At 69.8% G+C, this 53,549-nt stretch carries 70 protein-coding genes (2 of these 70 only partly in view); 54 read left to right on the top strand and 16 right to left on the bottom strand.

The window, feature by feature from the left end; genetic code table 11:
* Positions 1-677, bottom strand: partial view of a helicase C-terminal domain-containing protein gene (locus tag IEQ44_RS10035; protein ID WP_193638317.1) — the 5' portion only. It extends 1,627 nt beyond the left edge of the window; only the first 677 of its 2,304 coding nucleotides appear in the window; its start codon is at positions 675-677; the stop codon falls past the left edge of the window.
* Between IEQ44_RS10035 and IEQ44_RS10030 the strand changes: the two genes are divergently transcribed.
* From IEQ44_RS10030 to IEQ44_RS10010, 5 genes are all read left to right on the top strand, one after another.
* Positions 660-1,502 carry a PP2C family protein-serine/threonine phosphatase gene (locus IEQ44_RS10030; RefSeq protein WP_193638316.1) on the top strand — a complete coding sequence of 281 codons (843 nt, stop codon included), beginning with the start codon at positions 660-662 and terminating at the stop codon, positions 1,500-1,502. The two genes, IEQ44_RS10035 and IEQ44_RS10030, sit on opposite strands and share 18 nt — an antisense overlap.
* Positions 1,503-1,530: 28 nt before the next feature.
* Positions 1,531-2,658 (top strand): FHA domain-containing protein, encoded by a 1,128-nt coding sequence (locus IEQ44_RS10025; protein WP_193638315.1) that lies wholly within the window; start codon positions 1,531-1,533, stop codon positions 2,656-2,658.
* A complete protein-coding gene (locus IEQ44_RS10020) occupies positions 2,655-3,521 on the top strand; it encodes an RDD family protein (protein WP_193638314.1) in 867 nt (288 codons plus the stop codon). Before IEQ44_RS10025 ends, IEQ44_RS10020 begins: the two co-directional genes overlap by 4 nt.
* Positions 3,522-3,606: 85 nt before the next feature.
* Entirely contained in the window at positions 3,607-4,002 is a 396-nt protein-coding gene (locus tag IEQ44_RS17920; protein ID WP_193638376.1) for a cold-shock protein, read from the top strand.
* Positions 4,003-4,021: 19 nt separating this feature from the next.
* Positions 4,022-4,786 carry a DUF3027 domain-containing protein gene (locus IEQ44_RS10010; protein ID WP_193638313.1) on the top strand — a complete coding sequence of 255 codons (765 nt, stop codon included), beginning with the start codon at positions 4,022-4,024 and terminating at the stop codon, positions 4,784-4,786.
* A 31-nt stretch (positions 4,787-4,817) separates the two neighbouring features.
* Here IEQ44_RS10010 and IEQ44_RS10005 read toward each other — a convergent pair whose 3' ends face one another.
* Positions 4,818-5,120, bottom strand: coding sequence for a DUF2530 domain-containing protein (locus IEQ44_RS10005; RefSeq protein ID WP_319804604.1), 303 nt, complete (start codon positions 5,118-5,120; stop codon positions 4,818-4,820).
* Positions 5,121-5,214: 94 nt separating this feature from the next.
* On the opposite strand from IEQ44_RS10005, the gene IEQ44_RS10000 reads away from it, so the two are divergent.
* A complete protein-coding gene (locus IEQ44_RS10000) occupies positions 5,215-6,699 on the top strand; it encodes an NCS2 family permease (RefSeq protein ID WP_319804603.1) in 1,485 nt (494 codons plus the stop codon).
* Between the two features lie 6 nt (positions 6,700-6,705).
* On the opposite strand, the gene IEQ44_RS09995 is transcribed toward IEQ44_RS10000, so the two are convergent.
* Entirely contained in the window at positions 6,706-6,948 is a 243-nt protein-coding gene (locus IEQ44_RS09995; protein ID WP_193638311.1) for a hypothetical protein, read from the bottom strand.
* A gap of 3 nt (positions 6,949-6,951) precedes the next feature.
* On the opposite strand from IEQ44_RS09995, the gene IEQ44_RS09990 reads away from it, so the two are divergent.
* The 38 genes from IEQ44_RS09990 (at position 6,952) to rplQ (ending at position 31,796) form a co-directional block, all read left to right on the top strand.
* Complete coding sequence (locus IEQ44_RS09990) at positions 6,952-8,235, top strand: MFS transporter (RefSeq protein ID WP_193638310.1); 1,284 nt, start codon at positions 6,952-6,954, stop codon at positions 8,233-8,235.
* Positions 8,236-8,382: 147 nt separating this feature from the next.
* Positions 8,383-8,757: a 30S ribosomal protein S12 gene (gene rpsL, locus IEQ44_RS09985; RefSeq protein ID WP_011757353.1), complete on the top strand. Its 375-nt coding sequence runs from the start codon at positions 8,383-8,385 to the stop codon at positions 8,755-8,757.
* On the top strand, positions 8,757-9,227 hold the full coding sequence (rpsG, locus tag IEQ44_RS09980; protein WP_193638309.1) for a 30S ribosomal protein S7: 471 nt from the start codon (positions 8,757-8,759) through the stop codon (positions 9,225-9,227). The genes rpsL and rpsG overlap by 1 nt, the downstream gene beginning before the upstream one ends.
* 76 nt (positions 9,228-9,303) lie before the next feature.
* Positions 9,304-11,418, top strand: a complete 2,115-nt coding sequence (gene fusA, locus IEQ44_RS09975) for an elongation factor G (RefSeq protein WP_193638308.1) — start codon at positions 9,304-9,306, stop codon at positions 11,416-11,418.
* A gap of 68 nt (positions 11,419-11,486) precedes the next feature.
* Complete coding sequence (gene tuf / locus IEQ44_RS09970; RefSeq protein ID WP_193638307.1) at positions 11,487-12,680, top strand: elongation factor Tu; 1,194 nt, start codon at positions 11,487-11,489, stop codon at positions 12,678-12,680.
* 77 nt (positions 12,681-12,757) lie between these two features.
* A complete protein-coding gene (ilvA, locus tag IEQ44_RS09965; protein ID WP_319804602.1) occupies positions 12,758-14,023 on the top strand; it encodes a threonine ammonia-lyase IlvA in 1,266 nt (421 codons plus the stop codon).
* A 21-nt stretch (positions 14,024-14,044) separates the two neighbouring features.
* The gene (trmB, locus tag IEQ44_RS09960; RefSeq protein ID WP_193638306.1) at positions 14,045-14,767 is read left to right on the top strand and encodes a tRNA (guanosine(46)-N7)-methyltransferase TrmB; all 723 of its coding nucleotides are present in this window, start codon (positions 14,045-14,047) and stop codon (positions 14,765-14,767) included.
* Between the two features lie 438 nt (positions 14,768-15,205).
* Entirely contained in the window at positions 15,206-15,514 is a 309-nt protein-coding gene (rpsJ, locus tag IEQ44_RS09955; protein WP_008360994.1) for a 30S ribosomal protein S10, read from the top strand.
* 10 nt (positions 15,515-15,524) lie between these two features.
* Positions 15,525-16,187 (top strand): 50S ribosomal protein L3, encoded by a 663-nt coding sequence (gene rplC, locus IEQ44_RS09950; RefSeq protein ID WP_193638305.1) that lies wholly within the window; start codon positions 15,525-15,527, stop codon positions 16,185-16,187.
* Positions 16,188-16,192: 5 nt separating this feature from the next.
* Complete coding sequence (gene rplD / locus IEQ44_RS09945; RefSeq protein WP_193638304.1) at positions 16,193-16,825, top strand: 50S ribosomal protein L4, sunset domain variant; 633 nt, start codon at positions 16,193-16,195, stop codon at positions 16,823-16,825.
* Positions 16,822-17,127, top strand: coding sequence for a 50S ribosomal protein L23 (rplW, locus tag IEQ44_RS09940; RefSeq protein WP_193638303.1), 306 nt, complete (start codon positions 16,822-16,824; stop codon positions 17,125-17,127). The genes rplD and rplW overlap by 4 nt, the downstream gene beginning before the upstream one ends.
* A 36-nt stretch (positions 17,128-17,163) precedes the next feature.
* Positions 17,164-18,000 (top strand): 50S ribosomal protein L2, encoded by an 837-nt coding sequence (gene rplB, locus IEQ44_RS09935; RefSeq protein ID WP_193638302.1) that lies wholly within the window; start codon positions 17,164-17,166, stop codon positions 17,998-18,000.
* Between the two features lie 5 nt (positions 18,001-18,005).
* Positions 18,006-18,287 (top strand): 30S ribosomal protein S19, encoded by a 282-nt coding sequence (rpsS, locus tag IEQ44_RS09930; protein WP_135833051.1) that lies wholly within the window; start codon positions 18,006-18,008, stop codon positions 18,285-18,287.
* A 34-nt stretch (positions 18,288-18,321) separates the two neighbouring features.
* Positions 18,322-18,741, top strand: coding sequence for a 50S ribosomal protein L22 (gene rplV / locus IEQ44_RS09925; protein WP_193638301.1), 420 nt, complete (start codon positions 18,322-18,324; stop codon positions 18,739-18,741).
* A complete protein-coding gene (gene rpsC / locus IEQ44_RS09920; RefSeq protein WP_193638300.1) occupies positions 18,741-19,562 on the top strand; it encodes a 30S ribosomal protein S3 in 822 nt (273 codons plus the stop codon). The genes rplV and rpsC overlap by 1 nt, the downstream gene beginning before the upstream one ends.
* A gap of 5 nt (positions 19,563-19,567) precedes the next feature.
* Entirely contained in the window at positions 19,568-19,987 is a 420-nt protein-coding gene (gene rplP, locus IEQ44_RS09915; protein ID WP_193638299.1) for a 50S ribosomal protein L16, read from the top strand.
* Positions 19,987-20,235, top strand: a complete 249-nt coding sequence (gene rpmC, locus IEQ44_RS09910; protein WP_193638298.1) for a 50S ribosomal protein L29 — start codon at positions 19,987-19,989, stop codon at positions 20,233-20,235. Before rplP ends, rpmC begins: the two co-directional genes overlap by 1 nt.
* On the top strand, positions 20,232-20,489 hold the full coding sequence (rpsQ, locus tag IEQ44_RS09905; protein ID WP_193638297.1) for a 30S ribosomal protein S17: 258 nt from the start codon (positions 20,232-20,234) through the stop codon (positions 20,487-20,489). Before rpmC ends, rpsQ begins: the two co-directional genes overlap by 4 nt.
* Positions 20,490-20,589: 100 nt before the next feature.
* Positions 20,590-20,958: a 50S ribosomal protein L14 gene (rplN, locus tag IEQ44_RS09900; RefSeq protein WP_193638296.1), complete on the top strand. Its 369-nt coding sequence runs from the start codon at positions 20,590-20,592 to the stop codon at positions 20,956-20,958.
* Positions 20,958-21,323, top strand: a complete 366-nt coding sequence (gene rplX / locus IEQ44_RS09895; protein ID WP_227487238.1) for a 50S ribosomal protein L24 — start codon at positions 20,958-20,960, stop codon at positions 21,321-21,323. Before rplN ends, rplX begins: the two co-directional genes overlap by 1 nt.
* Position 21,324: 1 nt before the next feature.
* The gene (rplE, locus tag IEQ44_RS09890) at positions 21,325-21,876 is read left to right on the top strand and encodes a 50S ribosomal protein L5 (protein ID WP_193638295.1); all 552 of its coding nucleotides are present in this window, start codon (positions 21,325-21,327) and stop codon (positions 21,874-21,876) included.
* Position 21,877: 1 nt separating this feature from the next.
* Positions 21,878-22,063, top strand: coding sequence for a type Z 30S ribosomal protein S14 (locus IEQ44_RS09885; protein ID WP_011757321.1), 186 nt, complete (start codon positions 21,878-21,880; stop codon positions 22,061-22,063).
* 82 nt (positions 22,064-22,145) lie between these two features.
* Positions 22,146-22,553 carry a 30S ribosomal protein S8 gene (gene rpsH / locus IEQ44_RS09880; RefSeq protein WP_193638294.1) on the top strand — a complete coding sequence of 136 codons (408 nt, stop codon included), beginning with the start codon at positions 22,146-22,148 and terminating at the stop codon, positions 22,551-22,553.
* 27 nt (positions 22,554-22,580) lie between these two features.
* Positions 22,581-23,123, top strand: coding sequence for a 50S ribosomal protein L6 (gene rplF, locus IEQ44_RS09875; RefSeq protein WP_193638293.1), 543 nt, complete (start codon positions 22,581-22,583; stop codon positions 23,121-23,123).
* A gap of 3 nt (positions 23,124-23,126) precedes the next feature.
* Positions 23,127-23,510: a 50S ribosomal protein L18 gene (gene rplR, locus IEQ44_RS09870; RefSeq protein ID WP_193638292.1), complete on the top strand. Its 384-nt coding sequence runs from the start codon at positions 23,127-23,129 to the stop codon at positions 23,508-23,510.
* Between the two features lie 28 nt (positions 23,511-23,538).
* Positions 23,539-24,141, top strand: a complete 603-nt coding sequence (gene rpsE / locus IEQ44_RS09865) for a 30S ribosomal protein S5 (RefSeq protein ID WP_227487237.1) — start codon at positions 23,539-23,541, stop codon at positions 24,139-24,141.
* Entirely contained in the window at positions 24,141-24,323 is a 183-nt protein-coding gene (gene rpmD / locus IEQ44_RS09860) for a 50S ribosomal protein L30 (protein WP_193638291.1), read from the top strand. The genes rpsE and rpmD overlap by 1 nt, the downstream gene beginning before the upstream one ends.
* Before the next feature lies 1 nt (position 24,324).
* Positions 24,325-24,768, top strand: coding sequence for a 50S ribosomal protein L15 (gene rplO / locus IEQ44_RS09855; RefSeq protein ID WP_193638290.1), 444 nt, complete (start codon positions 24,325-24,327; stop codon positions 24,766-24,768).
* Between the two features lie 212 nt (positions 24,769-24,980).
* Entirely contained in the window at positions 24,981-26,276 is a 1,296-nt protein-coding gene (secY, locus tag IEQ44_RS09850) for a preprotein translocase subunit SecY (protein WP_193638289.1), read from the top strand.
* Between the two features lies 1 nt (position 26,277).
* Positions 26,278-26,853, top strand: coding sequence for an adenylate kinase (locus IEQ44_RS09845; protein ID WP_193638288.1), 576 nt, complete (start codon positions 26,278-26,280; stop codon positions 26,851-26,853).
* 13 nt (positions 26,854-26,866) lie between these two features.
* Complete coding sequence (map, locus tag IEQ44_RS09840; RefSeq protein WP_193638287.1) at positions 26,867-27,691, top strand: type I methionyl aminopeptidase; 825 nt, start codon at positions 26,867-26,869, stop codon at positions 27,689-27,691.
* 268 nt (positions 27,692-27,959) lie between these two features.
* Positions 27,960-28,181: a translation initiation factor IF-1 gene (gene infA, locus IEQ44_RS09835; protein WP_026145687.1), complete on the top strand. Its 222-nt coding sequence runs from the start codon at positions 27,960-27,962 to the stop codon at positions 28,179-28,181.
* A 30-nt stretch (positions 28,182-28,211) separates the two neighbouring features.
* Positions 28,212-28,325: a 50S ribosomal protein L36 gene (gene rpmJ, locus IEQ44_RS09830; RefSeq protein ID WP_004008316.1), complete on the top strand. Its 114-nt coding sequence runs from the start codon at positions 28,212-28,214 to the stop codon at positions 28,323-28,325.
* 184 nt (positions 28,326-28,509) lie between these two features.
* Positions 28,510-28,881 (top strand): 30S ribosomal protein S13, encoded by a 372-nt coding sequence (gene rpsM / locus IEQ44_RS09825; protein ID WP_193638286.1) that lies wholly within the window; start codon positions 28,510-28,512, stop codon positions 28,879-28,881.
* Between the two features lie 70 nt (positions 28,882-28,951).
* Positions 28,952-29,347: a 30S ribosomal protein S11 gene (gene rpsK / locus IEQ44_RS09820; RefSeq protein ID WP_110240752.1), complete on the top strand. Its 396-nt coding sequence runs from the start codon at positions 28,952-28,954 to the stop codon at positions 29,345-29,347.
* 47 nt (positions 29,348-29,394) lie between these two features.
* Positions 29,395-30,003 (top strand): 30S ribosomal protein S4, encoded by a 609-nt coding sequence (gene rpsD, locus IEQ44_RS09815; protein WP_193638285.1) that lies wholly within the window; start codon positions 29,395-29,397, stop codon positions 30,001-30,003.
* A 118-nt stretch (positions 30,004-30,121) separates the two neighbouring features.
* On the top strand, positions 30,122-31,138 hold the full coding sequence (locus IEQ44_RS09810; RefSeq protein WP_193638284.1) for a DNA-directed RNA polymerase subunit alpha: 1,017 nt from the start codon (positions 30,122-30,124) through the stop codon (positions 31,136-31,138).
* 94 nt (positions 31,139-31,232) lie between these two features.
* The gene (gene rplQ / locus IEQ44_RS09805; protein WP_193638283.1) at positions 31,233-31,796 is read left to right on the top strand and encodes a 50S ribosomal protein L17; all 564 of its coding nucleotides are present in this window, start codon (positions 31,233-31,235) and stop codon (positions 31,794-31,796) included.
* A gap of 154 nt (positions 31,797-31,950) precedes the next feature.
* On the opposite strand, the gene IEQ44_RS09800 is transcribed toward rplQ, so the two are convergent.
* The 4 genes from IEQ44_RS09800 to IEQ44_RS16955 all read right to left on the bottom strand — a co-directional run bounded on the left by IEQ44_RS09800 (position 31,951) and on the right by IEQ44_RS16955 (position 34,351).
* Positions 31,951-32,718, bottom strand: a complete 768-nt coding sequence (locus IEQ44_RS09800; protein WP_319804601.1) for a DUF2786 domain-containing protein — start codon at positions 32,716-32,718, stop codon at positions 31,951-31,953.
* A gap of 87 nt (positions 32,719-32,805) precedes the next feature.
* Positions 32,806-33,372 carry a TIGR03086 family metal-binding protein gene (locus tag IEQ44_RS09795; RefSeq protein ID WP_193638282.1) on the bottom strand — a complete coding sequence of 189 codons (567 nt, stop codon included), beginning with the start codon at positions 33,370-33,372 and terminating at the stop codon, positions 32,806-32,808.
* On the bottom strand, positions 33,372-33,935 hold the full coding sequence (locus IEQ44_RS09790; protein ID WP_193638281.1) for an SRPBCC domain-containing protein: 564 nt from the start codon (positions 33,933-33,935) through the stop codon (positions 33,372-33,374). Before IEQ44_RS09790 ends, IEQ44_RS09795 begins: the two co-directional genes overlap by 1 nt.
* Positions 33,932-34,351 carry an ArsR/SmtB family transcription factor gene (locus tag IEQ44_RS16955; protein WP_319804600.1) on the bottom strand — a complete coding sequence of 140 codons (420 nt, stop codon included), beginning with the start codon at positions 34,349-34,351 and terminating at the stop codon, positions 33,932-33,934. The genes IEQ44_RS09790 and IEQ44_RS16955 overlap by 4 nt, the downstream gene beginning before the upstream one ends.
* Before the next feature lie 130 nt (positions 34,352-34,481).
* On the opposite strand from IEQ44_RS16955, the gene truA reads away from it, so the two are divergent.
* The 3 genes from truA to IEQ44_RS09770 are packed head-to-tail and all read left to right on the top strand — an operon-like array spanning position 34,482 to position 37,361.
* Positions 34,482-35,351: a tRNA pseudouridine(38-40) synthase TruA gene (truA, locus tag IEQ44_RS09780; RefSeq protein ID WP_193638279.1), complete on the top strand. Its 870-nt coding sequence runs from the start codon at positions 34,482-34,484 to the stop codon at positions 35,349-35,351.
* Positions 35,352-35,355: 4 nt separating this feature from the next.
* The gene (locus IEQ44_RS09775; RefSeq protein ID WP_193638370.1) at positions 35,356-36,000 is read left to right on the top strand and encodes a class I SAM-dependent methyltransferase; all 645 of its coding nucleotides are present in this window, start codon (positions 35,356-35,358) and stop codon (positions 35,998-36,000) included.
* The gene (locus IEQ44_RS09770) at positions 35,919-37,361 is read left to right on the top strand and encodes an FAD-dependent oxidoreductase (RefSeq protein WP_319804598.1); all 1,443 of its coding nucleotides are present in this window, start codon (positions 35,919-35,921) and stop codon (positions 37,359-37,361) included. The genes IEQ44_RS09775 and IEQ44_RS09770 overlap by 82 nt, the downstream gene beginning before the upstream one ends.
* Here the strand turns inward: IEQ44_RS09770 and IEQ44_RS09765 are convergent.
* The 4 genes from IEQ44_RS09765 to IEQ44_RS09750 are packed head-to-tail and all read right to left on the bottom strand — an operon-like array spanning position 37,342 to position 41,249.
* Positions 37,342-38,583, bottom strand: coding sequence for an acyl-CoA dehydrogenase family protein (locus tag IEQ44_RS09765; protein ID WP_193638278.1), 1,242 nt, complete (start codon positions 38,581-38,583; stop codon positions 37,342-37,344). The genes IEQ44_RS09770 and IEQ44_RS09765 overlap by 20 nt on opposite strands.
* Before the next feature lies 1 nt (position 38,584).
* Positions 38,585-39,661, bottom strand: coding sequence for a phosphotransferase family protein (locus IEQ44_RS09760; RefSeq protein WP_319804597.1), 1,077 nt, complete (start codon positions 39,659-39,661; stop codon positions 38,585-38,587).
* On the bottom strand, positions 39,658-40,497 hold the full coding sequence (locus IEQ44_RS09755) for an SDR family oxidoreductase (protein WP_193638277.1): 840 nt from the start codon (positions 40,495-40,497) through the stop codon (positions 39,658-39,660). Before IEQ44_RS09755 ends, IEQ44_RS09760 begins: the two co-directional genes overlap by 4 nt.
* Positions 40,497-41,249, bottom strand: a complete 753-nt coding sequence (locus IEQ44_RS09750) for an SDR family oxidoreductase (protein ID WP_193638276.1) — start codon at positions 41,247-41,249, stop codon at positions 40,497-40,499. The genes IEQ44_RS09755 and IEQ44_RS09750 overlap by 1 nt, the downstream gene beginning before the upstream one ends.
* 101 nt (positions 41,250-41,350) lie before the next feature.
* Between IEQ44_RS09750 and IEQ44_RS09745 the strand changes: the two genes are divergently transcribed.
* Positions 41,351-41,983 carry a TetR/AcrR family transcriptional regulator gene (locus IEQ44_RS09745; RefSeq protein ID WP_193638275.1) on the top strand — a complete coding sequence of 211 codons (633 nt, stop codon included), beginning with the start codon at positions 41,351-41,353 and terminating at the stop codon, positions 41,981-41,983.
* Positions 41,984-42,024: 41 nt separating this feature from the next.
* On the opposite strand, the gene IEQ44_RS09740 is transcribed toward IEQ44_RS09745, so the two are convergent.
* A complete protein-coding gene (locus tag IEQ44_RS09740; protein WP_193638274.1) occupies positions 42,025-43,323 on the bottom strand; it encodes a S1C family serine protease in 1,299 nt (432 codons plus the stop codon).
* Positions 43,324-43,503: 180 nt separating this feature from the next.
* Positions 43,504-44,814 (bottom strand): citrate synthase, encoded by a 1,311-nt coding sequence (locus tag IEQ44_RS09735; RefSeq protein WP_193638273.1) that lies wholly within the window; start codon positions 44,812-44,814, stop codon positions 43,504-43,506.
* Between the two features lie 308 nt (positions 44,815-45,122).
* On the opposite strand from IEQ44_RS09735, the gene rplM reads away from it, so the two are divergent.
* The 4 genes from rplM (at position 45,123) to IEQ44_RS09715 (ending at position 47,991) form a co-directional block, all read left to right on the top strand.
* Positions 45,123-45,566: a 50S ribosomal protein L13 gene (rplM, locus tag IEQ44_RS09730; protein ID WP_193638367.1), complete on the top strand. Its 444-nt coding sequence runs from the start codon at positions 45,123-45,125 to the stop codon at positions 45,564-45,566.
* A gap of 26 nt (positions 45,567-45,592) precedes the next feature.
* Entirely contained in the window at positions 45,593-46,105 is a 513-nt protein-coding gene (gene rpsI / locus IEQ44_RS09725; protein WP_193638272.1) for a 30S ribosomal protein S9, read from the top strand.
* 125 nt (positions 46,106-46,230) lie between these two features.
* Positions 46,231-47,577, top strand: a complete 1,347-nt coding sequence (gene glmM / locus IEQ44_RS09720) for a phosphoglucosamine mutase (protein WP_193638271.1) — start codon at positions 46,231-46,233, stop codon at positions 47,575-47,577.
* A 66-nt stretch (positions 47,578-47,643) separates the two neighbouring features.
* On the top strand, positions 47,644-47,991 hold the full coding sequence (locus IEQ44_RS09715; protein ID WP_193638270.1) for a hypothetical protein: 348 nt from the start codon (positions 47,644-47,646) through the stop codon (positions 47,989-47,991).
* Positions 47,992-48,047: 56 nt separating this feature from the next.
* On the opposite strand, the gene IEQ44_RS09710 is transcribed toward IEQ44_RS09715, so the two are convergent.
* Together IEQ44_RS09710 and coaA are read right to left on the bottom strand one after the other, a co-directional pair.
* Entirely contained in the window at positions 48,048-49,490 is a 1,443-nt protein-coding gene (locus IEQ44_RS09710) for an HNH endonuclease signature motif containing protein (RefSeq protein WP_193638269.1), read from the bottom strand.
* Between the two features lie 73 nt (positions 49,491-49,563).
* A complete protein-coding gene (gene coaA / locus IEQ44_RS09705; RefSeq protein ID WP_193638268.1) occupies positions 49,564-50,514 on the bottom strand; it encodes a type I pantothenate kinase in 951 nt (316 codons plus the stop codon).
* Between the two features lie 42 nt (positions 50,515-50,556).
* Here coaA and glmS point away from each other — a divergent pair, with 42 nt between their 5' ends.
* Complete coding sequence (gene glmS / locus IEQ44_RS09700) at positions 50,557-52,401, top strand: glutamine--fructose-6-phosphate transaminase (isomerizing) (protein WP_193638267.1); 1,845 nt, start codon at positions 50,557-50,559, stop codon at positions 52,399-52,401.
* A 37-nt stretch (positions 52,402-52,438) separates the two neighbouring features.
* On the top strand, positions 52,439-52,792 hold the full coding sequence (locus IEQ44_RS09695; RefSeq protein WP_193638266.1) for a holo-ACP synthase: 354 nt from the start codon (positions 52,439-52,441) through the stop codon (positions 52,790-52,792).
* A gap of 25 nt (positions 52,793-52,817) precedes the next feature.
* Here IEQ44_RS09695 and IEQ44_RS09690 read toward each other — a convergent pair whose 3' ends face one another.
* Positions 52,818-53,549: the 3' portion of a DUF2332 domain-containing protein gene (locus IEQ44_RS09690; protein ID WP_193638265.1), read on the bottom strand. 264 nt of this gene lie beyond the right edge of the window; the window shows 732 of its 996 coding nt (coding positions 265-996); its start codon lies beyond the right edge, outside the window — the gene reads right to left on this strand; it ends in the stop codon at positions 52,818-52,820.

The raw sequence follows: 53,549 nt of genomic DNA, 5'->3' as shown, positions 1-53,549 counted from the left end.
AGACCCACCTGGCCGGGCAGGTGGTAGGTCTGGTTCTGCGTAGGGACCAGCAGGCCGTGGGCCAGCACCTCCTCGACCGGGCTGGTGGCCTCCTCGGGAGAGTGGGGCGTGCGGGCGCGTCCCGTCGTGGCCTCCCCGCCCTGGTCGGCCACGTGGGTGAGCAGCGCCCGGGCGGGCGCCGAGAGCCGGTCGACGCGTGCGGCCGCCTCGGCACTCGAGAGGGCGTGCGGCACGACGGGGCGCAACCCGCTGACGCCGCGGGAAGTGACGCCCCGCAGGGCGTCGGCCACGCCACCGAGCGTCCGCAGGCCGCTGGTCGAGGGCCACACCAGGGCGAGGGCGAGCAGGTGGTCCAGGGCGTGGCCGGCCACCTCCGGGTCGGCGGCGACCACCGCCAGCAGCTCGTCCCGGGTTGCGTGGCCCAGCACCACGCTGGCGTCGAGCACGGCCAGCTCCAGCACCGTGAGCTCGTCCAGGGCCCGCAGCACCGAGGCTCGCGCGCTCGCGCGAGAGGCCAGCTGCGCCGAGTCGTGGGGGGCGGGGGAGGCGAGGTCGGGGCGGTGGTGCAGCAGGTGGGCCAGGGCCTCGTCGGGCCAGGCGCGCAGGTGGTCCGAGAGCGTCCGGGCAGGCGTGGTCGGCCCCGAGGGCGGGGGCGGACGGTGCGCGGGGACGGACATCCCTCCTACGCTACTCGTCCACCCCTGCGCACCGAGCAGGTCGAGGACAGGACGTCGATGGCACCCCACTCGCAGCCCGGCACGCAGGGACGCCTCCTGCACGCGGCCACCACCCACGTGGGTCTGGTGCGCTCGGTCAACGAGGACGCCCACGCCGCGGCCCCTCCGGTCTTCGTGGTCGCCGACGGCATGGGCGGCCACAGCGGGGGAGACGTGGCCAGCCGCCTGGTGACCGAGGAGTTCTCCCCGTGGGCCGGGCGCACCTTCTCCCCGTCGGGGGGCCGCGAGGCCGTCGTCGCGGCGCTCGTGCGCGCCCAGGCCCGGTTGCGGGCCTACGCAGAGCTGCGTGAGGACGACTCGCGCCTGCAGTACGCCGGCACCACGGTGGTCCTCGCGCTGCTGGTGCAGGGTCCTCGGCGTCCCCAGTGGCTGGTCGCCAACGTGGGCGACTCCCGGGCCTACGCGGCCGGGCCGGCGGGGGTGCAGCAGGTGACCACCGACCACTCGGTGGTGGCGGAGCTCGTGGCGGCCGGGCGCATCACCGAGGAGGAGGCGGCGGTGCACCCCGAACGGCACGTGATCACGCGGGCGCTGAGCAGCCTCGACCTCCCCGAGCCCGACTTCTTCGACCTCGAGGTCGCCGACGCCCCGCGCCTGTTGCTCTGCACCGACGGCGTGAGCGGGTTGGTGGCGCCCGACGACCTGGCCACGATGCTGACCGCCGGCGAGGCGCCGGGCACGACGGCCGAGGCCCTGGTGTCGGCTGCGCTCTCCACAGGCGGCACCGACAACGCCACCGCGCTGGTGGTCGATGTGGTGGGATGAGCGAGTGCCGAGTCGAGGGAGGGACGCCGTGGAGCGCACAGCACGCGACGGTGACTGGATCGGAGTCTTCGGGTCGCAGGTGACGCTGCTGCTGCCCGGCGACGCGCGCGGACGCGCGGCCCGCGCGTGGCCCCTCGTCGACACAGGCGTCGACCTGCGCGGAGTGCTCGAGGACCTCCTCGCCGACGGCCTGGACGGCCTCGGTGACTTCGTCCTGGTGGAGAGTGCCGGCGAGCGCACCCGCGTCGTGGTGCGGGGTGAGGCCGAGGTGACGGCTCACACCGCCGACGGCCCGGTGCGACTGAGCGCCACGGACCGGATCTGGCAGGAGGAGGCCTTCACCGCACTGGTGGCGCTCCACGTGTCACTGCCCGGCGTCGCCCCGATCGAGGCGGAGCACTTCGACGTCAGGGACGGTCTCGGTCGGGTCGGAGGCGTCACGTGGGGCAGCGTGCCCACCGGCGATCGCCCCCGCGACGAGGCTGAGGGCCCCGCGGACCCGGTGGTGATCACCTCACCGCCGCCGTCTCCCGCGCCGTCCGTGCCGAGTCCGGCCCCGCCGCCCCCCGAGCCCCCGGCCCCGTCGCCGCCCCCGTCCCCACTTCCTCCGGCGCCCCGCAGCGTGCCGAACCCGCCGGAGACGACGCCGCTCTCCGCGACGCCCCTCGTGCCCGACTGGCAGGAGGAGCCCACCACCTACCTGACCGAGGACGAGGAGGACGGTGGCCTGGCCGCCCTGGGCTTCGGCCTCGACGACGAGCCGACCGGTCCGCCGGACGACGACGCCGCGTCCTCCGGTGCGGCCACCGGAGCGGTGGCGGTGCTGGTGTTCAGTCACGGAGCGACTGTTCCGGTCGACGGACCGGTGCTGGTCGGTCGGGCGCCGTCGGCGCGGGCAGGCAGTCCCGGGGCCCGTCTGGTGACCGTGCCGAGCCCGCACCAGGAGGTCTCGAGCAACCACGTCGAGATCCGACCCGGTGACGGCCTCGACCTCGGCACCGCCGTGGCCGTCGACCTGGGGTCGACCAACGGCACCGTGGTCGCCCACCCGGGCCTCCCGGCTCGCGACCTCAAGCCGGGGGAGCCGTACGCACTCCTGCCCGGCGCGGTCGTCGACCTCGGCGACGGCGTGCTGGTCGAGGTGCGCCGACCGTGACCCCGGTGGCGACGCCGGCTGACCACCAGCGCCGCCTGCAGGCCTTCCTCCTCGACCAGTGCGTGGTCGTGCTGCCGGCGGCGTGCGTCGCGGCGGCCCTGACGTCGTCGGGCGCCCCGACGACGTGGGCGTGGCTGACCTCGTCGGCGGTGGCCGCCGTCGCGCTCACCCTCACCGGAGCCGTGGCCGGTGCCACCGGACACAGTCCCGGGCGCCGGCTCATGGGCGTACGCCTCGTCGCCGCAGACGGTGCGCGCCCGCTGGGGGCGGTGACGGGCGCCGCGCGGTCGTGGTTGCTGACCCTGGCTGGCCTCCTCACGGCCGGGGCAGGGTGGTGGTGGCTGGCGCTGTCGGTGGTGCGCGACGAGCACGGGCGGGGCCGGGGCTGGCACGACCGCCTCTGCGGCTCCCTGGTCGTGGAGGTGGACGTGGCCGCGGCCGCCGAGGCGCCGGTGCCGGGTGACCCCGTTGCGCGCGTCGAGGGTCTCGACGTCGCGGTGGCCGACGCCCGGCTGCTGGACCTGACGGCGCTGCGGCTGGCGCAGCCGGGTCCGGTGCCGGCTCCGCGCCGTTCGCCGCGGCGACCTCTCCCCGTCCGCTGGCAGCTCGAGGTCGAGGGCGAGCCTCCGGTGGAGGTCACCGGACGGGTCCGGCGAGCCGGAGTGGAGGTGTCGGTGATGTCGGACGGCTCCCTGGTGCTGCGCGACGCGGGCACCGACGGCGGCACGTCACTGGTCCGCGGCGGAGCTGCGCGCACCGTCGAGCCCGGTCGGTCGGCGACGCTGCTGCCCGGTGACCGGTTCCGCGCCGACGCCCGGTGGGTGGAGGTCCTCGGGATCGACGAGGCCGTCGTCCTGCGGTGAGTCCTCGGTGGAGCACCGGGTGCGCCACGGCCTACGCTGGGCCCGGACGACGCGCCGCGGGCGCGAGGAGCGCGAGGAGAGTGCAGTGCCGACTGGCAAGGTGAAGTGGTTCGACGCCGAGAAGGGGTTCGGCTTCCTGTCCCACGACGGTGGGCCCGACGTCTACGTGCACGCCGACGCCCTCCCCGAGGGGGTGACCACGCTCAAGAACGGGGCCCGCGTCGAGTTCGGCATCGCCCAGGGCCGCCGTGGGGAGCAGGCCCTCCAGGTGCGTCTGCTCGACCCGCCCGCCTCGGTCTCGCGCAACCAGCGCAACGCCACGCGCAAGAAGCCCGAGGAGATGGTCACGATCGTGGAGGACCTGATCCGGCTCCTCGACTCCCTCGGTGAGGGCTACCGCCACGGTCGCCACCCCGAGTCCAAGACCGCCCGGCCGACGGCCAAGCTGCTGCGGGCGCTCGCCGACGAGCTCGACCGCTGAGCGTGAGAGGATCGGACGCGTGAACGCCACCCACACCGTCGACCCCGTGCTCGCGGAGGCCGTCGACCTCGCCCGGACGACGCTGCTGCAGGAGGTCCCGGCCGACCAGGTCGGGGAGCACCTGGGCGCCCACGGCGAGCAGGAGGGTGTCCTCACCCACGTCTTCGCCTCCACCCACCCGGGATACGTCGGGTGGCAGTGGGCCGTGACCGTCGCGCGCCCCCCGGGCCAGGAGCACGTCACCGTCGACGAGGTGGTCCTGCTGCCCGGTGCCGAGGCGATCGTGGCGCCCGCCTGGGTGCCCTACAAGGAGCGTCTGCAGCCCGGCGACCTCTCGCCGGGCGACCTGCTGCCGGTCGACGACGACGACCCGCGCCTGGTGCCCACCTACCTGGTGGGCGAGGACCTCGGCGAGGTCGACCGCGCCCAGGTGAAGGGCGTCGCGGCCGACCTGGGCCTCGGGCGGACCCGGGTGCTCTCGACCGAGGGCGTCGACCTGGCGGCCGAGCGGTGGTACTCCGGCGACGGTGGCCCCGAGTCGCCGCTGGCGAAGTCGGCGCCGCAGCAGTGCTGGTCGTGCGGCTTCCTGGTGCGCCTCGGCGGACCGCTCTCGAGGGTCTTCGGCGTCTGCGCCAACGGCAACGCCAACGACGACGGCCGCGTGGTGTCGTACGACCACGGGTGCGGCGCGCACTCGGAGGTCAAGCTCGCCCGCAAGCAGCAGCCGGCCCCGGTGCCCGAGCACGCCTTCGACAGCACGGCCGTCGACTTCGAGCGTTTCTGACGTCGCCCGGTCAGCCCGTCAGGTCGACCGGTCAGCCGGCCCGGCGTCGACCGCCGCCACGTGGCGGCGGTGGAGCGGCTTCCTGCTCGAGACGGCGGTGACGTCGACGACGGCAGGTCTCGATGCCGATCAGGCCCAGGCCCAGGCCGGTGGTGCAGGTCCACAGCCACCAGAGACGACCGCTCTCCTGCAGCACTCCGTAGAAGGGCAGCAGGGCCACGAAGGCGACCGCCCACAGCGCGGTGCCGACCTCGACGGTGCGCACCCCGTCGACGTCGAGGGGCGGCACGTCAGCCACGGCGAAAAACCCGGGGCGGTCCTGCTGGTCACTCACGCGCCCAACCTACCGAACGCCTCGCCCGGCTCGAAACCTCGCTGCAACCAGATCGATGCACGGGCGACCACGGGGCGTGCGATCATTGCGACCCGTGAGCAACGACGTGCAGCAGAAGCCGCCCCCCGCCACCGGCGGGCTCGATCGCTTCTTCAAGATCAGTGAACGGGGTTCGACGGTCGGGCAGGAGGTGCGCGGCGGCCTGGTCACCTTCCTGACGATGGCCTACATCATCATCCTGAACCCGCTGATCCTCGGCTTCGTGCCCGACTCCGAGGGCATGTACCTCGGTGGCGGCACCGAGCCCGGCAGCGGCATCCCGGCGATCGCGGCCGGCACGGCCCTCGTCGCCGGCATCCTCACCCTCGCCATGGGTGCGGTGGCCAACTTCCCGCTGGCGCTGGCAGCCGGTCTGGGTCTCAACGCCTTCGTGGCCAACTCGATCGCGCGCCAGTCGACCTGGGCCGACGCGATGGGTCTGGTCGTCCTCGAGGGTCTGGTGATCCTGGTGCTGGTGATGACCGGCTTCCGCAAGGCCGTCTTCCACGCCGTGCCCCAGCAGCTCAAGGTCGCGATCTCCGTCGGTATCGGCCTCTTCATCGCCCTGGTCGGCTTCGTCGACGCCCGCTTCGTCACCCGCATCCCCGACGAGTTCACCACCACCGTCCCGGTGCAGCTCGGCGTCGGGGGCCACCTCACCGGCTGGCCCGTCCTGATCTTCTGCCTCGGCCTGCTGCTGATGATCGCCCTGTGGGTGCGCCAGGTGCGGGGCGCCATCCTGATCGGCATCGTGGTGGCGACCGTCCTGGCCGTCATCGCCGAGGCCATCGGCGACCTGGGTGCGGCCGGTGCCGACAACCCGGGCGGCTGGTCGCTGAGCGTGCCGACCGTGGGAGACGACGTCTTCGGCCTGCCTGACTTCTCCACCCTCCTGCAGTTCAACCTGTTCGGGGCCTTCAGCTCGGTCGAGGGCGGTGTGCTGGCCGCACTCCTGCTCGTCTTCTCCCTGCTGCTCGCCGACTTCTTCGACACCATGGGCACGATGACCGCCATCGGCGCCGAGGCCGGTCTCAACGATGAGGAGGGCGTCCCGCCCAACGCCCAGCGCATCCTCATGGTCGACTCCGTCGCCGCGATCGCCGGTGGTGCCGCCGGTGTCTCCTCCAACACCTCCTACATCGAGTCGGCGTCGGGTGTCGGTGAGGGTGCCCGCACCGGTCTGGCCTCGGTCGTCACCGGCCTGGTCTTCCTGGTCGCGATGTTCTTCACCCCGCTGGTCGCCCTGATCCCGTCGGAGGCAGCCGTCCCGGCGCTGGTCCTGGTCGGCTTCCTGATGATGCAGCAGGTCACCGAGATCGACTGGCGCGACGTCGAGCTGGCGATCCCGGCGTTCCTGACCATCGTGGTCATGCCGTTCACCTACTCGATCTCCGCCGGCATCGGGGCGGGCTTCGTGGCCTACGTCCTCATCAAGCTGGTGGTCGGCAAGGTGCGCGACATCCACCCGCTGCTGTGGGTCGTCGCGGTGCTCTTCGTCGTCTACTTCGCCTACACGCCGATCAGCTCCTGGGTGAGCTGAGCCCAGTCACACGCAGGCCCGTCGTCCCACCGGGGCGGCGGGCCTGCGGCGTTGCAGGGGGGCGTACGCCGTGACCGGCGACACCGGAGGTGTCGGAATAGTTGCCGACGGCAAGTGGTTGACGTTGATCGGGCCGCGTCGTGCCCGGCCTCCTGCTGGCCGCTCGTCGGCCACCTCGGACCTCCCACTCACGGGCTGCCCCGCGCCGGGCCGTCCCGCTCCCTCCAGCGGCGCAGAAGGAACCACCACCAGTTGAGCCCCACGTTCCGTTCCCTGTCCAACCCCAACTACCGCCTGTACGCAGCCGGTGGCGTCGTCTCCAACGTCGGCACCTGGATGCAGCGCGTCGCCCAGGACTGGCTCGTCCTGGTGCTGACCGCCAACAGTGCGGCGGCCCTGGGCATCACCACGGCGTTGCAGTTCCTGCCGTTCCTGCTGCTGGGGCCCTTCGCCGGGCTGGTCGCCGACCGGTTCCCCAAGCGCCGGGTGCTGCAGGCGACCAACGTGGGCATGGCCCTGCCGGCGCTGGTGCTGGGGCTGCTGGCGGTGACGGGCACGGCGCAGATCTGGCACGTGTACGTCCTCGCGCTCGTGCTGGGGGTCTCCTCGGCGCTGGACGCCCCGGCGCGGCACGCCTTCGTCTCCGAGATCGTGGCCCCCGCTGACCTCACCAACGCCGTGGGCCTCAACTCCGCCTCCTTCAACGCCGCGCGCCTGGTCGGCCCCGGGCTGGCCGGTCTGCTGATCGCCACCTGGGGCGGGGGAGCGACGGCCACCGGCTGGGTGATCCTGCTCAACGCGGTCTCCTACGTCGCGCCGGTGCTCTCCCTGCAACGCCTCGACGTCACCCGGCTGCGGGTGCCGGCCCCGGTGGCCTCGCGCGGCCTCGCCGCGGTGCGGGAGGGTCTGGGCTACGTGCGTCGCCGGCCCGACCTGCTCCTGGTGCTCGCGGTCGTCTTCTTCGTCGGCACCTTCGGGCTCAACTTCCAGATGACGTCGGCGCTGATGGCGACCGAGGTCTTCGACAAGGGCGCCACGGAGTATGGCCTGCTCGGTTCCTTCCTGGCCGTCGGCTCGCTGGCCGGGTCGCTGCTGGCGGCGCGGCGTGAGGTCTTCACCCTGCGCAGCGTCGTGGTCGCGGCCCTCGTCTTCGGCGCCGCGGTGACCCTTGCCGGCGCCGCACCGTCGTACGTCGTCTTCGCGCTGATGTGCCCCGTGCTGGGGGTCAGTGCCCTGGCGCTGATCACCTCGGCCAACGGCTACATGCAGATGAACACCGAACCTGCCCTGCGGGGTCGGGCGATGGCGATCTACCTGATGGTGATGATGGGCGGCACGCCCGCCGGAGCGCCCCTCATCGGATGGGTCGGCGAGGTGTTCGGAGCCCGCTGGACCCTGCTGCTCGGCGGCGTGGCCACGATGGTGGGAGTGGCCGCTGCGGCCGCGTTGCGGCTGTGGGTGGCGCGACGCCCCGTGCAGCACGCGGAGCACGAGCCGTCTCGTTTTGACCCCCTCCTGCGGGAACGAGTAGCCTGATCGCTTGTGTCTGGTATGTCCAGACCCATGCGCGTGCCCGGCTCTCGATGTCGCCGCGCTGAACTATTAGGCACACCGCAACACGGCAACATCCCGAGCCCAGCACCGTGCCGGGCCGTGAGGAAGAAACAGAGAGGGAACCACCAGGTGCCCACCATTCAGCAGTTGGTCCGCAAGGGCCGTCAGGACAAGGTGTCCAAGAACAAGACGCCTGCCCTCAAGGGCTCGCCGCAGCGCCGCGGCGTCTGCACCCGCGTCTACACCACCACCCCGAAGAAGCCGAACTCCGCCCTCCGCAAGGTCGCCCGTGTGCGCCTGTCGAGCGGCGTCGAGGTCACCGCGTACATCCCGGGTGTGGGCCACAACCTGCAGGAGCACTCGATCGTGCTCGTGCGCGGCGGTCGTGTGAAGGACCTGCCGGGTGTGCGTTACAAGATCATCCGCGGCACGCTGGACACCCAGGGCGTCAAGAACCGCAAGCAGGCTCGTAGCCGCTACGGCGCGAAGAAGGAGAAGAGCTGATGCCGCGCAAGGGTCCCGCCCCGAAGCGTCCGCTTGTCGTCGACCCCGTCTACGGCTCGCAGATCGTCACCCAGCTGGTCAGCAAGGTCCTCCAGGACGGCAAGAAGCAGGTTGCCCAGCGCATCGTGTACACCGCCCTCGAGGGTTGCCGTGAGAAGACCGGCACCGACCCCGTCCTCACGCTCAAGCGCGCGCTCGACAACGTCAAGCCCGCCCTCGAGGTGAAGTCCCGCCGCGTCGGTGGTGCCACCTACCAGGTGCCCGTCGAGGTCAAGCCGAACCGCCAGACCACCCTGGCGCTGCGTTGGCTCGTGGGTTACGCCGCCGACCGTCGTGAGAAGACGATGGCCGAGCGTCTGATGAACGAGATCCTCGACGCGAGCAACGGCCTCGGTGCCGCTGTGAAGAAGCGCGAGGACACGCACAAGATGGCCGAGTCGAACAAGGCCTTCGCCCACTACCGCTGGTGACGTCGGGGGGCGTACGTAGCATTGCTCCGTACGCCCCTCACCGCACCGCCCGCCGACTTTAAGGAACTGACTTTCAGTGGCCGTTGACATCACCACGGACCTCACCAAGGTCCGCAACATCGGCATCATGGCGCACATCGACGCCGGCAAGACCACCACGACCGAGCGCATCCTCTTCTACACCGGTATCAACTACAAGATCGGTGACACGCACGAGGGCTCCGCCACCATGGACTGGATGGAGCAGGAGCAGGAGCGTGGCATCACGATCACCTCCGCGGCCACCACGTGCTGGTGGAAGGACCACCAGATCAACATCATCGACACCCCCGGGCACGTCGACTTCACCGTCGAGGTCGAGCGCTCGCTGCGCGTCCTCGACGGCGCCGTCGCGGTCTTCGACGGTGTCGCCGGTGTCGAGCCCCAGTCGATGACGGTGTGGCGCCAGGCCAACAAGTACCAGGTCCCGCGCATGTGCTTCATCAACAAGCTCGACCGCACGGGTGCTGACTTCTACTTCGTCGTCCAGACGATCGTCGACAAGCTCAACGCCAACCCGCTGGTCCTGCAGCTGCCCATCGGTGCCGAGGGCGACTTCATCGGTGTCGTCGACCTCGTTGGCATGCGTGCCCTGACCTGGCGTGGCGAGACCGCGCAGGGTGAGGACTACGTGGTCGAGGAGATCCCGGCCGACCTCGCCGACAAGGCCGCGGAGTACCGCGAGAAGCTGGTCGAGGGCGTCGCCGAGACCGACGACGAGCTCATGGAGCGCTACCTCGAGAACGGTGACGACTTCACCGTCGAGGAGCTCCAGGCCGCGATCCGCAAGGCCACCCTGGCGGGCGAGGTCAACCCGATCCTCACCGGCACGGCCTTCAAGAACAAGGGCGTGCAGCCCCTGCTCGACGCCGTCGTCGCCTACCTCCCCTCGCCCCTCGACATCGAGGCGATCGTGGGCCACAAGCCCAACGACGAGGAGACCGAGGTCCGGCGTCAGCCCAACGACGACGAGCCGCTCGCCGCCCTGGCGTTCAAGATCGCCGCCGACCCCCACCTGGGCAAGCTGACCTTCGTCCGCGTCTACTCGGGCAAGCTGGAGGCCGGTTCCACCGTGCTCAACTCCAGCAACGGCCGCAAGGAGCGCATCGGCAAGGTCTACCAGATGCACGCCAACAAGCGTGAGGAGATCGCGTCGGTCGGTGCCGGCCAGATCGTGGCCGTCATGGGTCTGAAGGACACCAAGACCGGTCACACGCTCTCCGACAACGCCAAGCCGGTCGTGCTCGAGTCGATGACCTTCCCGGCCCCGGTGATCGAGGTCGCCATCGAGCCGAAGACGAAGGGCGACCAGGAGAAGCTGGGCACCGCGATCCAGCGTCTCTCCGACGAGGACCCGACCTTCACCGTCAAGACCGACGAGGAGACCGGCCAGACGATCATCGCCGGCATGGGCGAGCTCCACCTCGAGGTCCTGGTCGACCGCATGCGTCGTGAGTTCAAGGTCGAGGCGACCGTCGGCAAGCCGCAGGTGGCCTACCGCGAGACCATCCGCCGCAAGGTGGAGAACCACGGCTACACGCACAAGAAGCAGACCGGTGGTTCGGGTCAGTTCGCCAAGATCGTCATCTCGATCGAGCCGAACATCGACCCCGAGACCGGCCTCGGTGCGGGCTACGAGTTCGTCAACAACGTGAGCGGTGGTCGTGTGCCGAGGGAGTACATCCCCTCGGTCGACCAGGGTGCTCAGGAGGCCATGCAGTTCGGCATCATGGCCGGCTTCCCGATGGTGGACGTCAAGGTCTCCCTCGAGGACGGCGCCTACCACGACGTCGACTCCTCGGAGCTGGCGTTCAAGATCGCCGGTCTGCAGGGCTTCAAGGAGGCTGCGCAGAAGGCCAAGGCCGTGCTGCTCGAGCCGATGTTCGCGGTCGACGTGACGACGCCGGAGTCCTTCCTCGGCACCGTCATCGGCGACCTCAACTCGCGTCGCGGTCAGATCCGCTCGCAGGAGACGGTCCACGGCGACATCATGGTCAGCGCCCTGGTCCCCCTCTCCGAGATGTTCGGGTACGTTGGCGACCTGAGGTCCAAGACCTCCGGCCAGGCCTCGTACTCCATGGAGTTCGACTCGTACGCCGAGGTTCCCACGAACATCGCCGACGAGATCATCAAGAAGGTTCGTGGCGAGTAATCGCCCCGGATCCTCGGCTGCAACAATTCATTCCACGAGTCAAGTAACAACAACAGGAGGAGCCCACAGTGGCTAAGGCGAAGTTCGAGCGGACCAAGCCGCACGTCAACATCGGAACCATCGGTCACATCGACCATGGCAAGACGACGCTGACGGCAGCGATCTCCAAGGTTCTGGCCGACACGTACCCCGACCTGAACGAGCAGTCGCCGTTCGACAACATCGACAAGGCTCCCGAGGAGCGTCAGCGCGGCATCACGATCTCGATCTCGCACATCGAGTACCAGACCGAGTCGCGCCACTACGCGCACGTCGACTGCCCCGGTCACGCTGACTACATCAAGAACATGATCACCGGTGCCGCGCAGATGGACGGCGCGATCCTGGTGGTTGCCGCGACCGACGGTCCCATGCCCCAGACCCGCGAGCACGTGCTGCTCGCCCGTCAGGTCGGCGTGCCGGCCATGGTCGTTGCTCTCAACAAGTGCGACATGGTCGACGACGAGGAGCTCATCGAGCTCGTCGAGATGGAGGTGCGCGAGCTCCTCAACGAGTACGAGTTCCCCGGCGACGACGTGCCGGTCGTGCGCGTGGCTGCCTTCCCCGCCCTGCAGGGCGAGGAGAAGTGGGCCGACTCGATCCGCGAGCTCATGAAGGCTGTCGACGAGTACATCCCGCAGCCCGAGCGTGACACCGACAAGCCCTTCCTCATGCCCGTCGAGGACGTCTTCACGATCACCGGTCGTGGCACCGTCATCACCGGTCGTATCGAGCGCGGCATCATCAAGGTCAACGAGGAGGTCGAGATCATCGGCATCCGCGAGGAGTCGCAGAAGACCACCGTCACCGGTGTCGAGATGTTCCGCAAGCTGCTCGACGAGGGCCAGGCCGGTGAGAACGTCGGTCTGCTGCTGCGAGGCACCAAGCGCGAGGACGTCGAGCGCGGCATGGTCGTCGTGAAGCCGGGCACCACCACCCCGCACACCGACTTCGAGGCCTCGGTCTACATCCTCTCGAAGGAGGAGGGCGGCCGTCACACGCCGTTCTTCAACAACTACCGCCCGCAGTTCTACTTCCGCACCACCGACGTGACCGGCGTCGTGACCCTCCCCGAGGGCACGGAGATGGTCATGCCCGGTGACAACACGGAGATGACTGTCGAGCTCATCCAGCCCATCGCCATGGACGAGAACCTCAAGTTCTCGATCCGCGAGGGTGGCCGCACCGTGGGTGCCGGCCGCGTCACCAAGATCATCAAGTGACGTCCTGATCCACCTGCTGCGGCCCCGGACCATCGGTCCGGGGCCGCAGTGCATTTCAGGGGCACTACGCTTGGACGGTGATCCCCGCTGAACTGACCGCCGCTCGTGTCGAGGCCGCCGCCGAAGTGCTGGTCGGCGTCGTGCACACCACCCCTCTCGAGCACAGTCCGCGACTCTCCCAGGCGATCGGCGCCGAGGTCCTCCTCAAGAGGGAGAACCGACAGGTCGCCCGTTCCTACAAGGTGCGCGGAGCCTTCCACGGCATTCAGGGTCTGAGCGAGGCCGAGCGGGCCCGCGGCGTGGTCTGCGCCTCCGCCGGCAACTACGCCCAAGGCGTCGCCTGGGCGTGTGCCCGGCTGGGGATCCAGGGCCGCATCTACGTCCCGTCCAACACCCCGCGGCAGAAGCGTCAGCGCATCCTGGCTCTGGGCGGACCGTCGGTGAAGCTGGTCGTCACCGGCTCCAACTACGACGAGGCCTCCATGGCGGCTCGCGAAGACGCCGAGAGCAGCGGCGCCGTCTTCGTCCACCCGTTCGACGACCCGGCGACCATCCTCGGTCAGGGTTCCGTCGCGGTCGAAGCGATGGCCCAGGCCGCCGAGCGGGGTCTGCGGGTGACCACGGTCGTCCTGCCGGTGGGGGGCGGGGGACTGGCTTCGGGCATGTCCGTGTGGCTGAAGGAACGTCACCCCGCCGTGCGCATCATCGGCGTCGAGCCCGCGGGTGCCGCCAGCATGACTGCCGCGCTCGCCGCGGGTCGACCGGTGAAGCTCCCGCACGTCGACACCTTCGTCGACGGCGCCGCGGTCGGCCGCGTCGGGGACCTGACGTACGACGTCGTCAGCGAGCTCGTCGACGAGGTCGTGGCCGTCCCCGAGGGCGCGGTCTGCACCGAGATGCTCGAGCTCTACCAGGTCGACGGCATCATCACCGAGCCGGCGGGCGCGCTGGCGAGCACGTACGCCCTCCAGCTCGCCGGCACCCTGTCGGCGGACGAGGCGGTCATCTGCATCGTCTCCGGTGGCAACAACGACGTCAGCCGCTACGCCGAGATCGTCGAGCGTTCACTGCTGCACGAAGGCCTGCGCCACTACTTCATGGTCACGTTCCCCCAGGAGCCCGGCGCCCTGCGCTACTTCCTGGAGGAGGTGCTCAGCGAGGGGGAGGACATCGTCCTCTTCGAGTACGTCAAGAAGAACAACCGCGAGACCGGACCGGCCCTGGTGGGCGTCGAGCTGGACCGGGCCGACCGGATCACCGGCCTTCTCGAGCGCATGGAGAAGAGCCCGATGCAGATCGAGCAGGTGCCGCCCGGCTCGCCGCTCTTCTCGTTCTTCCTGTGACCAGGCGTAGGCTCCTCGACCGTGCCTGACTCCGTCCGCCCCGCCCGTCCCCACTTCTCGCTGACCGAGGACGGTCGTCCTCTGCGCGAGGTGCTGAGCTACTCCCGGCGGGGGTCGCGCTTCACCCCGCGCCAGGCCGAGGCGTGGGAGGCGCACGCCGCCGACTGGGTCATTCCCGACGAGGCCGTCGACGAGCCGGACTTCTCCCTGGAGCGGTGGTTCGGCCGTCAAGCGCCCCTGATGGTCGAGATCGGGCCCGGGGTCGGTGAGGCCACCGCCGTGCTCGCGGCCGCGAGGCCCGAGGTCAACGTGCTCGCCCTGGAGGTCTGGGTTCCCGGCGTCGCCGACGGACTCTGGCGGGTCGCCGAGGCCGGCGCCACCAACGTCCGCTTCTGCTCCGTCGACGCCGCCTGGCTGGTCGAGCACCTGCTCGCGCCGGGCAGCGTCAGCGAGATGTGGACCTTCTTCCCCGACCCGTGGCACAAGAAGAAGCACAACAAGCGCCGCCTCGTGAACGCCGAGTTCGCCTCGGTGGTCGCCGAGCGCCTCGCCCCGGGCGGCCTGTGGCGCCTGGCCACCGACTGGTTGCCCTACGCCGAGCAGATGCAGGCCGTGCTCGACGCCGAGCCGCGCCTGGCCGGGGGAGTGGTGGAGCGGTGGGAGGAACGCCCGGTGACGAAGTTCGAGCGCAAGGGCCTCGCGGTCGGACGCACCATCACCGACCTCGCCTACCGTCGCGTCTGAGCACGACGTGTGCGCGACCTCACAGTCGGCCTCGGGGGCGGTGCGCGCCACCCGATTTGGAAGTGCGCGCGGGTCTCTGTCAAGATAGGCAAGTTGCTCCGGCGGGTGCCGGGGTGCGTCAACACCACTTGACTACTGAATCGCGTCTCCCGATGGCTGGTCCATCGTGTGCCTGGACTCAGCGGTCACGTGTGCTGAAGCACCGTTCCTGAGTTGTCAGGCCGAGACCCGATCCGACTCCGACGAACCGTCGGATGCCACAGTCCACAACTCAATCCCCGGTCAGTTTTGTCCTCATCAGAGCGACACGCCCGACCGCGGGGGTCGAGGAGCGGAGTGGTGAGAGACAGGCGGTACGGACTCACCCGAGGACGTGTCGAGAGAACAGACCAGGACGCGGCACCTCCCGGGGTGCGAGAGTAAGGACGAGAGAGACCTATGGCGGGACAGAAGATCCGCATCAGGCTCAAGGCCTATGACCACGAGGTGATCGACACCTCGGCGCGCAAGATCGTGGACACCGTCACCCGTACGGGTGCGAAGGTCGCCGGCCCCGTGCCGCTGCCGACCGAGAAGAACGTGTACTGCGTCATTCGCTCGCCCCACAAGTACAAGGACTCGCGCGAGCACTTCGAGATGCGCACCCACAAGCGCCTCATCGACATCATCGACCCCACGCCGAAGACTGTCGACTCGCTCATGCGTCTCGACCTGCCTGCCGGTGTCGACATCGAGATCAAGCTCTGAGGTCTGCCTGATGAGTACTTTCGAACGTAACGTGAAGGGCCTGCTGGGCACGAAGCTCGGCATGACCCAGCTCTGGGACGAGGACAACAAGATCGTCCCCGTCACCGTCGTCGCTGCGGCGACCAACGTCGTGACCCAGGTCCGCCAGCCCGAGACCGACGGCTACGCCGCGGTCCAGATCGGCTTCGGCGAGATCGAGGCCCGCAAGGTGAACAAGCCGGAGGCCGGCCACTTCGCCAAGGCCGGTGTCACCCCCCGTCGCCACGTGGCCGAGATCCGCACCGCTGACGCCGCGAACTACGCCGTCGGCCAGGAGCTGGCCGTCGACCTGTTCGCCGCCGGCGAGGAGATCGACGTCACCGGCACCAGCAAGGGCAAGGGCTTCGCCGGAACCATGAAGCGTCACGGCTTCGCCGGTGTCTCCGCCTCCCACGGTGCCCACCGCAACCACCGCAAGCCCGGCTCGATCGGCGCCTGCGCCACCCCGGGTCGTGTCTTCAAGGGCACGCGCATGTCCGGCCGTATGGGTAACGACGTCGTCACCACCCAGAACGTCACCGTGCACGCCGTGGACGTGGAGAAGGGCCTCATCCTGCTCAAGGGCGCCGTCCCGGGCAACAAGGGTGGTCTCGTGGTGCTGCGTTCCGCCGCCAAGAAGACCCAGGAGGCCTGAGCAACATGGCTGAAAACAACGCGAAGGTTGTCTCCGTCGATCTCCCCGCCGAGATCTTCGACGTCGAGGTCAACGTGCCCCTGATCCACCAGGTCGTCGTGGCGCAGCAGGCTGCTGCTCGCCAGGGCACGCACAAGACCAAGACCCGCGCCGAGGTGCGTGGCGGTGGCCGCAAGCCCTACAAGCAGAAGGGCACCGGTCGCGCCCGTCAGGGCTCGACCCGCGCGCCGCAGTTTGCCGGCGGTGGCGTCGTCCACGGTCCGCAGCCGCGCGACTACTCGCAGCGCACCCCCAAGAAGATGAAGGCCGCCGCGCTGCGTGGCGCCCTCTCGGACCGCGCCCGCCACGGTCGCGTCCACGTCGTCGAGTCGCTCGTCCAGGGCGACAAGCCCTCGACGAAGGCCGCCATCACCGCGCTGACCGGTCTCACCGACCGCAGCCGTTACCTGGTGGTGCTCGAGCGCAGCGACTCGCTGACGTGGCTCTCGCTGCGCAACGCGCCGCAGGTGCACATCGTGGCCGTCGACCAGCTGAACACCTACGACGTGCTGGCTTCCGACGACGTGGTCTTCACCCAGGGCGCCTACGACGTCTTCGTGGCGAGCAAGTCGAAGAACGCCGAGGAGGAGACCAAGTGAGCACCCTGCACAAGGACCACCGCGACATCCTGCTCGCGCCGGTCGTGTCGGAGAAGAGCTACGGCCTCCTCGACGCGAACAAGTACACGTTCATCGTGCACCCCGACGCGAACAAGACCGAGATCAAGATCGCGGTCGAGAAGATCTTCGGCGTCAAGGTCACCTCGGTGAACACGCTGAACCGTCAGGGCAAGACCCGTCGCACCCGCGCCGGCCTGGGCAAGCGCAAGGACACCAAGCGCGCCATCGTCAGCCTCGCTGAGGGTCACCGGATCGACATCTTCGGGGGTCCGGTCTCCTGACCGGGCGCACGAGGGCGAAGAAATAGGACATAGACAATGGCTATCCGCAAGTACAAGCCGACCACCCCGGGCCGTCGTGGCTCCTCGGTGGCCGACTTCGTCGAGATCACCCGGACCACGCCGGAGAAGTCGCTGACCCGTCCCCTTCCCAAGAAGGGCGGCCGCAACAACCAGGGACGCATCACCACGCGTCACCAGGGTGGCGGCCACAAGCGGGCCTACCGCATCATCGACTTCCGCCGCTACGACAAGGACGGCGTGCCGGCCAAGGTCGCTCACATCGAGTACGACCCCAACCGCACCGCCCGCATCGCGCTGCTGCACTACGCCGACGGCGAGAAGCGCTACATCGTGGCGCCGAAGGACCTCGGCCAGGGCACGGTCATCGAGAGCGGCCCCAACGCCGACATCAAGCCGGGCAACAACCTGCCGCTGCGCAACATCCCCGTCGGTACCACCATCCACTGCGTGGAGCTCCGTCCCGGTGGCGGCGCCAAGCTGGCCCGCTCGGCCGGCAACTCCGCCCAGCTGGTGGCTCGTGAGGGCACCAAGGCCACGCTGCGTCTGCCCTCGGGCGAGATGCGTTTCGTCGACGTGCGCTGCCGCGCCACGGTCGGCGAGGTGGGCAACGCCGAGCAGTCGAACATCAACTGGGGCAAGGCCGGCCGCATGCGTTGGAAGGGCAAGCGCCCGACCGTCCGCGGTGTCGTCATGAACCCGGTCGACCACCCGCACGGTGGTGGTGAGGGCAAGACGTCCGGTGGACGTCACCCCGTCTCCCCGTGGGGCAAGCCCGAGGGTCGCACCCGCAAGCGCAAGGCCAGCGACTCCCAGATCATCCGTCGCCGCAAGTCCGGCAAGGGTAGGAAGTAACTGATATGCCTCGTAGCCTGAAGAAGGGCCCCTTCATCGACGGCCACCTCCTCAAGAAGGTGGAAGCCGAGAACGAGAAGGGCACGCAGAACGTCATCAAGACGTGGTCGCGCCGTTCGATGATCCTGCCGAACATGATCGGCCACACCATCGCCGTGCACGACGGACGCAAGCACGTCCCCGTCTTCGTGACCGACTCGATGGTCGGCCACAAGCTGGGCGAGTTCGCCCCCACCCGCACCTACCGCGGGCACGTGAAGGAAGACCGGAAGGGTCGCCGCCGCTGACGCGGGGCGAACCAGGAACTGGAGATAACGAGCAATGAGCGTTACTGAGCGCGTGCGCACCAGCGCCCGCCGCGAGTCGCTGCTCGGCGACCAGCCGGGAGCTTTCGCGAGCGCGCGTTTCGTGCGAATCACCCCCATGAAGGCCCGCCGTGTCGTCGACATGGTCCGCGGTCTTCCCGTCCAGGAGGCCCTGGCCCTGCTGCAGTTCGCGCCGCAGGCCGCCTCCGAGACCGTCTACAAGGTGCTCGAGAGCGCCATCGCCAACGCGGAGACCACGGAGGGCCTCAAGGCCGCCGACCTGGTCCTCACGGTGGCCATGGTCGACGAGGGCCCCACCATGAAGCGCTGGCGTCCCCGTGCGCAGGGTCGTGCGACCCGCATCAACAAGCGCACCAGCCACATCACCCTGGTCGTCCAGCCGGCTGATGTCGCCACGAACGGAAAGGGTGCCTGATGGGCCAGAAGATCAACCCGAACGGCTTCCGCCTCGGCATCAGCACCGACCACAAGTCGCGCTGGTACGCCGACAAGCTGTACAAGTCGTACGTCGGCGAGGACGTCGCGATCCGCAAGCTGCTGTCGAAGGGCATGGAGCGCGCCGGCATCGCGAAGGTCGAGATCGAGCGCACCCGTGACCGCGTCCGTGTGGACATCCACAGCGCGCGCCCCGGCATCGTCATCGGTCGCCGCGGCGCCGAGGCCGACCGCATCCGCGGCGAGCTCGAGAAGCTCACCGGCAAGCAGGTGCAGCTGAACATCCTCGAGGTCAAGAACCCCGAGGTCGACGCGCAGCTGGTCGCCCAGGGCGTCGCCGAGCAGCTCGCCGGTCGTGTGCAGTTCCGTCGTGCCATGCGCAAGGCGATGCAGACCGCGATGCGTTCGGGCGCCAAGGGCATCCGGATCCAGTGCTCCGGTCGACTCAACGGCGCCGAGATGTCGCGCACCGAGTTCTACCGCGAGGGTCGCGTGCCGCTGCACACCCTGCGTGCCGACATCGACTACGGCTTCTACGAGGCCAAGACCACCTTCGGTCGCATCGGCGTCAAGGTGTGGATCTACAAGGGTGAGGTGTCCGGCTCCCGCGCCGAGCGCCAGGCCCAGCAGGCCGCTCGCGCCGGTGCTCCCGGCCGTGGTGGTCGTCCCGCCCGTGGCGGCGAGCGCCCGAACCGCGGTTCGCGCGGCGACCGTGCACCCCGCACCGAGGCTCCGGCTCAGGCCGAGGCTCCCGCAACCGAGGCTCCGGCCGAGGCTGCTTCCACCGGACAGGAGGGCTGAGTTCCATGTTGATGCCCCGTCGTGTCAAGCACCGCAAGCAGCACCACCCCAAGCGGACCGGTATGGCCAAGGGTGGCACCAAGCTCGCGTTCGGTGACTTCGGCATCCAGGCGGTCGAGGGCCACTACGTGACCAACCGCCAGATCGAGTCGGCGCGTATCGCGATGACCCGTCACATCAAGCGTGGTGGAAAGGTGTGGATCAACATCTACCCCGACCGCCCGTTGACCAAGAAGCCTGCCGAGACCCGCATGGGTTCCGGTAAGGGTTCCCCCGAGTGGTGGGTTGCCAACGTCAAGCCCGGCCGCGTCATGTTCGAACTGTCCGGTGTCTCTGAGGACGTTGCTCGCGAGGCCATGCGCCGCGCCATGCACAAGCTCCCCATGAAGTGCCGGTTCATCTCCCGCGAGGCTGGTGAATTCTGATGAGCGACAAGTTGACCGCCGGCACGCTGGACGAGCTGTCCGCCGGCGACCTCGAGGCCAAGCTGCGTGAGGCCAAGGAGGAGCTGTTCAACCTCCGTTTCCAGGCGGCCACCGGCCAGCTGGAGAACAACGGCCGCCTGCGCACGGTCAAGAAGGACATTGCCCGGATCTACACCGTGGTGCGTGAGCGCGAGCTCGGTATCCGTACCGCTCCGGGTGCCGAGAACAAGGAAGAGGCTTCGGCATGAGTGAGCGCAACTCCCGCAAGGTCCGCGAGGGCCTGGTCGTCAGCGACAAGATGGACAAGACCATCACCGTTGCCGTCGAGGACCGCGTGAAGCACGCGCTCTACGGCAAGGTCATGCGTCGCACCTCCAAGCTGAAGGCTCACGACGAGAACAACGAGTGCGGCATCGGCGACCGGGTCCTGATCATGGAGACCCGTCCGCTGTCCGCGACCAAGCGCTGGCGCCTGGTCGAGGTTCTCGAGAAGGCCAAGTGACCTTTCGCCTTCCGGCGAACCACGATTTCCAACCACTAGTTCGGCAAGGCTCGTCGCCCGAGAAGGCGGCGAGAACCGGCTCGACATCCAGGAGAAACCAATGATCCAGCAGGAGTCGCGACTCGGGGTCGCCGACAACACCGGTGCAAAGGAAATCCTCTGCATCCGTGTTCTCGGGGGCTCGGGTCGTCGCTACGCCGGTATCGGCGACACCATCGTCGCCACCGTCAAGGACGCCAACCCCGGCGGCAACGTCAAGAAGGGCGACGTCGTCAAGGCCGTCATCGTGCGCACCAAGAAGGAGCGCCGCCGCCCCGACGGCTCGTACATCCGCTTCGACGAGAACGCCGCGGTGATCCTCAAGAACGACGGCGAGCCCCGTGGAACCCGCATCTTCGGCCCGGTGGGCCGCGAGCTGCGCGAGAAGAAGTTCATGAAGATCATCTCGCTCGCGCCGGAGGTGCTGTGATGGCTAAGAAGGCACCCAGCGTGAACATCAAGAAGGGCGACACCGTCAAGGTCATCGCCGGCAAGGACAAGGGCGCCCAGGGCAAGGTCATCCGCGTCCTCCGCGAGGAGCAGCGCGTGGTGGTCGAGGGTGTGAACCGCATCAAGCGTCACACCAAGGTCGTCAACGACGGTTCGGGCAGCACCGGCGGCATCATCACCGCCGAGGCCCCCATCCACGTCTCCAACGTCATGCTCGTCGAGGGTGACGGAGTGACCCGCGTCGGTTTCCGCCGCGACGAGGTCACCAAGCGCAGCGGCACCGGTGTCGAGTACACCGCCGAGCGCAGTGTCCGCATCTCGCGCAAGACCGGGAAGGAGATCTGAGATGGCTGAGTCCCCCCGTCTGAAGACTCGTTACCGCGAGGAGATCATCCCCGCGCTGAAGTCCGACTTCGACATCGCCAACATCATGCAGGTGCCCGGGCTGACCAAGATCGTGGTCAACATGGGTGTCGGCGAGGCTGCTCGCGACTCGAAGCTCATCGAGGGTGCCATCAAGGACCTGACCGCGATCACCGGTCAGAAGCCCATGGTCACCAAGGCCCGGAAGTCCATCGCGCAGTTCAAGCTGCGTGAGGGCATGCCGATCGGTGCGCACGTCACGCTGCGCGGCGACCGCATGTGGGAGTTCCTGGACCGTCTGCTGTCCCTGGCCCTGCCCCGTATCCGTGACTTCCGCGGTCTCAACGGCAACCAGTTCGACGGCCGTGGCAACTACACCTTCGGTCTCACCGAGCAGGTCATGTTCCACGAGATCGACCAGGACCGGATCGACCGCGTCCGTGGCATGGACATCACCATCGTGACCACGGCCACCAACGACGTCGAGGGTCGGGCGCTGCTCAAGCAGCTCGGCTTCCCCTTCAAGGAGAACTGACATGGCGAAGACTGCTCTCAAGGTGAAGGCGGCCCGCAAGCCGAAGTTCGCGGTGCGCGGCTACACCCGTTGCCAGCGCTGTGGTCGGCCCAAGGCGGTCTACCGCAAGTTCGGCCTCTGCCGCATCTGCCTGCGTGAGATGGCCCACCGCGGCGAGCTGCCCGGCGTGACCAAGTCCTCCTGGTGACCACCCTCAAGACCAACAACCGCTGAAGGTCGACTCCGCCTCGTCGGGGTCGAAACCACAGAGAGAAAGGGCCGAAGCGGCCATGACCATGACTGACCCGATCGCAGACATGCTGACTCGTCTGCGCAACGCCAACCAGGCGTACCACGACGCGGTGTCGATGCCTTACAGCAAGCTGAAGGCCGGCGTCGCCGACATCCTCAAGCAGGAGGGCTACATCTCCTCCTACGAGGTCAAGGAGCCGACCGAGGGCGAGGTGGGCAAGACGCTCACCATCACCCTCAAGTACGGCCGCAACCGCGAGCGGGCCGTCGCCGGCCTCCGCCGCATCTCCAAGCCCGGTCTGCGCGTCTACGCGAAGAGCACCGCACTGCCCAAGGTCCTCGGTGGCCTGGGCGTGGCGATCATCTCGACCAGCCAGGGCCTGCTGACCGACCGCCAGGCGAACCAGAAGGGCGTGGGTGGGGAAGTCCTCGCCTACGTCTGGTAACGACGAGACCGAGAGAGGAAACACGCAATGTCACGCATTGGCAGGCTCCCGATCACGGTTCCGTCCGGAGTGGACGTGCAGATCGACGACAACCTGGTGACGGTCAAGGGGCCCAAGGGCACCCTGAACCACACCCTCCCGGCCCCCATCACCATCACCAAGGGTGAGGACGGCGTCCTGGAGGTCACCCGGCCCAACGACGAGCGCGAGTCGCGTTCGCTGCACGGCCTGAGCCGCACCCTGGTCAACAACATGGTCGTCGGTGTCACCGAGGGCTACGAGAAGAAGCTCGAGATCGTCGGCGTGGGTTACCGCGTCCTGCCGAAGGGCCCGACGCAGCTCGAGTTCCAGCTCGGCTACTCGCACTCGATCGTCTTCGACGCCCCCGAGGGCATCACCTTCACCACCGACGGGCCGACCAAGCTCGCCGTGGTGGGCATCGACAAGCAGCTCGTCGGTGAGACGGCTGCGAAGATCCGCAAGCTCCGCAAGCCCGAGCCGTACAAGGGCAAGGGCGTGCGCTACGCCGGCGAGCACATCCGCCGCAAGGTCGGAAAGGCTGGTAAGTGATCCATGGCTATCTCGCTGTCGAACAACAAGCACACCGCTAACCGCGTTCGCTCGCGTCTGCGCCGTCAGATGCGTGGTCGCAAGAGGATCGCCGGTACGCCGGAGCGTCCCCGCCTCGTGGTGACCCGCTCGTCGAAGCACATCACCGTGCAGGTCGTCGACGACACCGTCGGTCGCACCCTCGCCTCGGCCTCCACCATGGAGTCGGACCTCCGGTCCGCCGAGGGCGACAAGACCGCCAAGGCCCAGCAGGTCGGCACGCTCGTCGCCGAGCGTGCGAAGGCTGCTGGTGTCGAGAGCGTGGTCTTCGACCGCGCGGGCAACAAGTACACCGGTCGCATCGCGGCCCTGGCCGACGCTGCCCGCGAGGGCGGCCTGGCGTTCTGACGCCGGACCACAGAGAAAAGGAAATCTCATGAGCGGAGCTCAGCGCGGACAGCGCGGAGGCGAGCGCCAGTCCGGCGGTCGCAACCGTGACGGTCGTCGCGACCAGAACGCCGACAAGACCCAGTACATCGAGCGCGTCGTCGCCATCAACCGTGTCGCCAAGGTCGTGAAGGGTGGTCGTCGCTTCAGCTTCACCGCCCTCGTGATCGTCGGTGACGGTGAAGGCCTCGTGGGCGTGGGCTACGGCAAGGCCAAGGAAGTTCCCGCGGCCATTGCCAAGGGTGTCGAGGAGGCCAAGAAGCACTTCTTCAAGGTCCCCCGCATCCAGGGCACCATCCCGCACCCGGTCCAGGGTGAGAAGGCTGCCGGTGTGGTCCTGCTGCGTCCGGCCGCCCCCGGTACCGGTGTGATTGCCGGTGGCCCGGTGCGCGCCGTCCTGGAGTGCGCCGGCATCCACGACGTCCTCAGCAAGTCGCTGGGGTCGTCCAACCAGATCAACATCGTGCACGCGACCGTCGAGGCGCTCAAGATGCTCGAGGAGCCCGAGGCCGTGGCCGCCCGCCGTGGTCTGCCCGTCGAGCACGTCACGCCGGCCGCGATCCTGAAGGCTCGTGCGGAGGTGGCTTCCTGATGGCACAGCTCAAGGTCCAGCAGAAGCGCGGCCTGGCCGGTCTGAAGCAGAACCAGCGCGAGACCCTGCGTACGCTCGGTCTCAAGCGGATCGGCGACGTCGTCGTCAAGGAGGACCGCCCCGAGATCCGTGGCATGGTCAACACTGTCCGTCACCTCGTGACGGTTGAGGAGGTGGAGTGACATGAGCGCACTCAAGCTGCACCACCTTCGTCCCGCCCCGGGCGCCAAGACCGCCAAGACCCGTGTGGGTCGTGGTGAGGCGTCGAAGGGTAAGACCGCCGGTCGCGGTACCAAGGGTACGAAGGCTCGCTACCAGGTTCCGGTCGCCTTCGAGGGTGGCCAGATGCCGATCCACATGCGCCTCCCGAAGCTGAAGGGGTTCAAGAACCCGTTCAAGGTGGAGTTCCAGGTCGTCAACCTGGACCGCATCAACGAGCTCTTCCCCGAGGGTGGCACCGTCACCGTCGAGCAGCTCGTCGCCAAGGGCGCGGTGCGCAAGAACCAGCCTGTCAAGGTGCTGGGCCAGGGCGAGATCTCCGTCGCGGTGCAGGTCACCGCCGACGCGGTCTCCGCCTCGGCCAAGGAGAAGATCGAGGCTGCCGGCGGCAGCGTCACCGTCTCCTGACCTGAACAGACGCCCGAGGGCCCGTCTCCCACAGCAGCTGGGGACGGGCCCTCGTCGCGTCCGGTTCCGCCCGGTGTGCGGCTTTCGGGCGTCGAGGAACCTGCTGTTACGCTTCCCGGGGTTCCGTCGGACCTGCTCGTCGAGCGGGTGACGGACCCTGACCACGACACCGCGGCCGCGCCGTGGGAGTCCCTGCTGAGAAAGAGGAACCAGTGCTGGGCGCCTTCGCCAACGCATTCCGCATCCCGGACCTGCGGCGCAAGCTGCTGTTCGTGCTGCTGATCATCACGATCTTCCGGCTCGGCTCGCAGGTGCCCGCTCCCGGGGTCAACGTCGCCAACGTGAGGTCGTGCCTGGACGCCCAGGAGCAGGGCGGCGTCTACGCGCTGATCAACATGTTCTCCGGCGGTGCGCTGCTCCAGCTGACGATCTTCGCGCTGGGGATCATGCCCTACATCACCGCCAGCATCATCCTGCAGCTGCTCGTGGTGGTGATCCCGCGCCTGGAGGCCCTCAAGAAGGAAGGCCAGGCGGGGCAGGCCAAGATCACGCAGTACACGCGTTACCTGACGCTCGGACTGGCCGTTCTGCAGGCCACCGGAATCGTCGCCCTGGCGCGCAGCAAGATGCTGCTGCAGCCCTGCACCCTCGACCTGCTGCACTCGGACTCGACCGCGACCTTCCTGATGGTCGTCATCACGATGACCGCAGGCACCGCCGTGATCATGTGGTTCGGCGAGCTGATCACCGACCGCGGCGTCGGCAACGGCATGTCGATCCTGATCTTCTGCCAGGTCGTCGCGACCTTCCCGGCCTCCCTGTGGCAGGTGCAGCTGACCCAGGGCTGGACGACCTTCGGGATCGTCATGGTCATCGGACTGGTCATCATCGCCGGCGTCATCTTCATCGAGCAGGCGCAGCGTCGCATCCCGGTGCAGTACGCGCGGCGCATGGTGGGGCGCAAGATGTTCGGCGGCTCCTCGACCTACATCCCGTTGAAGGTCAACCAGGCCGGCATCATCCCGGTCATCTTCGCTTCGTCGCTGCTCTACCTGCCCACGATGGCGGCCTCGTTCAACGAGACCGGCAACAACGCGGTGCTGCGGTTCATCAACGACTACTTCCGCGACGGTGACCACCCGCTCTACATGGCGACCTACTTCGCCCTCATCATCTTCTTCACGTACTTCTACGTCTCGATCACCTTCAACCCCGAAGAGGTCGCCGACAACATGAAGAAGTACGGCGGCTTCATCCCCGGGATCCGGGCAGGCAAGCCGACCCAGAACTACCTGTCGTACGTGCTCTCGCGGATCACCTTCCCCGGAGCGTTGTACCTCGGCCTCATCTCGCTGATCCCGCTGATCGCCTTCGCCGCGATCGGTGCCAACCAGAACTTCCCGTTCGGTGGCACGTCCATCCTCATCATGGTCGGCGTCGCCCTGGACACGGTGAAGCAGATCGAGAGCCAGCTCCAGCAGCGCAACTACGAAGGGTTCCTGAGCTGAAATGCGACTGATCATCATGGGCCCGCCCGGAGCGGGCAAGGGCACCCAGGCGGCCTTCATCGCCCAGAGGTACGAGATCCCGGCCGTCTCGACCGGTGACATCTTCCGGGCCAACGTCTCCCAGGGCACGCCCCTGGGCCTCGAGGCCCAGCGCTACATGGACGCCGGCGAGTACGTGCCCGACGAGGTCACCAACTCGATGGTGCGCAACCGCATCGCGGAGGAGGACGCCCGCGGCGGGTTCCTGCTCGACGGCTACCCCCGCACCGTGGCCCAGGTCGCCGAGCTCGACGGCATGCTCGCCGACGCAGGCCTCGAGCTGGACGCCGCCGTGGTGCTGACCGTCGACCGCGACGTGATCGTCGAGCGTCTCCTGCACCGCGCCACCATCGAGGGTCGTGCCGACGACACCGAGGAGGTCATCCGCCGTCGCCAGGAGGTCTACGAGGAGCAGACCGCCCCTCTGGTCGACCTCTACCGCGGCCGTGGCCTGCTGGTCGAGGTCGACGGCCTCGGTGAGGTCGACGAGGTGACCCAGCGGGTCTTCGCGGCCATCGACGGCGCCACCGGGCGCTGAGAGCCTCCTCGCCATGGGCTTCCGGGACCGCGGGGTCGAGATCAAGACCCCCGAGCAGATCGCCGTGATGCGGCGCGCCGGCCTCCTGGTCGGTGAGACGCTGGAGCTGCTGCGCACCTCGGTCCGGGTCGGGATCACCACCGGCGAGCTCGACGCGATCGCCGAGGACCACATCCGGTCCAAGGGCGGCGTGCCGTCGTTCAAGGGATACGGCCACCCGCCGTTCCCGGCCAGCATCTGCGCCTCGGTCAACGACCAGGTCGTCCACGGCATCCCCGGCGGTCGTGCGCTCGCCGAGGGTGACGTGATCTCCATCGACTGCGGCGCGATCGTCGACGGCTGGCACGGCGACGCCGCCATCACGGTGGCGGTCGGTCGCGTGCCGGCCGAGATCGAGGAGCTGATGGAGGTCACCGAGGAGTCGATGTGGCGCGGCATCGCCGCGGCCCGGCTCGGCGGCCGGGTCACCGACATCAGCCACGCGATCGAGGCGTACGTCCGTTCGCGCGGCGACTTCGGCATCCTCGAGGACTACACCGGCCACGGCATCGGCTCCCAGATGCACATGCCGCCCAACGTGCCCAACCACGGGCGTCCCGGGCGCGGGCCCAAGCTCGTGCGCGGCCTCGCCCTGGCCGTGGAGCCGATGATCGCCCTCGGCAGCCAGGACACCTACGTCGAGGACGACGACTGGACGGTCTCGATGTCGGACGGCAAGTGGGCCGCGCACTACGAGCACACGTTCACCCTCACCCCGACCGGCGCGTGGGTGCTCACCGCGCTCGACGGGGGAGAGGCCAAGCTCGCCGAGCTGGGCGTCCCCTTCGGCGGCGCCTGAGCCCGCTGCTCGGTGGCGCCCGCGTCCGCTGTGGTGCCCGCCCGTCGTGGCCAGCGTCCCGATTGGGATTTCTTGCCTGCTGGCAGTAGGCTGGCGAGTCGGCCCAACGTGGGCATGTGCAGTGGTGCCTGAAACGGCTGCCCGCTGACCCTCCGGGGGACGTGGGAAGTGGTACCGCCGCCGGCTTCACGAGGTCCACCCCCAGGCGTCCTGCGTGGGGGAGGTTCCCGGGCCACGGTAGACAACAGATCAACAGATTGTGGAGGACATGCCGAAGAAAGAAGGCGTGATCGAGCTCGAGGGCACCATCACGGAGGCCCTGCCCAATGCCATGTTCCGCGTCGAGCTGAGCAATGGCCACAAGGTTCTCGCCCACATCAGCGGGAAGATGCGTCAGCACTACATCCGGATCCTCCCCGAGGACCGGGTGGTGGTGGAGCTCTCTCCCTACGACCTCACCCGGGGTCGGATCGTCTACCGCTACAAGTAACCAGCCGAACGATCCAGAAAGGCCTCCCCAGTGAAGGTCAACCCCAGCGTCAAGCCGATCTGCGACAAGTGCAAGGTCATTCGTCGTCACGGCCGCGTCATGGTCATCTGCGAGAACCCGCGCCACAAGCAGCGCCAGGGCTGATGACGGGTGGCTCACGCCACCCTCTCGCACGCCCCACCACCCATCGTGATCGCTAGCCGCGGGGAGACCCACGGCGAACCACCTCCGGCGCAACGGCCGGAGCCCGGACGGGCCCCAGGGCTCGTCAGCGGGGCGCGACACGACAGACACCGTTGCGAACAACCCGAAGGGAAATGCCAGAACCATGGCTCGCCTCGTTGGTGTGGACCTCCCGCGCGACAAGCGCATCGAGATCGCACTCACCTACATCTACGGCATCGGCCGTACCCGCTCCCAGCAGCTGCTCGCAGCCACGGGGATCGACCCCAACGCCCGCGTGCACACGCTCGGGGACGAGGAGCTGGTCAAGCTTCGTGACGAGATCGAGGCCAACTTCAAGACCGAGGGTGACCTCCGTCGTGAAGTCCAGGCTGACATCCGCCGCAAGATCGAGATCGGCAGCTACCAGGGTCGCCGCCACCGCATGGGCCTCCCGGTCCGCGGTCAGCGCACCAAGACCAACGCTCGTACCCGCAAGGGCCCGAAGCGGACTGTCGCCGGCAAGAAGAAGAAGTGACGCCTGCCTCACGGCAGCGCTGAACGCCTTCCCGAAGCTTTTCGACCAGAACCTCAACAGGAGTTACTGAATGCCTCCCAAGAGCCGCGCGACCAAGGTCCGCCGCAAGGAGAAGAAGAACGTCGCCCAGGGCGAAGCCCACATCAAGAGCACGTTCAACAACACCATCGTCACGATCACCGACCCCACCGGGGCGGTGATCTCCTGGGCCTCTGCCGGCACCGTCGGCTTCAAGGGTTCGAGGAAGTCCACTCCGTTCGCCGCCCAGATGGCTGCCGAGGCTGCCGGACGTCGCGCGATGGAGCACGGCATGAAGAAGATCGACGTCTTCGTCAAGGGCCCGGGTTCGGGTCGCGAGACGGCGATCCGTTCCCTGGGTGCGATCGGCCTCGAGGTCGGCACCATCCAGGACGTCACGCCTGCCCCGCACAACGGCTGCCGCCCGCCCAAGCGCCGTCGCGTCTGAGCCTTCTGGCCCGGACCCACACGAGACTTCCAAGGAGACTTTGAACAATGGCCCGTTACACCGGCCCCATGTCCAAGAAGTCGCGCCGTCTCGGCGTCGACCTCGTCGGTGGTGACGCTGCTTTCGAGCGTCGCCCCTACCCGCCCGGCCAGCACGGCAAGGGCCGCATCAAGGAGTCGGAGTACCTGCTCCAGCTCCGTGAGAAGCAGAAGGCTCGCTTCTCCTACGGCATCCTCGAGAAGCAGTTCTACCGCTACTACGTCGAGGCGTCGCGTCGCCCCGGCAAGACCGGTGACAACCTGCTGCAGCTCCTCGAGGGCCGCCTGGACAACGTCGTCTACCGCGCCGGGTTCGCCCGCACCCGTCGTCACGCCCGCCAGCTGGTCGTGCACGGCCACTTCAAGGTGAACGGCAAGAAGGTCGACATCCCGTCCTTCCAGGTGTCGCAGTACGACGTCATCGACGTGCGTGAGAAGTCGCTGGAGATGACCCCGTTCATCGTGGCTCGCGAGACCCACGGCGAGCGCGTCGTCCCGGCGTGGCTCGAGGCCGTCCCCTCGCGGATGCGCATCCTCGTGCACCAGCTCCCCACCCGGGCCCAGATCGACCTCCCGGTCCAGGAGCAGCTCATCGTCGAGTTCTACTCGAAGAAGTAATGCTTGACCGGTGGCCGCCCCTCACCGGGCGGCCACCGGAGCACGGCCACGCCACACTTCCTCGTCATTGCAGTTCGGACCCGTCAAATGGTGGGTGGGTCCGGAAAGGAAATCACCAGTGCTTATCGCTCAGCGCCCGACCCTGTCGGAAGAGACCGTCGACGAGTTCCGCTCCCGGTTCGTCATCGAGCCCCTCGAGCCCGGCTTCGGTTACACGCTCGGCAACTCGCTGCGTCGCACCCTGCTCTCCTCCATCCCGGGAGCCTCGGTCACCAGCATCAAGATCGACGGCGTCCTGCACGAGTTCTCGACGGTCGACGGTGTCACCGAGGACGTCACCGAGATCATCCTCAACCTGAAGGGTCTGGTCGTCTCCTCCGAGCACGACGAGCCCGTCACGATGTACCTGCGCAAGTCCGGTGCCGGTGACGTCACCGCTGCCGACATCGCCCCGCCCGCGGGTGTTGAGGTGCACAACCCCGACCTCAAGATCGCCACGCTGTCCGACACGGGCAAGCTGGAGATGGAGCTGGTCGTCGAGCGTGGCCGTGGCTACGTCTCCGCCGTGCAGAACAAGGGTGGCGACAACGAGATCGGCCGCATGCCGGTCGACTCGATCTACAGCCCCGTGCTGAAGGTGACCTACAAGGTCGAGGCCACCCGTGTCGAGCAGCGCACCGACTTCGACAAGTTGGTCATCGACGTCGAGACCAAGCCCTCGATCCGTCCCCGCGACGCCATCGCCTCGGCGGGCAAGACCCTCGTCGAGCTCTTCGGCCTGGCCCGCGAGCTCAACGTCGAGGCCGAGGGCATCGACATCGGCCCCTCGCCCGTCGACGAGCAGCTGGCTGCCGACCTCGCTCTGCCGGTCGAGGACCTGCAGCTGACGGTCCGTTCCTACAACTGCCTCAAGCGCGAGGGCATCCACACCGTGGGTGAGCTCATCGGTCGCTCGGAGCAGGACCTGCTCGACATCCGCAACTTCGGCGCGAAGTCGATCGACGAGGTCAAGGCCAAGCTGGTCGAGATGGGCCTCTCCCTCAAGGACAGCGCGCCGGGCTTCGACCCGCACGCCGCCCTCGCTGCCTACTCCGACGACGACGACGCGTCGTACGTCGAGGACGAGCAGTACTGAGACACGCAGCACCCACCCCCCGGCCACGCACCCGTGACCGGGACCATCTACCCGGGTACCTGGTACGGCCCGGGAGAAGCAGGAGCAACACCAGATGCCTACCCCCAAGAAGGGCACCCGCTTCGGCGGCAGCCCGGCGCACCAGCGCCTGATCCTCTCGAACCTGGCCACCCAGCTCTTCGAGAACGGTCGCATCACCACCACCGAGGCCAAGGCTCGCCTCCTCCGCCCCTACGCGGAGAAGCTGATCACCAAGGCCAAGCGCGGTGACCTGCACAACCGTCGCGAGGTCCTCAAGGTCATCCGGGACAAGGGTGTCGTGCACATCCTCTTCACCGAGATCGCCCCGACCTTCGCCGAGCGCCCGGGTGGCTACACCCGCATCACCAAGATCGGCCCCCGCAAGGGAGACAACGCGCCGATGGCCGTGATCGAGCTGGTGACCGAGGCCTACTCCCCGAAGGCTCCGTCGGCCAAGAAGACCGAGGCTGCCGCCCCGGCTCCCGCCGCCGAGGAGACCCCCGCCGAGGAGACCACGGAGGAGACCGCCGAGGCTCCGGCCGAGGAGGCCCCCGCCGAGGAGTCCACCGAGGAGGCCCCCGAGGCCGCCGCGGAGGAGACCGCCGAGGCTCCGGCCGAGGACGCCGAGAAGGCCTGACGCCCAGCGTCTGCAGGGCCCGCCACCCGAGAGGGTGGCGGGCCCTCTGCCATTTCAGACGTTTCCGGGCCAGCTCCGGGGCATGTCCGGCAGCTGTGTCTGAGGCAGCTGTCATCTGCGGCAGCTGGTCAGCCGCGCGGATGGGGCGCCCGACTCAGTCGTGTGCGAGCGCCCTGGGTGCGCCGCGCAGCCGCGTGCCGCCCAGGTCGGCGTTGACGCCAGCTGCGTAGCCGTCGCGCATGCCCGATCCGGAGAGCTCACGGGGTCGGGCGTTCCGCAGGTGCGGGTAGGCCTGCTGGAGCGTCTCGTCCACGGCGGCGCTCCGGTCAGCCAGCACCAGTCCCGTGGAGTGCCCCGAGGTCGCGTCACGAGACGCGGCTCGGGCCTCCGCCTCCTGCTCGGCGCGCTCCAGACGCGCCGAGATCGACATCCTGAAGCCGGCCAGCCACGACCGCCGGAACGCGGCCTTGTGCTCGCCGCGGGGCACGGGCGTACGCGCGAGCCTGGTCGTCGACTGCAGCAGCAGGCTGGTGAAGAGCAGGTCGGCGCGGTCGAGGTCGCTGGTGTGGCCGAAGAGGTGGACCGAGTGGCTGGCGCGGCCGTCGAGGTCGCGGCGGGTGCGCAACACCGCGCGACAGCGCAGGCGGTGGGCCACGGCGCTCAGCAGCTGCGCCTTGTCGTGGGCGTAGGGCGCCTCGAGGTCGACGACCCGGTCAGCCACCCGGTCGCTGCCCGGGTCGTCGGCAGCGAGCAGGGCCGCGTCGATGCCGTGGTCGGCGATGAGCTGCGCGGCCTTGAGCGTGTAGGTCTCCGCCTCCTGGGGCGAGGCGGCAGGGTCCTCGGCCTTGGCCAGCAGCTTGCGGACCTTCTCCAGCATGACGGTCGGCCGTGCCTTCTGCGGGGTCTCTGACTGGGCGTTCACGGGGCCTCCTCGGCGTCGGTGGTGAGGTGCCCGGAGCCTGCCAGTGGCCACCGACACTGATGATGGTCCAACGGCGGCCCCGCGCGCTCAGGGACACCAGTTCGGCTCCCGGCCCACGAAGGCCATGAGGCGCTCGACCGGCCCTGCGTCGTCGTCGACGGGCACGGCCGGTCCGTACTGCCCGGAGGCGCGCAGCACCTCGTCGAGCGGCTCCATGCCCGCCAGCAGCTGGCTGGCGTGCTCCTCGTCGAGCTGCGCCGGCTGTCCGCTCGCCCGGGCCAGGTCCCACGAGTGCATGAAGACGTCGGTGGTGTAGAGCTGGTCGATGACCTCGCCCAGGGTCCCGGCCGGTGCGTGGGGGTGCATGAAGGGCGAGTCGGCCTGCGCGGGGTCGTCGAGCAGTCGCTGCACCGCCGCACGCTGCTCCTGCCACGCCGCGACGGGGTCGTGGACGGCGGAGTGCCGATGCGTCCACCCGTAGGGAGACCCGGAGTGCACGAACGCAGGCAGCCACGTCGTGAGGTGTTCCACGACGCCGCGGGCGGTCCACTCCGGCACGGGGCTGGGCGCACCCCAGTCGGGCACCCCCTCGACCAGGGCGGTGAAGTGGGCCGCGACGGCGGCGTGACGTGCGGCGGGCTGGTGGGGCAGCATCAGCGGGTGTCTCCTTCGGCGAGCAGGTGGTCGAGCTTCTCGTAACCCTCCCGGACCCCGGCCTCCATGCCCGAGGCGAGCATGGAGTCGCGCGCCTCGAAGGAGCCGCACAGCGAGAAGCTGTGCAGCCGGGTGCGGCCGGCGCCGAGGTCGGTGAAGGTCAGCGTCTCCAGGGCGATCGCCTCGGGCCACTCCTCGAAGCAGAAGGTCTGCACCAGCCGGCGTTCACCCACCTCGGGGAACGTGCCGCGGAAGGCGTACTCCTCGCCGTCGCGCCGCTGCACGTAGCGGTAGGAACCCAGGGTGCGGCACTCCCACGCGTCGATGTGGGTCTCGAGGTCGTGCGGCCCGATCCACCGGGCGAAGAACGCGGGGTCGGTGTGGGCCCGCACGACCTGGGCCGGGTCGGCGGCGAAGTCGCGCCAGATGTGGACGGCCGGGACCTGCTCGTCGGCCACGACGGCGGCGACGGGGAAGTGGTCCCCGGGTGGGGTGGCCGGCGGGACGGTGGGCGCCTCGGGCGTCGTCTCGGTGGTGGACGGGCCGTGCTGGGTGGTGCTCATGATGCGGCCCCCGTTCGGGTGGTGCCGGGTGTGGTGTGGCCGCCGGCGTCGGACGTCTCGGCGTCCGCGAGGTCGGCCAGGACGTCGTCGAGCCGGGCGTACCGCTCCTCGACGCGTCGTCGGTGGCGTTCGAGCCACTTGCTGGTCAGGTGGAGCACGTCGGCCTCGAGGCGCACCGGTCGGCGTTGCGCCTCCCGGCCACGGGTCACGAGCCCGGCGGCCTCCAGCACCTTGAGGTGCTTCGCGACGGCCTGGAGGCTCACGTCGTACGCTCCCGCGAGCTCGCTGAGCGTCGCCTCGCCGTCGCTGAGGCGCACGACCATGTCGCGCCGGGTGGGGTCGGCAAGTGCGGCGAAGACCTTGGAGAGCTCGCTGTTGAGCTCGTCGTCGGGGGTCACGTCGTCGGAGTGGGCCACGCGTTCCTCCTCCCGTGCCGGCCGTGAGACCCATCTGCAGCTCAACCTCACGGTTGAAAACCAACGTACGAGCGGGGGCGTTCCGTTGTCAACCACTTGGTTGAGTGGTGGTGGGTGAGACGATGGGGCGGTGCGCATCCGGATCGACCTCGCCTACGACGGCACCGACTTCTCCGGATGGGCGACCCAGCCTCGGCTGAGGACCGTCCAGGGCACCCTGGAGGCAGCGCTGGCCACGGCGCTGCGGGTGCCTCAGGCGCGCGTCGTGGTGGCGGGGCGTACGGACACCGGAGTGCATGCCCGCGGGCAGGTCGCCCACCTCGACGTCGACGGCGACGTGCTCGCTGCCTCCGCGGGTCGCTCCACCGACCCGCCGCTCGACGCGCTGCTGCGCCGGCTCAACGGCATCCTTCCGGCTGACCTGCGCGTGCACGCGCTCAGCGAGGCGCCGGAGGGATTCGACGCCCGCTTCTCCGCCGTCTGGAGGCGCTACGCCTACCGGGTCGCCGACCGACCCGACCTCGTCGACCCGCTGACGCGGCGCCACGTGCTCGCCTGGCCGCGCCCGCTCGACCTCGACGCCATGAACGCCGCGGGCGCCGAGCTGCTCGGGCTGCGCGACTTCGCGTCGTTCTGCAAGAAGCGTGAGGGCGCGACGACCGTACGCACCCTGCTCGCCCTGGAGTGGACGCGCGACGCCGACGGGGTCGCCGCGGGCCGCGTCGTCGCTGACGCCTTCTGCCACAACATGGTGCGCTCGCTGGTCGGCTGCCTGCTCATGGTGGGGGAGGGGCGCCGTCCGGTCGGGTGGGCGGCGGAGGTGATGGCGGCGGCGCGCCGAGACCCGTCGGTGGCCGTCGTGAAGGCGCACGGACTGACCCTGGAGGAGGTCGGCTACCCCGCCGGCGCCGAGCTCCTCGCCCAGGCGGAGCGCGCCCGCGCGCGCCGTATCGTCGACCCCTCGCCGCCCCTGATGGAGAGTGACGCCCGTGACCAGTGAGCCCCTGAACGGTGAGAGCCAGACCGGTGAGACGCAGGAGCCGGCCGACGAGGCCGGTGAGCACTACTTCACCGCTGACCCCGACGCCCCCTTCGCCCGCGAGCCCTTCACCTGCGAGGTGTGGGGCCACGAGTTCGAGCTGGTCAGCGCGCCCGGTGTCTTCAGTCGCGGCCACCTCGACCACGCCACCGCCGTGCTGCTGCGCGAGCTGGACCCGCCGCCGATGGGACAGTTCCTCGACCTCGGCTGCGGCTACGGGCCGATCGGCATCGCGATCGCGAAGGCGGTGCCGCTGGCCCGGGTGATCGGCGTGGACGTCAACGAGCGGGCTCTCAAGCTGGCCAACGAGAATGCGAAGGCCAACAAGGTGGCCGGCACCTTCGCCGCCGTGACGCCCGACCAGGTGCCCAGCGACTACGTCTTCGACGAGATCTGGTCGAACCCCCCGATCCGCATCGGCAAGGAGGCGCTGCACGCGTTGCTGCTGACCTGGCTGCCACGCCTCGCGCCCGGCGGCCGGATGGTGAGCGTCGTCGGCAAGAACCTCGGGGGCGACTCACTGCAGAAGTGGCTGACGGAGCAGGGGTGGCCGACCACCCGGCTCGCCAGCTCGAAGGGCTTCCGGGTGCTGGAGACGCGGCGACCGTGACGGCCGAGCGCATCCTCGTCGTCGGTGGCGACGCCGCCGGCATGTCCGCCGCCCACCAGATGCTGCGCACGGCGCGCCGCACCGGGCGTACGCTCGAGGTGACGGTGCTCGAGGCCGGTCAGTTCACGTCCTACTCGGCGTGCGGCATCCCCTACCTCGTCTCGGGCGAGGTCGACGAGCTCGACGACCTCGTCGCGAGGACGCCCGAGCAGCACCGGGCCGCCGGCATCGACCTGCGCACGGGGCAGCGCGTCACGCGCCTCGACCTGGACGCCCGCGTCGCCGAGGTCGAGGGCGGTGACGACGTCGCCTTCGACCAGGTGGTCGTGGCGACCGGCGCCTGCCCGCGGATGCCGCAGTGGACCCGGTTGCCCGACGGCGCGCCGGTGGGTGGCGTACGCCCGGCCTCGACGCTGGAGGACGCCCGTGCGTGGGCGCAGGAGCTCGCCCCGGGGGAGCGCGTGGTGGTCGCCGGAGGCGGCTACATCGGCGTGGAGATGGTCGAGGCCGCGGTGCGCCGCGGGCTGCAGGTGACCCTGGTGACGCGGTCGCGGGTGCTGAGCACCTTCGCGCCCGAGGTGGGCGCCGAGGTCGCTCGAGGCATGCGCGAAGTCGGGGTCGAGGTGGTCGAGCACGCCGCCGTGACCGACCTCGAGGTCGAGGACGGTCGGGTCGCGGCCGTGCGGCTGAGGGAGCGCTCGGTGCCGACCGACCACGTGGTCGTGGCCCTGGGCGTGGTGCCGGCGACCGACCTGCTGGCCCACACCGACCTGCTCTCCGAGCGCGGGACCCTGCGTCCCGACGAGACCGGACGTGTGGCCCCCGGTGTCTGGGCCGCGGGCGACTGCTGCGAGGTCCGCACCCGCGACGGGGCCTGGACCTACGCCCCGCTGGGCACCCACGCCAACAAGGCGGGGCGCGCGCTCGGCGACCAGGTGGCCGGCGGCGACCTGACCTTCCCGGGCGTGCTCGGCACGGCCATCACGAGGTTCGCGGTGGGTGAGGTGCACCTCGAGGTGGCCCGCACCGGCATCCTCGACCACCAGGTGGCTGCTCCGGTGGATCCGGTCACCGTCGTCACCCGCGGCACGACGGCCAGCGGCTACATGCCCGAAGCGGCGCCGATCACGATCCGGGTGTCGGCCGACCGGGTGTCGCGTCGGCTGCTCTCGGTCGAGGTGGCTGGCGGGCCGGGTGCGGGCAAGCGCGTCGACGCCGCCGCGGCCGTGCTCTGGCTGCGCGGCAGCGTCGACGACCTCGCCTGGATGGACCTGGCCTACGCCCCGCCGGTGGCGACCGCGTGGGAGGTGCTGCAGATCGCGGCCCGCCGGGTCGCCGAGCTCATCGACCAGCCGGGCTGAAACGCTTCAGCTCGGCCTTGGCCAGCGAGTTCTTGTGCACCTCGTCGGGGCCGTCGGCCAGCCGCAGGGTCCGGATGCCGGCGGCCATCATGGCCAGCGGCGTGTCCTGCGAGACCCCGGCGGCGCCGTGGGCCTGGATCGCCCGGTCGACGATCGTCTGCACCACCTGCGGCGTGGCGATCTTGATGGCCTGGATCTCGGTGTGGGCGCCCCGGGTGCCCACGGTGTCCATCAACCACGCGGTCTTGAGCACCAGCAGCCGCAGCTGCTCGATCTCGACCCGCGACTGGGCGATCCAGTCGCGCACCACGCCCTGCTGGGCCAGGGGGCGTCCGAAGGCGACCCGCTCGCTCGCCCGGGTGCACATGAGCTCGACGGCGCGCTCGGCCATGCCGATGGAACGCATGCAGTGGTGGATGCGGCCGGGCCCGAGCCGCGCCTGGGCGATGGCGAAGCCGGCGCCCTCCTCGCCGATGAGGTTCTCGACCGGTACCCGCACGTCGGTGAAGCGGATCTCGGCGTGGCCGCCGTGCTCGTGGTCGTCGTAGCCGAAGACCTCGAGCGGGCGCACGACCTCGACACCGGGGGTGTCGCGGGGCACCAGGATCATCGACTGCTGGCGATGGCGTGAGGCCTCGGGGTCGGTCTTGCCCATCAGGATGAAGACGGCGCAGTCGGGGTTCATCGCGCCGGTGGTCCACCACTTGTGGCCGTTGATGACGTAGTGGTCGCCGTCGCGCACGATCGAGGTCTCGACGTTGGTCGCGTCGGAGGAGGCCACCGCCGGCTCGGTCATCGCGAAGCCGGAGCGGATCTCCCCGGCGAGCAGCGGGGTGAGCCACTGCTCCTTCTGCTCGGGCGTGCCGAAGAGGTGGAGCACCTCCATGTTGCCGGTGTCGGGCGCCGCGCAGTTCATGGCGGCGGGGGCGAGGTTGCCGCTCCGTCCGCTGATCTCCGCGAGGGGGGCGTACTGCACGTTGGTCAGGCCCGCGCCGACGCCGTCGGGGTCGGCGGAGACCGGCAGGAAGAGGTTCCACAGGCCGCGGCGGCGGGCCTCGGCCTGCAGCTCGCCGACGACGGGCGTACGCGTCCATGCGAAGCGGTCGTCGAGCGCGGCGAGCTGGTCGTCGAAGACGGACTCGGCCGGCAGCACGTGGCTGGCCATGAAGTCCTCCATCTCCGAGACCAGGGCCTTGGTGCGGGAGTCGAACGAGAAGTCCATGTCAGTCCTTTCCTTCGGCGGCGCGCAGTCCGGCCGCCAACAGTGGTTCGACGGCTTCGCCGATGTGCTCGAACCCGCCGCCGACGGTCTGACCGGCACTGAACCGGTGGTGGATCCCCTCGAGGATCGCGGCGAGCTTGTAGTGGGCCAGGCCCAGGTGGAACGCCATCGCGCCGGCCAGCGCGTCGGCGTCCAGACCTCGGGCGGCGGCGTAACGGGCGACGATCGCGTCGCTCGACGGATAGCCCGGCGCGGCGCTGGCGTCGCTGACCCCCAGCGCCGGGACGGTCTCGGCGACCCGGTCGTAGACCAGCAGCAGGGCCAGGTCGGTCAGCGGGTCTCCGAGCGTCGACATCTCCCAGTCGACGACGGCCCTTACGGGCTCGGGCTCGCCGGGCACGGCCAGCAGGTTGTCGAGCCGGTAGTCGCCGTGCACGATCGCGCTCGTGCCGTCGTCGGCCGGCACGTGGGCACCCAGGTGGGCCAGGAGGCGGTCGGCGTCGGGCAGCTCGCGGGTCTTCGACCCCTCCATCTGGCGACCCCACCGCTTCACCTGGCGGGCGAGGAAGCCCTCGGGGCGACCGAAGTCCGACAGCCCCACGGCAGCGGGGCCGACGCTGTGCAGGCGCGCCAGCACGTCGACCATCGCGTCGGCCAGGGCGGCGGTGGTCTCAGCGCCCAGGGCCGTGAGCTGTGCCGCGTCGCGGAAGGGGGTGCCCTCCACCTTCTCCATCACGTAGAAGTCGGCTCCGAGCACGGCGTGGTCGTCACACAGGGCCACGGTCTGCGGCACCGGGACGTCGGTGGGCGCCAGCGCCGACATGACCGTGAACTCGCGGCGCATGTCGTGGGCCGTGGCCTGCACGTGACCCAGCGGCGGTCGACGCACGATCCACTCCTGCGTGCCGTCGCCGACGACGTAGGTCAGGTTTGACTTGCCGCCGGCCACCAGGCTCGCGGTCCAGGTGGACCGGTCGGGGGAGGCGTCGGGGTGCTGGGCGCCGAACCACGTCACGAACGCGTCGAGGTCCAACCCGGGCAGGGAGTCGGTCACGGGATCGGTCACGGGATCGGTCACGAGGTCTCCTCGGGGACGGGGACGGGGGCGGTGGCGTCGAGGTGGCCCTGGATGCGGCGCATCCCGGCGAGCCAGCGGTCGGTCTCGCCGGCGCGGTGCCGGTAGTAGTCGCCGACCTCGGGGTGGGGGAGGACGAGGAAGTGGTCGTCAGCCAGCGAGTCGATCCAGGCCTGGGCGACGTCGTCGGGGGTGAGGACCGCGTCGTAGGAGAGCAGCTCCTTCAGCGGCCCTGCCTCCTCGTAGATGCGGGTGCGTACGCCCTGGGGGCAGATCGCCTGGACCGTCACGCCGCGGTGTCCGTAGGTCGCCGACAGCCACTCCGCGAAGGCGACGGCGGCGTGCTTGGTGACCGAGTAGGGGGCGGCGCCGAGCATGGTCAGCAGGCCGGCTGCCGACGCGGTGACCACGAAGCGCCCACCGCCCGACTCCAGCCACGTCGGCACGAGAGCCCGTGCTGCGCGCACGTGGGCCATCACGTTGACCTCCTGCATGGTCGCCCACGCGTGGTCGGGCATCTCCAGCCAGTCGGTCGGCTCACCGGCCACCCGGTCGAGCCCGGCGTTGGCCATGAAGAGGTCGACCCGGCCCAGCGCGGCGGTCGCGGTGGAGAGGAGCTCGCGTACGCCCTCCTCGCTCGCGCAGTCGCCGGGGGCGGCGGTGCCACCGACCTCGTCGGCCACCGCTCGGGCGGCGTCGGCGTCGAGGTCGTTGACCACCACCCGCGCGCCCTCGGCGGCCAGCCGGCGGGCCAGCGCGGCACCGATGCCGTGACCGGCGCCGGTCACGACCGCGCCGCGACCTGCCAGGGCCTGCTGCGCTGCCGTCGGAGCGGACATCACACGCCGCCGGTGAGGGTCAGCCCACCGTCGACCACGAGGGTCTGGCCGGTCATCCACCCGGCGTCGTCGGAGAGCAGGAAGGCCACGACCGCGCCGATGTCCTCGGGCTCCCCGAGGCGCTTGAGCGGGTAGGCCGAGGCGACCTCGTCCTCGCGGCCCTCGTAGAGCGCGCTGGCGAAGCGGGTCTTGACGACTGCGGGAGCGACGCCGTTGACCCGGACGCGCGGCCCGAGCTCCTCGGCGAGCGACTCGGTCAGGCTGATCAGCGTGGCCTTGCTGGCGCCGTACATCGCGATGCCGGGAGCCGGCTTGAGACCGGCCACCGACGACACGTTGACGACCGCGCCGCCGTGCTCCTTCATCCAGGCGTGGTGGGCGGCCTGGACCCAACCGAGGGCGGCGACCGCGTTGGTGTCGAGGATCTTGCGGGCGACGTCGAGGTCGAGGTCGACCAGCGGGCCGTAGGTGGGGTTGATGCCGGTGTTGTTGACCAGCAGGTCGAGGCGGCCGAAGGTCTCCAGGGTGCGGGCGACGACCTCGTCGCGGTGCTCGGGGTCGCCGGCGTTGCCCGCGACGCCCAAGGCGTGGGCGCTGCCGCCCAGGGCCTCGACCGCCTCGGTCAGCGCCTCGGGCTTGCGCGCGGTGACGACCACTTTCGCGCCTTCCTCGACCAGGCGCTGGGCGATGCCCAGGCCGATGCCCCGGCTGGCGCCGGTGACCACGGCGACCTTCCCTGCGAGTCCTCGCACGTTCTCTCCTCCGTCTGGGGACGCCTCCCTCGCCGGACAACCGGGTCGGGTGCGTCACGTTTCGTTGCGCACTGAATGAGCGCTTGCTTACCCTTGCAGGCATGGCAGTCGCAGTCAATGGCCCGCGTACGGGCGAGCAGGGTGTTCCGGGCGCTGACGCGCGTCGTCGTCTCTTCGACGCGGCGGTCGAGGCGTTCGCCTCCCGGGGGTTCCACGGCACCACCACCCGCGACATCGCGACCGCTGCGGGCATGAGCCCCGGCGCCCTCTACGTGCACCACCGCTCCAAGGAGGACCTGCTGCACGCGATCTCGGCGGCGGGTCACGCCGAGGCGTTGGGGATCTGCCGGGCAGCGGTCGAGGCCGGTGCCACCGCGACCGAGCAGCTGGAGCGGCTCGTGGTCGACTTCGGCCGCTTCCACTGCACCCACCACACCCTGGCGCGGATCGTGAACTACGAGATCTCGTCGCTCTCCCCGGAGCACCGGTTCGAGATCGTCGAGCTGCGCCGCCAGATGGACGCCGTCGTGCGCGACATCGTCGTGCGGGGAGTCGAGGCCGGTGAGTTCACCACCGACTCACCCGCGATGACCGCCGCCGCGGTGCTCTCCCTGGGAATCGACATCGCGCGGTGGTATGACGACGGGCGCGGCTGGTCGGCCGACCGCGTGGCCGAGCACTACCGGACGATGGCGCTGCGGATGGTGGGCGCCCCCGAGGCCCCTACCGCCTGAGTCCGGGGACCCGGAAGCGCCTACTGGTCATCCGTCGCTGATCAGTTCGTGTCGGCGTCGGAGCCGAGCGTCAGGGTGACGCTCTGCTCCTCGCCGTCACGGACGTAGGCCACCTCGACCTCGTCACCGGGGCGGTAGCTGCGCACGGTGGCGACGAGGTCGTCGCCACTGTCGATCAGGTCGTCGCCGATGCGCACGATCACGTCCCCGGCCTCCAGGCCGGCCTCGCCCGCGGCGGCGCCGTCGGTGACCTCGCGGACCAGGGCGCCCATCGTGTCGCCCTCACCACTCGAGGCGTCGGTGACGCTGATGCCGAGCCGGGCGTGGGTGGGGGTCTCGCCGGCCGCCATCTGCTCGACGATCGGCAGGATCTCGTCGATGGGGATCGCGAATCCAAGTCCGATCGAGCCGCCCTCGCCCATGCTGGAGGTGGTGCGGATCGAGGAGTTGATGCCCACCACGCTGCCGGTGAGGTCGACCAGCGGTCCACCGGAGTTGCCGGGGTTGATCGCCGCGTCGGTCTGGATGGCGGGGTAGGTCGTCGAGTCACCGGTGGCGTCGTCGCGGCCGACGCTCACCGGACGGTCGAGGGCGCTGACGATCCCGCTGGTGACCGTCGCGTCGAGGCCGAACGGGGAGCCGATGGCCACCACCTGCTGGCCGACCTGCAGGTTGCCCGACTTGCCGATCGTCGCCGGCACGGCGTCGTCGACGCCCTCGGCCTGGATGACCGCGGTGTCGGTGAGGGGATCGCTGCCCAGGATCCGCGCCTCGGCGCGCCGGCCGTCGGCGAAGGAGACGCGCAGGCTGCCGCCGTCGCCGGCGGCGGAGATCACGTGCTCGTTGGTGAGGATCTGGCCGTCGGAGCTCAGCACGATGCCGCTGCCCGACCCCTGGCCGGAGTCGCCCGCGACGTCGATGCGCACCACCGAGGGCAGCACCTCGGCAGCGACGCCCTCGACCGTGCCGGAGTCACCCGACGACGACCCCTGGTCGACGACCGGTGAGGTCGTCACGGACCCACCCGTCGCGGGCGCGGTGTCGTCGTCCATCCAGTCGTAGGCCGCCGCTCCGCCGAGTCCGCCGACCAGGCCCAGGGCCAGCGCCCCGAGGGCGGCCCCGACGCGCCGGCCACGGCGGGGCCGGGGCACGGTCGCGGAGACGGCCGCGCTGCCCTGCGGGGGAGTCTCGGGGGCAGTGCCCCAGGGCTGGCCCAGAGGCGTCGTGCGCTCGACGTCGTCCTCGGCGTGCGGGCGAGCTCCCGGCGTCTCGCCGTAGAACGTGGGCGGCGGGGTCGGACGCTGGCCGGGCTCGTCGGAGTGGGGGCGCTCGTTGCTCATGACTCCACTCTGCCAAGCGACCCTAGGAACACGCTGAGAGCGGGCTGGGGAGCGGTCAAGACTCCTCGCTGCAGCCCGCACGCAGCACCGCCCCGCGCCGACCGAGGTCGGGCACGGGGCGGTGCTGAAGGGCGTACGCCCGGCGGGCGCAGGGCGTACGCCCTCACGGTGCGGGTGGGCTCAGGCCCAGCGCTCCTCGGCGGGCACGAAGTCGAGCGTGCGGGCGCCGGTGTAGATCTGCTTGGGTCGGGCGATCTTCTGGTCGGAGTCGGTGATGAGCTCGTTCCACTGGGCCAGCCAGCCGGGGGTCCGGCCGATGGCGAAGAGCACCGTGAACATCTCCGGCGGGAACTGGAGCGCCTCATAGATGAGGCCCGAGTAGAAGTCCACGTTGGGGTAGAGCTTGCGCTGGACGAAATACTCGTCCTCCAGCGCGATCTTCTCCAGCTCCTGGGCGATCTCGAGCAGCGGGTTGACCCCCGTGACCTCGAAGACGTCGTCGCAGGCCTTCTTGATGATGGTGGCGCGCGGGTCGTAGTTCTTGTAGACCCGGTGGCCGAAGCCCATCAGGCGCTCGTCGCCGTTCTTCACGCCCTCGATGAAGGCGGGGATGTTCTCCTTCGAGCCGATGCGCTTGAGCATCCGCAGGACCGCCTCGTTGGCGCCGCCGTGGAGCGGGCCGTAGAGGGCGCCGATGCCGGCGGCCACCGCGGAGTAGGGGTCGACCTGGGAGGACCCGACGGAGCGGACCGCGTTGGTCGAGCAGTTCTGCTCGTGGTCGGCGTGCAGGATGAGCAGCACGTCGAGGGCCTTCGCCAGGCGCGGGTCGGCGCCGTACTTGGGCTCCGACATCTTGAAGAGCATCGAGAGGAAGTTCTCGGTGTAGCTCAACGCGTTGTCGGGGTAGATGAACGGCTTGCCCTGGGCGTGGCGGAAGGACCAGGCGCCCAGCGTCGGCATCTTCGCGATCATCCGCACCATCTGCATGTGGCGGTTGTCGGGGTCGGAGATGTTGACGGCCTCGGGATAGAACGTCGACAGGGCCCCCACCGACGCCATCAGCATCCCCATCGGGTGGGCGTCGTAGCGGAAGCCCTGGACGAACTCCTTGACGTTCTCGTGCACGAACGTGTGGTACGTGATCTCGTGCACCCACGACTCGTACTGCTCCTTGGTGGGCAGCTCGCCGTGGATCAGCAGGTAGGCCACCTCGAGGAAGGTCGACTTCTCGGCCAGCTGCTCGATGGGGTAGCCCCGGTACTCCAGGATCCCCTTGTCGCCGTCGATGAAGGTGACGGCTGAACGGCACGACGCGGTGTTGACGAACCCCGGGTCGTAGGTGGCGAGCCCGGGCTCGTCCTCCTTGACCCGGATCTGACCCAGGTCCTTCGCGGCGATCGTGTTGTCGGTGATCGCGATCTCGTACTCCACACCGGTCCGGTTGTCCCGTACGGTCAGGGAGTCTGTCGGCTTGGCCGCTACGTCGGTCACGTCGGCTCCTTGCTTCGCAGTCTGCGCAATTGTGTTTGTCCTCACCAATTTAGTGTGGGCATGTTCGTGAGAGCCACCGGGGGCGGCAGAACGCGTTGATTTGTGGACCGCCTGCGCGCCTGCGTACACTCGTGCGTCGCGACTCCTGCCGCGCTCGCTGCTGCCCCTCGGGTGCCCAGCGGGTGCAGATCCGGACACCTCGCCCCGTCCACGGGGCGGGCAAGCCGGGCCGTGTTCGTCAGAAGCCGCAGCTCCACCACCTGGCCGGACGCCTCCGGACAGGCCCTACGAACGAGAAGGTTCTCGCCGTGCGCACGTACAGCCCGAAGCCCGCTGACATTCAGCGCGAGTGGCACGTCATCGACGCCACCGACGTGGTCCTCGGACGCCTCGCCGTCCAGACCGCCAACCTCCTGCGGGGCAAGCACAAGCCGATGTTCGCCCCCCACGTCGACACCGGTGACTTCGTCATCATCGTCAACGCAGAGAAGATCGCCCTCTCCGGCAGCAAGAAGACCACCAAGATGGCCTACCGCCACTCCGGCTACCCGGGCGGTCTCACCGCCACGCCGTTCGGCGAGCTGCTCGAGAAGGACGCCCGCAAGGCGATCGAGAAGGCTGTGTGGGGCATGCTCCCCAAGAACCGCCTTGGCCGCCAGATGCTCAAGAAGCTCAAGGTCTACGCAGGCCCCCAGCACCCGCACCAGGCCCAGCAGGCCAAGCCGTTCGAGATCTCCCAGGTCTCGCAGTAATCTCCAAGGACGAGTGAGGACTTACCGTGGCTGAGACCACCGAGAACACCCAGAACGAGGTCGAGGAGACCTTCGAGACCAACGCCGAGGGCGTTGCCTACAGCTCCGAGTCCGCCCCTTCGGCCGACGCGCCGCTGAAGGCCGCGACCATCGCCCCCGCCGCGGCCACCGGCCGTCGCAAGGAGGCCGTGGCCCGTGTCCGCATCGTGCCGGGCACCGGTGTGTGGACCATCAACGGTCGCACCATCGAGGACTACTTCCCCAACAAGCTGCACCAGCAGGTCGTCAACGAGCCCTTCGTGACCACCGAGCTCGAGGGCCGCTTCGACGTCATCGCCCGCATCCACGGCGGCGGCATCACCGGTCAGGCCGGCGCCCTGCGCCTCGGTGTGGCGCGTGCGCTCAACGCCGTCGACCTCGAGGCCAACCGCGCGGTGCTGAAGTCCGCCGGACTGCTGACGCGCGACGCCCGCGTGATCGAGCGCAAGAAGGCCGGTCTCAAGAAGGCCCGCAAGGCGCCCCAGTTCAGCAAGCGCTGACCCAGGCCCCTCGCGACACCCCGTCGCTGCACCCCGTCACCGGGGGCAGCCACGGGGTGTCGTGCTTTCCGGGCCGCGTGGCCGCGGTTCGGAGTCGTCGCCGGTCTCCACTAGGGTGCGATGCCATGTCTCGACTCTTCGGAACCGACGGTGTCCGTGGCCTGGCCAACGGCAAGCTGACAGCGGAGCTCGCGCTCGACCTGGCGGTCGCCGCAGCCCACGTGCTGGCCGACCGCGGGGAGTTCGCCGGGCACCGTCCGACGGCCGTCGTGGGACGCGACACCCGCATCTCCGGTCAGTTCCTCGAGGCAGCCGTGGTGGCGGGCCTGGCGTCCGCCGGCGTCGACGTCGTCCTCGTGGGCGTCCTGCCGACGCCCGGAGTCGCCCACCTGACCGGTGCCCTGGGCGCCGACCTCGGCGTCATGCTCTCGGCCTCGCACAACGCCATGCCCGACAACGGCATCAAGTTCCTGGCGCGCGGTGGCAAGAAGCTCGAGGACGCCGTCGAGATCGCCATCGAGCAGCGCCTCGGTGAGCCCTGGGAGCGGCCCACCGGTGCCGACGTCGGTCGCGTCAGCGTGCACCCGAGCGCCGTCGACGACTACGCCGCCCACCTCGTCAGCACCATCGAGAAGCCCCTCGAGGGCCTCACCGTCGTGCTCGACTGTGCCGAGGGCGCGGCCTCCGTCTCTGCCCCGAAGGCGCTCGCCGACGCCGGCGCCACGGTGATCGCCATCCACGCCGAGCCCGACGGCACCAACATCAACGAGGGCTGCGGCTCCACCCACCTGACCGACCTGCAGCAGGCCGTCGTCGCGCACGGCGCCGACGCCGGCTTCGCGCTCGACGGTGACGCCGACCGGTGCCTGGCCGTGGCCGCCGACGGCGAGGTCATCGACGGTGACCAGATCCTCGCGATCCTGGCCCTCGCCCTGGAGGCCAACGGCAAGCTGGCCAAGGACACCGTCGTCGTGACCGTCATGAGCAACCTGGGCTTCGTGCAGGCCATGAAGGCGCACGGCATCGGGGTGCGCCAGACCAAGGTCGGCGACCGCTACGTGCTCGAGGCCATGAACATCTCCGGCTACAGCCTGGGCGGCGAGCAGTCGGGCCACGTGATCCTCTCCGACCACGCCACCACCGGCGACGGCACCCTCACCGCGCTGCACGTGCTGGAGCGCATGGCGACGACCGGTCTCTCCCTCAAGGAGCTCGGGGCCGTGATGGAGAAGCTGCCCCAGGTGCTCGTCAACGTGCCCGACGTCGACAAGGCGCGCGCCGACGAGGACGCGGTCGTGGCTGCCGCGATCGCGGAGGAGGAGGCCCTCCTGGGTGAGCGCGGCCGCATCCTGCTGCGCCCCTCGGGCACCGAGCCCCTGGTCCGGGTGATGGTGGAGGCGCCCACCGCCATCGAGGCCGAGGCCGTCGCCGCCCGGCTCGCCACCGTGGTGAAGGAGCAGCTCGCGCTCTGAGGGGCACCGCCCCGGTCGAGTAGCCGGGCTCTGCCGGCGCCCCGGCGGCTCTGCCATGGTGGGGCGATGGCCACCCTTGACAGCCCCTCCGGTCCGACCGTCGTGCACGTTCGGCGCTCTCCGCGCCGCGTGGCCTGGGGGAGCGTCCTCGCGGTGGTCCTGTCCGTCGTCGTGTGGGTCAGCGGGACGTGGCTTCTCGACGCCTCGTCGCTGGGTTCGGGCGATGGTCTCTTCGGCTACAACTTCGCAGCGGCGATCTACTCAGCGTTCGTCGGTGTGCCGCTCCATGGACTGGTCGCCCTCTTCTCGGGTGGCAGCGGCGGGGACGCGGTCTTCGCCCTCGTCACCATCGCCTCGGCCGGGGTTCTCCTCGCGCCGGGCTGGTTCGCGTGGGACGTGCTGGCGGGCCGCTGACGTGACGCACCCGTGGCCCGTACGCGTGTGCGTACGGGCTGTGGGTGGGGTTGCGGTCAGGCTGTGGGTGCGGCGTTCGGAGTCGCGACGCGTGGAGGTGGCACGACTGGCGCCGTGACGGGTGGTGGTTCGCCGTCCGGCCTCCGGGTGAGGTCGTGCGTGCCGTGTTGGTCGCGGCGGAAGCGCTGGCCGTGGGGGCTGGTCCACTCGAACACCCCGCTGGCGGGTGAGGTGAGTCGCCAACCGGTGTGGGTCTTCAACCGGTGGTGACTGCGACAGAGGGCGGCCAAGTTGTCTGTCCCGGTCGGCCCTGGCTGTGGCCGGCCTTCTCCGCCTGCGTCGTGGTCGAACGGTTCGACGTGGTCGAGATCGCAACTTCTGGCTGGTCTCGTGCACCACGGGAAGACGCAGGTGCGGTCCCGAAGAAGCACTTGGCGTCGGAGCCGTTCGGTCGGTTCGTACCGGTTGGTGGTGATCTGTTCGTTGAGGTCGATGACCGGCAGGATCCGCACCTCGGTGTGCGTGCCCCGCACCCACGACCGGACCTGCGACAGCAGGGCCAGCTTCTGGCCGTTCTCGAGCAACCCGATCGGGTTGATGCCGGTGGTGCCGTCGGGCTGGACCTCGGCGGTGAAGTGCAGGTGCAGGTCGACCCGACGGGCCTTCCGTGCGGCCGCCTCGGCCGAGTCCTGCTCGGGGTCGGCGTCCGCACCGACCAGGTCGAGCGAAGTCTGTTGGCGTGCCAGCTCACCCAGGGCCATCGAGCGGCGCACGTCGAGTGACGCGGTGGAGCCACCGGCCTTGAGTGCCGCCGCCCCAGCAGCAAGCGCCTGGGCCAGGTCGTGCCCGTCAGCGTTCGAGACCTCGGCCTCGATGCGCATCGCGCCGGCGAAGGGTCCGACCGGGGTGTGGATGTGCACGAACCGGCCGTCGTTGTCTGCGTCGAGTGGCTGCTCTTGGGCCGCCAGGCCGTAGAGCTCGATCGCCTGCGCGACGATGCGCTCCATCTGCGCGCGACCGATCTTCTCCAGGAACGGCGCCACCTGCGCGTCGATCCAGGCCATCGCCTCCGGCGTCAGGGCCGGGTCGCAGTGAATCGTGGCCTCGGCCACCTGCTTGGCCCGCCAGACCGGCACCAAGCCGGACTGGACCCGCTTCCACACCCGCGGCAGGCGGTGGACCATCTCGATCGCCTGGCCGATGAGCTTCTTCGCCGCATCCGTCGAGACCCCGAGCGCAGCACCCAGCTCGGGGATGCAGAACTCCGCCACCAACGGCGTGCCGTCACCGGAGATCGGCTCATCACCCAACGGGTGGTGGAACGTGGCCGCGTTCCAACCGTCCTCGTCCGCGGGGTGGGCGACCGCCCACTCGTACGCGACCGCCAACAGGTTCGCCTCTGCCCGCCGCGACGCCGCCTCCTCCCGCCGCGCAGCACCAAGCAGCTCCGCAGCGGTCAGGTCACCCAGCTCGGGGGCGGCAGTGGCGGTGGCTTCCATGACTCAACCCAACCAGCGCCCACCGACAACTACGGCGCGTCCAGCCATGGTGCGGCGGAGGGAGCCGCGACCCCTACAGCTTCCTGAGCCGGACGTACCGCACGGAGTGGTCGGAGTCCTTGCGCAGCACCAGCGTCGCCCGGCTGCGGGTGGGCAGCACGTTCTGCGTCAGGTTCGGTCCGTTGATGGAGTCCCAGATCCGCCGCGCCTCGTCGACCGCGGCGTCGTGGGTGAGCTGGGCGTACTTGGAGAAGTAGGAGGCCGGGTCGCGGAAGGCCGTCTCGCGCAGCCGCAGGAAGCGGTCGACGTACCAGTTGCGGATGTCGCTGAGCGCCGCGTCGACGTAGACGGAGAAGTCGAAGAAGTCGCTGACCGCCAGGCCCGTACGCCCGTCCTCGCGCACCCGCGCGGGCTGCAGGACGTTGAGGCCCTCCACGATGACGATGTCGGGACGGTTGATGACGACCTTCTCGTCGGGCACGACGTCGTAGACGAGGTGGGAGTAGGTGGGGGCCTCGACCTCGTCCTTGCCCGACTTGATGTCGACCACGAACTTCAGCAGCGCCCGCCGGTCGTAGGACTCGGGGAACCCCTTGCGCTGCAGCAGGCCGCGCTTCTCCAGCTCGGCGTTGGGGAAGAGGAAGCCGTCGGTGGTCACCAGCGCGACGTTGGGGTGCTCAGGCCAGTGGGCCAGCATCTGCTGGAGCACGCGTGCGGTGGTCGACTTGCCGACCGCCACCGAGCCCGCGATGCCGATGACGAAGGGCGTACGCGGTGGGTGCTGGCGCAGCAGGAACGCCTCCTGGGCGCGGTGGAGCTGGCTGGCGCTCTCGACGTACATCGACAGCAGACGGGAGAGCGGGAGGTAGACCTGCTCGATCTCGTCCAGGTTGAGCGCGTCGCCCAACCCGCGCAGCTGGTTGATCTCCTCGGTCGTCAGCGGGGAGTGGGTGCCGGTGGCCAACGACGCCCACGCCGCTCGGTCGAGCTCGACGTAGGGTGAGGACTCCTCCGGTGCAGACACGTTGGCATTGTTGCACCGCGCCTGGGGATAGAATCACTCCCCATGTGCGGAATCGTGGGCTACGTGGGGGCCAAGCAGGCGCAGGACGTCGTGATCGAGGGTCTGCGCCGACTGGAGTACCGGGGCTACGACTCCGCCGGGGTGGCGTTGGCCCACGAAGGTTCGGTGGTCTGGGACAAGCGCGCCGGCAAGCTCGCCAACCTCGAGGGAGCGATCGCCACCCAACCGCTGCCCGAGGCGACGACGGGCATCGGTCACACCCGCTGGGCCACCCACGGTGCCCCCAACGACGCCAACGCCCACCCCCACCTGGGGCAGCAGGGCCGCCTGGCGGTCGTGCACAACGGCATCATCGAGAACTTCGCGGCGTTGCGCACCGAGCTGGAGAAGGCCGGTCACGCCCTCAAGTCGGAGACCGACACCGAGATCGCCGCCCACCTGCTCGAGCTCGAGGTCGAGGCAGGTCACGACCTCACCACCGCGATGCAGCGGGTGTGCCAGCGCCTCGAGGGCGCCTTCACCCTGGTTGCGCTCGACGGTGCGGACCCCTCCCGCGTGGTCGCCGCCCGTCGCAACTCCCCGCTGGTGGTCGGTCTGGGCGAGGGCGAGAACTTCCTCGGCTCCGACGTCGCCGCCTTCATCTCCCACACCCGCGAGGCGCTGGAGCTGGGCCAGGACCAGATCGTCACCATCACCGCCGATGGCGTCGAGGTCATCGGCTTCGACGGCACCCCCGCCCAGGGTCAGCAGTACCACGTCGACTGGGACCTGACGGCCGCCGAGAAGGACGGCCACGACTGGTTCATGCGCAAGGAGATCTTCGAGCAGCCCGCCTCGGTGGCCGACTCGCTGCTGGGCCGCCGCGACGAGTCCGGCAGGCTCCAACTCGACGAGATGCGTCTCGACGACTCCGAGCTGCGCGACATCGACAAGATCATCATCATCGCGGCCGGCACCTCGTTCTACGCGGGCATGGTCGCGAAGTACGCCATCGAGCACTGGACCCGGATCAGCGTCGAGGTTGAGCTCGCCAGCGAGTTCCGCTACCGCGACCCGATCCTCACCCAGTCGACCCTGGTGGTCGCGATCAGCCAGTCTGGCGAGACCGCCGACACCCTCCAGGCGATCCGCCACGCGCGCCTGCAGCGCTCCAAGGTGCTGGCGATCTGCAACACCAACGGCTCGACCATCCCGCGGGAGTCCGACGGCGTCATCTACACCCACGCCGGCCCGGAGATCGGGGTCGCCTCCACCAAGGGCTACGTCACCCAGCTGGTGGCCTGCTACCTGCTCGCGCTCTACCTTGCCCAGGTCAAGGGCACGCTCTTCGGCGACGAGATCAACGCGGTCGTCGACCAGCTCGACGAGATGCCCGGCCACATCCAGACGGTGCTCGGCCAGGCCGACCAGGTCTACGACTTCGCCCGCTCCCACGTCGACACCCGGTCGGTGCTCTTCCTGGGCCGTCACGCCGGCTACCCGGTGGCCCTCGAGGGTGCGCTCAAGCTCAAGGAGCTGGCCTACATCCACGCCGAGGGCTTCGCCGCCGGTGAGCTGAAGCACGGTCCGATCGCCCTGATCGAGGAGGGGCTGCCGGTCTTCTGCATCGTGCCCCCGCGGGGCCGCGACCAGCTGCACGACAAAATGCTCAGCGGCATCCAGGAGGTGCGGGCCCGTGGCGCGCACACGATCTGCCTGGCCGAGGCCGACGACACCACGATCGAGCCCTACGCCGACGCCCTGATCCGCCTGCCCAAGGTGCCGGTGCTGCTCCAGCCGCTCGTCGCGGTCATCCCGCTGCAGCTCTTCGCCTGCGAGCTGGCCACCGCGATGGGCCACGACGTCGACCAGCCGCGCAACCTGGCGAAGTCCGTCACCGTCGAGTGACGGCCCGAGCCGTGCGGCGGGAGCGAGAGGTGTCGTCGTGGCGGTGATCGGGATCGGCATCGACGTGGCCGACGTCGCGCGCTTCGGCGCGTCGCTGGAGCGTACGCCCGGCTTGCGCGAGCGGCTCTTCACGCCCGCCGAGGCCGCGCGAGCGGTGGAGTCCCTCGCGGCTCGGTTCGCCGCGAAGGAGGCGCTGGCCAAGGCGCTGGGTGCCCCGCCCGGGTTGGCGTGGCACGACGCCGAGGTCGTCTCCGAGGCGTCGGGCCGCCCGCGCTTCGAGCTGCGTGGTTCGGTGGCCGCCGCGGCGAGCGAGCTGGGGGTCGAGCGGGTGCACCTCTCCCTCTCCCACGACGCCGGAGTGGCCACGGCGATGGTGGTGCTGGAAGGCTGACCTCCGGCTGGTCGCCGCCACCGGTTCAGGCGGTCCAGTGGAGCTCGTTGCCGTGGCCGTGGGCGTGACCGACCATCCGGCCGTCGAGTCCCAGCGCGAACGCCCGGCGTCCTGTCGGCACGTCCGGTCCGGTCGCGGCGATCGACGGCAGCACTCCCGGTGCCTCGTTGCTCACCCAGTGGCAGGCGCCGGCGGCGACCAGGCTGCGTACGAGGTGGTCGTAGCGCTGGCGGTCGTCGGGGGAGAGGTAGGCAATGACGACGCTGTTGAGCACCACGACGGTGCCGTGCCCCGACGCCTCCTCGACCAGCCGCGGCAGCTCGTCGAGCAGGTTGCCCCGGCGCACCGGCGGCGGGTCGGTGCGGGCGACGGCCAGCGCGTGGCGCAGCCGCTCCCGTCGCTCGTCCTGCTCGGGCCAGACCAGCTGCTCGAGCCAGGCCGTCTGCTCGGCGTCGGTGACGTCGAGCGGGTTGAGGTCGACCCCGCAGCGCCACGCCACCTCGGGCACGCGGGCGGGCAGCGGTGCCGGTCCGACGACGCGGCTGCGCAGCGTGCCGGCGGGCGGGCCGTCGGGCTCGAGGCGCACGACGCGGTCGCCCTCGTCGGCGAGCGTCCACTCGTAGGCCCACCGGTCGAGGGTGAGGTTGAGGCCGGCGGACGACCCCACCTCCACCACGGCCAGCGGGCCCTCCACCCGGGCGAGGACGGGCAGGAGGGTGGCGAGTCGGCCCACCTCGTTGGTCTGGGTGGCGTGGCT

The sequence above is a fragment of the Nocardioides malaquae genome (genome assembly GCF_015070385.1).
Lineage (GTDB): Bacteria > Actinomycetota > Actinomycetes > Propionibacteriales > Nocardioidaceae > Nocardioides > Nocardioides malaquae.
This window is presented reverse-complemented; position numbering and strand designations above follow the sequence as displayed.

Excerpts from the sequence above, each read along its gene's own strand:
- rpsK (WP_110240752.1), top strand. The coding sequence starts at position 28,952 with ATGCCTCCCAAGAGCCGCGCGACCAAGGTCCGCCGCAAGGAGAAGAAG.
- rpsM (WP_193638286.1), top strand. The coding sequence starts at position 28,510 with ATGGCTCGCCTCGTTGGTGTGGACCTCCCGCGCGACAAGCGCATCGAG.
- IEQ44_RS09790 (WP_193638281.1), bottom strand. The coding sequence starts at position 33,935 with ATGAGCACCACCCAGCACGGCCCGTCCACCACCGAGACGACGCCCGAG.
- IEQ44_RS09765 (WP_193638278.1), bottom strand. The coding sequence starts at position 38,583 with ATGGACTTCTCGTTCGACTCCCGCACCAAGGCCCTGGTCTCGGAGATG.
- IEQ44_RS09740 (WP_193638274.1), bottom strand. The coding sequence starts at position 43,323 with ATGAGCAACGAGCGCCCCCACTCCGACGAGCCCGGCCAGCGTCCGACC.
- rplB (WP_193638302.1), top strand. The coding sequence starts at position 17,164 with ATGGCTATCCGCAAGTACAAGCCGACCACCCCGGGCCGTCGTGGCTCC.
- rpsJ (WP_008360994.1), top strand. The coding sequence starts at position 15,206 with ATGGCGGGACAGAAGATCCGCATCAGGCTCAAGGCCTATGACCACGAG.
- glmS (WP_193638267.1), top strand. The coding sequence starts at position 50,557 with ATGTGCGGAATCGTGGGCTACGTGGGGGCCAAGCAGGCGCAGGACGTC.
- rpsC (WP_193638300.1), top strand. The coding sequence starts at position 18,741 with ATGGGCCAGAAGATCAACCCGAACGGCTTCCGCCTCGGCATCAGCACC.
- rpmC (WP_193638298.1), top strand. The coding sequence starts at position 19,987 with ATGAGCGACAAGTTGACCGCCGGCACGCTGGACGAGCTGTCCGCCGGC.
- rplO (WP_193638290.1), top strand. The coding sequence starts at position 24,325 with ATGAGCGCACTCAAGCTGCACCACCTTCGTCCCGCCCCGGGCGCCAAG.
- rplV (WP_193638301.1), top strand. The coding sequence starts at position 18,322 with ATGAGCGTTACTGAGCGCGTGCGCACCAGCGCCCGCCGCGAGTCGCTG.
- IEQ44_RS09745 (WP_193638275.1), top strand. The coding sequence starts at position 41,351 with ATGGCAGTCGCAGTCAATGGCCCGCGTACGGGCGAGCAGGGTGTTCCG.
- rplN (WP_193638296.1), top strand. The coding sequence starts at position 20,590 with ATGATCCAGCAGGAGTCGCGACTCGGGGTCGCCGACAACACCGGTGCA.
- rpsG (WP_193638309.1), top strand. The coding sequence starts at position 8,757 with ATGCCGCGCAAGGGTCCCGCCCCGAAGCGTCCGCTTGTCGTCGACCCC.
- rpmD (WP_193638291.1), top strand. The coding sequence starts at position 24,141 with ATGGCACAGCTCAAGGTCCAGCAGAAGCGCGGCCTGGCCGGTCTGAAG.
- rpsD (WP_193638285.1), top strand. The coding sequence starts at position 29,395 with ATGGCCCGTTACACCGGCCCCATGTCCAAGAAGTCGCGCCGTCTCGGC.
- IEQ44_RS09795 (WP_193638282.1), bottom strand. The coding sequence starts at position 33,372 with ATGCTGCCCCACCAGCCCGCCGCACGTCACGCCGCCGTCGCGGCCCAC.
- rpsH (WP_193638294.1), top strand. The coding sequence starts at position 22,146 with ATGACCATGACTGACCCGATCGCAGACATGCTGACTCGTCTGCGCAAC.
- IEQ44_RS09845 (WP_193638288.1), top strand. The coding sequence starts at position 26,278 with ATGCGACTGATCATCATGGGCCCGCCCGGAGCGGGCAAGGGCACCCAG.
- glmM (WP_193638271.1), top strand. The coding sequence starts at position 46,231 with ATGTCTCGACTCTTCGGAACCGACGGTGTCCGTGGCCTGGCCAACGGC.
- rplP (WP_193638299.1), top strand. The coding sequence starts at position 19,568 with ATGTTGATGCCCCGTCGTGTCAAGCACCGCAAGCAGCACCACCCCAAG.
- IEQ44_RS09710 (WP_193638269.1), bottom strand. The coding sequence starts at position 49,490 with ATGGAAGCCACCGCCACTGCCGCCCCCGAGCTGGGTGACCTGACCGCT.
- rpsQ (WP_193638297.1), top strand. The coding sequence starts at position 20,232 with ATGAGTGAGCGCAACTCCCGCAAGGTCCGCGAGGGCCTGGTCGTCAGC.
- rplE (WP_193638295.1), top strand. The coding sequence starts at position 21,325 with ATGGCTGAGTCCCCCCGTCTGAAGACTCGTTACCGCGAGGAGATCATC.
- rplC (WP_193638305.1), top strand. The coding sequence starts at position 15,525 with ATGAGTACTTTCGAACGTAACGTGAAGGGCCTGCTGGGCACGAAGCTC.
- infA (WP_026145687.1), top strand. The coding sequence starts at position 27,960 with ATGCCGAAGAAAGAAGGCGTGATCGAGCTCGAGGGCACCATCACGGAG.
- IEQ44_RS09715 (WP_193638270.1), top strand. The coding sequence starts at position 47,644 with ATGGCCACCCTTGACAGCCCCTCCGGTCCGACCGTCGTGCACGTTCGG.
- rplX (WP_227487238.1), top strand. The coding sequence starts at position 20,958 with ATGGCTAAGAAGGCACCCAGCGTGAACATCAAGAAGGGCGACACCGTC.
- rpsE (WP_227487237.1), top strand. The coding sequence starts at position 23,539 with ATGAGCGGAGCTCAGCGCGGACAGCGCGGAGGCGAGCGCCAGTCCGGC.
- rplQ (WP_193638283.1), top strand. The coding sequence starts at position 31,233 with ATGCCTACCCCCAAGAAGGGCACCCGCTTCGGCGGCAGCCCGGCGCAC.
- map (WP_193638287.1), top strand. The coding sequence starts at position 26,867 with ATGGGCTTCCGGGACCGCGGGGTCGAGATCAAGACCCCCGAGCAGATC.
- IEQ44_RS09755 (WP_193638277.1), bottom strand. The coding sequence starts at position 40,497 with ATGTCCGCTCCGACGGCAGCGCAGCAGGCCCTGGCAGGTCGCGGCGCG.
- rpsS (WP_135833051.1), top strand. The coding sequence starts at position 18,006 with ATGCCTCGTAGCCTGAAGAAGGGCCCCTTCATCGACGGCCACCTCCTC.
- rplR (WP_193638292.1), top strand. The coding sequence starts at position 23,127 with ATGGCTATCTCGCTGTCGAACAACAAGCACACCGCTAACCGCGTTCGC.
- IEQ44_RS09885 (WP_011757321.1), top strand. The coding sequence starts at position 21,878 with ATGGCGAAGACTGCTCTCAAGGTGAAGGCGGCCCGCAAGCCGAAGTTC.
- rplD (WP_193638304.1), top strand. The coding sequence starts at position 16,193 with ATGGCTGAAAACAACGCGAAGGTTGTCTCCGTCGATCTCCCCGCCGAG.
- rplF (WP_193638293.1), top strand. The coding sequence starts at position 22,581 with ATGTCACGCATTGGCAGGCTCCCGATCACGGTTCCGTCCGGAGTGGAC.